We start from the raw sequence: 54,988 nt of genomic DNA, 5'->3' as shown, positions 1-54,988 counted from the left end.
ACCGAGCCGACCGGCGCGATCCGGGAGTGCAGCTTGTACAGGCACGGCGGGGTGTACTCGATGTCCTGCCAGCGCGAGATCCGCCCGGACAGGCCGGTGGAGCGTTCGTAGAACGGCGGGCACTCGGCGTCGGCCATGTGCCGCGAGACGTAGACGACGCCGGCGTCCTCGTCGACCTCGGTGGAGATCGGGGTGGCGGCGACCTCGGGGGTGCCGATGTAGCCGCCGTGCAGGTAGGTCTCGTGCGACAGGTCGAGCAGGTTGTCCACCAGCAGCGAGAACCGGGCGGCCAGCGGTTCCATCCCGCGCACCGTGGTCCACGCGGCGTCGTCGAGGTAGGTCGCGCGGGGGATGCGCAGCGGGTCGGCGCGCTCCGGGTCCCCGATCCAGACCCAGATCAGCGAGTCCTGCTCGACGACGGGGTAGGCCGCCAGCCGGGCCGTGCGCGGCACCCGGTTCTGCCCCGGCACCGCCACGCACTTCCCGTCGGCGCCGTAGGTGAATCCGTGGTAGCCGCAGACGACGGTGTCGCCGACCAGCCGGCTCGGGGCCTGGGACAGCGGGAACCGGCGGTGCACGCAGCGGTCGGCGTGCGCGGTGACCTGGCCGGCCTCGGTGCGCCAGAACAGGATCGGCTCGTCGCAGATCGTGCGGCCGAACAGCTCGCGGCCGATCTCGGCGGAGTAGGCGGCGACGTACCACTGGTCGCGGGGGATCGAGCTCATGCGGAGACTCCCTGGGTGGTGGGGGTGTCGGATCGGCGGAGCAGCAGGACGAGGGCGGCCGCGCCGACGAACACGGCCGCGAAGAGCAGGTAGAGCGACTGCGGGGTCGCGCCACCGTCGAGCAGCGCCCCGGCCAGGGTCGGCGCGAGGATCGCTCCGGACCGGCCGACCGCGAGCGCGGTGCCGACGCCGGTGGTGCGCACGTCGGCGCCGTAGGAGGTCGGTGCCATCGCGTACAGCCCGGCGACGCAGCCGTTGACGAACAGCCCGACCAGCGCGGCGACGACGAACGCCACCGCGAGCGAGGAGGTGCTGGCGATGAACACGGCCAGCAGCACCGCGGTGGCCAGCAGGTACCCGGCGAGCACGTGCCGCAGCGCGAACCGGGCGGCGAGCAGGCCGAGCCCGGCGGCACCGAAGATGCCGCCGACGTTGAGCAGCGTGCCGCCGGCGATGCCCGCGTCCGGGGAGAGCCCGGCCTCGACGAGCAGGGTCGGGGTCCAGCTGGTGACGAAGTAGAACCCGGCCATCACGCAGAAGAAGCTGATCCAGAGCAGCACCGTGGTGCGGCGCAGCGCCGGGCGCAGCAGCGCCCCGTACCCCGCGGCGACGCCGGTCCGCACCGGAGCGCCGTCGGGGAGGGCGGGCAGCGCGGCGTGCCCCATCCGCGCCAGCAGCGCGTTGACCCGCTCCAGCGCGCCGGCCGGGCGGCGCACGAGCAGGAAGTCCAGGGACTCCGGCAGCCGCCACCAGACCAGCGGGACCGCGGCCAGGGTCGCCAGGCCCCCGGCGAGGAACACCGACCGCCAGCCGAACTGCCCGATCAGCGTGGCCGCGAGCACGCCGCCGAGGACGGCCCCGATCGCGTAGCCGGTGGAGTTCAGGCTGACCGCGAGCCCCCGCCAGCGGGCCGAGGCGTACTCCGCGGCGACGACGTTGCTGGTGGCGAGGATGCCGCCGACGCCGAGCCCGGTGATCAGCCGCAGCGCGCCGAGCTGGCCGGGGGACTGCGCCGCGGCCGAGCCCAGCATGGCGAGGCCCGCCACGACCAGGCAGCCCAGCACGATCGGCCGCCGCCCGACGCGGTCGGCCCACGGTCCGATGAGGACCGAACCGGCGGCCATGCCGACCAGGCCCGCGGACAGGAGCAGCCCGAGCTGGCTGGCGGACAGGTCCCACTCGGTGGCGACCGAGCGGCCCGTGAAGGCCATGACCAGCACGTCGAAGCCGTCGAGGACGTTGAGCAGGACGCACGCCGCGACCGCGCCCCACTGGTACCGGGACATCGGTGCGTCGTCGAGCAGGCGGCGGACGGTGTCCGCCGCGGGGGATGGGCGCATGGTGGGACTCCGTCGTCTCCGCGCGGTCGTGGTGGTGCAGCGAGAATGCGGGGCGACGGGGCCGCGCCGTACGTTCCTTCCGGATAATGGAAGGGTTTCAGCACGTGGAGGTGCTGAGCGCGCGGCTGATCCCGGCGGCGGTGGTGCGCACCAGCGGGGCGAGCGCGCGGGCGGACACGCTGCCGTGCCGCACGACGAGTGAGGCGGCCGCGACGACCTGACCACGGGCGTCGGAGACGGGGGCGCCGACCGACAGCGCGTCGTCGGTGACCTGCCGGTCGCTGACCGAGTGGCCGTCGCGGCGGACGTCGGCGAGCATGCGGCGCATCCGCTGCGGGTCGGTCACCGTGAACGGGGTGTAGCGCTCGATCCGCGCGCCCAGTACCTCGTCCTGCAGCTCCGGCGGCGAGTGCGCGAGCAGTACCAGCCCGACCCCGGTCGCGGTGAGCGCGAAACGCCCCCCGACCCGGGTCTGCACCGGGACCGCGCCGGAGCCGGCGAGCCGCTCGACGAACACCACCTCGGCGCCCTCGCGCACCGCGAGCTGCACGTTCTCCCGGGTGACTCGGGACAGGTCCTCCAGGAACGGCAGCGCCGTCTCGCGCAGCGCCTGCCCGCGCGGGGCGAGCGCGCCGAGCTCCCAGACGCGCAGCCCGATCCGGTAGCGGCCCTCGTCGTCACGTTCCAGCGCGCCCCACGCCGCCAGGTCGGCGACGAGCCGGTGCGCGGTCGACAACGGGACGCCGGCGTGCCGGGCGAGGTCGCTGAGCGACAGCGCGGGCCGGTCGGGCCCGAACGCGTCGAGCAGACCGAGCGCGCGCACCACGACCGATCCGGTCGGTCCCACCGGGTGGCCGCGACGCGACGTGGTCATGCCCGCCAGTATCAGGCGTCGTAGTCGACCGTGGCGGTGTCGGTCACCGGGCGGGACTGGCAGGTGAGGACGAACCCGGCGGCGACCTCGTCGTCCTCCAGCGCGTAGTTGCGCCGCATGGTCACCTCGCCGCCGGTCACCTTCGCCCGGCACGTCCCGCACACCCCGCCCTTGCAGGCGAACGGGAGGTCGCCGCGGACCTTCTGGGCGGCGTCGAGGACGTACTCGCCCGCCGGGACGGCCAGCGTCGTCGACCGTCCGTCGAGGACGACCGTGACCTGCGCGCCGTCGCCGTCCGGCTCGGGCTCGTGGCGGTCGACCTCCGGCGGCGGCTCGTCGACGTAGAACAGCTCGCGGTGCACCCGGCGCCGCTCGACGCCCCGCTCACCGAGCACCGCGACCGCGGCCTCGGTCATGCCGAGCGGGCCGCACAGCCACCAGTCGTCGACGTCGCCGGTGTCGACCAGCGCGGTGAACAGCAGCCGCAGCCGGTCGGCGTCCAGCCTGCCGTTGACGATCTCGGCCTCGGTGGGCTCGCGCGAGAGCACGTGGAGCAGGTGCAGCCGCGGGCCGTAGCGGTTCTTCAGGTCGGCGATCTCCTCGGTGAACATCACCGTGTCGGTCCGCCGGTTGCCGTAGACGAGGGTGACGCGGGTGTCGTCGTGCGCGGCCAGCAGCGACGCCGCGATCGACAGCACCGGGGTGATCCCGGACCCGGCGGCGACGAGTCCGTGGTGCGTGCCCGCGGTCAGCTCCGGGGTGAACGACCCGGCCGGCGGGCCGACCTCGACGACGTCGCCCGGGCTCACCTCGTCGACCAGCCAGGCGGAGAACAGGCCGCCGTCGACCCGGCGCACCCCCACCCGCGGTGCGGTCCCGGCGGCGGAGCAGATCGAGTACGACCGGCGCTCCTCGCCGTCGGCGGTGACCTTCCGGAGGGTCAGATACTGGCCGGGCCGGAAGTCGTAGTGCCCGCGCAGATCCTCGGGGACGTCGAAGGTGACGGCCACGGCGTCGTCGCACAGCCGGTCGACCTCGGTCACCACGAGCCGGTGGAAGCCGGCGGGCAGCGCGTCGTCCTCGGCCAGCAGGGCCTCGATCTCGTCGTCCAGGGCGAGCGTCGTCCGGCCGTACGCCTGGTTGGCCCGGGCCTGCCACGCCGCCGCGCGCCGCTCGCTCATCGGATCTCCTCGCCGGTCCGGTCGATCACCGGGCACGCTCCGCTCCTCGCTCGCCAGGGCTCGCTGCGATGCTCACGCACCCTCAGATCTCCTTCATGTGCTCGAACGGCTCACGGCAGGTGGTGCACCGCCGCAGCGCGGTGCACGCGGTCGGGCCGAAGCGCGACAGCTCCTCGGTCGCCCGGGACCCGCACTGCGGGCAGGGCACGACCGTCGACGGCGCGTCCAGCGTCAGCGGGATCGGTCCGCCCGTCCGCGGGGCGCTCCCGGGCGGCGCGACGCCGGCCTCGGCGAGCTTGCGCCGCCCGGCCTCGCTGATCCAGTCCGTGCTCCAGGCGGGGGAGAAGACCGTCCGCACCTCGACGCGCGCGTACCCGGCCGCGGTGAGCGCGCCGCGGATGTCCGCGCGCATCTCCTCGATCGCCGGGCAGCCGGAGTACGTCGGGGTGATCGTGACCCTCACCGTGTCGTCCTGTTCGGACACCGAGCGGATCACGCCGAGGTCGTCGAGGGTGAGCATCGGCATCTCGGGGTCGACGACCTGCGCGACGACCGCGCCCGCCCCGGTCACCAGGACGCCCCGGGGTGCCGGCGCGCGAGGCTCTGCAGCACGACGAGCGCGGGCTCCAGCTTCTCGGTGTGCACGCCCTGACGGCCGCCGCGGCCCCCGATCGTGCCGGTCGGCGGCACCTGCGGCACGGTCAGCGTGGCCCGCCCGATCACCTGCGCGAGCACGGCGTCGACCTCCTCGCGGGTGTCCGCCGGGTCGACGGCGACACCGGCGGCGACCAGGCGTCGCTCGGTGTCGGTGGTGCGGAACAGCTCGCCGAGGTGCGGCCACACCCACTCCAGCGCGTCCTGCATGCGCCGGTGCGACTCCGGCGTGCCGTCGCCGAGGCGCAGCGTCCACCGCGCGGCGTGGTCACGGTGGTAGGTGACCTCCTTGACCCCCTTCGCGGCGACGGCGGCGACCACCGGGTCGGCGGAGTCCGTGAGCCGGTGCAGCAGGGCGAGCCGCCAGCTGGAGAACACCAGCAGCCGGGCGATGGCGCGGGCGAAGTCCAGGTCGTCGGACGGCTCGACGAGCCCGACGCAGCGGAACTCCGACACCTCGCGCCAGTAGGCCAGCGCGTCCTCGTCGCGGCCGGTCAGGTGCCCGGCGCGGGACAGCAGCACCCGGGCCTGGCCGAGCAGGTCGAGCGCGGTGTTGGCGAGCGCGACCTCCTCCTCCAGCTCCGGGGCGTTCGAGACCCACTCGGTCAGCCGGTGGGACAGGATCAGCGCGTCGTCGCCGAGCATCAGGCAGTACTCCGCGAGGTCCGCCGGATCGGTGCCCGCGGGAACCGGCGCGACGATGTCCGCCTCGCTGTCCTCGAACCCCGAGCTGAACGCCCAGCGCGGGTCGTCGCCCTCCTCGGTGAGGCCGTCGTAGACGGAGCCGCTCACAGGTGCGGCACCTCCTCCGGGATCGCGTAGAACGTCGGGTGCCGGTAGATCTTGTCCCCGCTCGGGCCGAAGAACGGGTCCTTCTCATCCGGGCTGGACGCGGTGATCGCGTCGGCGCGGACCACCCAGATGCTCACACCCTCGTTGCGGCGGGTGTAGACGTCGCGGGCGTTGTGCAGGGCCATCTCGTCGTCCGCGGCGTGCAGCGACCCGACGTGGACGTGGTTGAGCCCGCGCTTGCCGCGGACGAAGACCTCGTAGAGCGGCCAGGCGCGACGGCTCGGCTTCGCACCCCGCCCGGTCTCGACACCCGTCGTCGGGACGGCGCCGTGGCCGCCCTCGGTGTTCATGCTCGTTCCGCCTGCGCTGCTCCCGGTGCTCGTGTCCTGCTCGCTCATGCCCGTGCCCCCTGCTTCTCCGCGTAGGCCTGCGCCGCCTCGCGCACCCACGCCCCGTTCTCGTGCGCGCGACGCCGGTGGTCCAGTCGCTGCCGGTTCGCCGGCCCCGCCCCGGAGACCACGGCGGTGAACTCCGACCAGTCCGGTTCGCCGAAGTCGTGCGCCTGCCGCTCGTCGTTCCAGCGCAGGTCCGGGTCGGGCAGCGTGACGCCCAGCACCGCCGCCTGCGGGACGGTCATGTCGACGAAGCGCTGGCGCAGCTCGTCGTTGGTGTGGCGCTTGATGCCCCACGCCATCGACTGGTGCGTGTTGGGGGAGTCGCCGTCGGCCGGGCCGAACATCATCAGCGACGGCCACCACCAGCGGTCCACCGACTCCTGCACCATGCGCTTCTGCGCCTCGGCCCCCGCGGTCAGCGCGAGCAGCGACTCGTAGCCCTGACGCTGGTGGAACGACTCCTCCTTGCAGATGCGGATCATCGCCCGGGCGTAGGGCCCGTAGGAGCAGCGGCACAGCGGGACCTGGTTCGCGATCGCCGCGCCGTCGACCAGCCACCCGATGACGCCGATGTCCGCCCAGGACAGCGTCGGGTAGTTGAAGATCGAGCTGTACTTCTGCTTGGAGTCGATCAGCTTCTCGGTGAGCTCCTCGCGGTCGACGCCGAGGGTCTCGGCCGCCGCGTACAGGTACATGCCGTGACCGGCCTCGTCCTGCACCTTCGCCAGCAGGATCGCCCTGCGCCGCAGCGACGGCGCCCGCAGCAGCCAGTTGCCCTCGGGCTGCATCCCGATGATCTCCGAGTGCGCGTGCTGGGCGATCTGGCGGATCAACGTCCTGCGGTAGGCCTCGGGCATCCAGTCCCGCGGCTCGATCCGCTGGTCCGCCGCGATCGTCGCGTCGAACCGCTCCTCCAGCTCCGCCGGGGATGGCGCGGTGCTCGTCACTGGACACCTCCGTACCGAATGTTCGTTCGGCTACGAGTGTGGCGGATGAGCGGGGGATCCCGCAACCCCGGCACCGGGTGTCGCGTTCCGGTGGTCGCGACCACGCGGACGCGACGCTCGGCGATGAGGGGAACCGCTGAGCCGCCGGTGTCGTCCAAGCCGCATGGATCTTTCGCGGCCCTTCTGCGGTGCGACGGCGGTCCGTGCCGGGCTGGTCACCCCGAACCAGCTGCGCGGCCCGCGCTTCCGGCGTCTGGTGCGCGGCGTGCACGTCCGCGCCGAGGTGCCGGTGACCTACCTGTTGCGGTGCGAGGCCGCGGCCCTGGCGGTCGGAGCGCTCGCCGTCACGGGGGCCCCCGTGCCCGGCGGCGGTTCCGTCGCGCTCGCGGGCTGGGCGGCGGCGGAGGTGCACGACGCCCGGTGCGCTCCGAAGGATGTCCCGGTCGAGATCGTGGCGCCGGGTGGCAGCCGGCGGATCCGCGGCGGCGTGCTCGTCCACCGCGGCCTGCTCGCGCCGGACGAGCTGGTGCCGGGGGTACGGATCCCGGTCCCCGGAGGCCGCCGACCGAGGTTCGTACCCGGCCGGACGGTCACCGCCACCACGCCGCTGCGCACCGCCTTCGACCTGGCCCGCCGGGTGCCGCGGGTGGAGGCCGTGATCGCTCTCGACGCCCTGGCCCGGGTCGGTGGCTTCACTCCGACCTCGGTGCTCGACCTCGCCGGGCGGCGTCCGGGCGCGCGCGGGATCCGGCGGCTCCCCGGCCTCGTCGCGCTGTCGGATCCGCTCGCCGGGTCACCGATGGAGACCCGCGTCCGGCTGGCGCTGCACGACGGCGGGCTGCCGCCACCGGTGCTGCAGCACCCCGTCGGCCCCTACCGGATCGACCTCTCCTACCCACACGTACGACTCGGGATCGAGTACGACGGCGAGCACCACCGCGATCCGGCGCAGGCCCGCAAGGACCTGGAGCGTCAGCAGTACCTGTCCCGCGCGGGCTGGACGATCCTGCGCCCCTCCGCCGTCGACGTCCTCCTGTACCCGGAGTCCCTCGCCCTCTCCGTCCGGGCACACCTCGAGCGTCGCGAAGCCGTGGTGCCGGGCACCGGTTCGTCACGCTCGGCGTGACTCAGCGGTGCAGGCGCAGGAGGCCGGCGTCGGTGGGTGGGAGGGCGCAGGAGCGGTAGAAGGGGATCAGGTGGGGGGCGAAGTCCACGTGCAGCCAGGTGCAGCCCGCCGCGGTGGCCTGCTCCACGGCCCCGGCGACCAACGCCCGGCCGATCCCGCGGCGGCGGTACCCGTCGGCGACGACGAGGTCGAGCAGGAACGCGTGCCGGTCGCCGTCCCAGGCGAGGTTGACGAACCCGGCGAGCGCGTCGCCGTCGCGGGCGTCGAGCCAGCTCAGGCTGTGTGCGGCGAGCTGGGTGGACCAGCGTCGCAGGCGTGGGGTCTCGTCGAAACCGGCGGCGTGCAGCGCGGAGAGCGCGACGTCGTCGACCTCGGGGCGGACGCGGACCCGGACGTCGGTCACGGCGCCGGGACGATGCCGGAGAAGGCGGCGCGGACGACGTCCTCGGGCAGGGTGGCGGTCCCGGGGCGGCCGGGGCGGTACCACTCGACGATCGAGTTGATCGTGCCGGACAGCAGCCGTGCGGCCAGGGCGGGGTCGACGTCGGAGCGGACCTCGCCGGCGTCGACGGCGTCGCGGACCAGGGCGCGCACGGCCGCGTCGAACGCACGGCGGCGTTCCAGCGCCCAGCGCTCGGTCTCGGTGTTGCCGCGCACCCGGAGCAGCAGGGTGACGTACGGCAGCTCGGCCATCAGCACCCCGACCTGCGCGGCGACGATCACCCGCAGCCGGTCGGCAGGGGAGCCGATGCGGGCCTCGGGGAGGTCGAGCACGCCGAACAGCCCGTCGACGGCGCGTTCCAGCGCCGCGCGCAGCAGCGCCTCCTTGCCCGCGAAGTGGTGGTAGAACGACGACTTCGTGATCCCGGCGGCCCGCGAGAGGTCCTCCATCGACGTCGCGTCGTAGCCGCGGTCGATGAACTCCCCGACCGCGGTCTCGAGCAGCGCGTCGCGGCCGCCGCTGGGCCGCCGGGCCCGCTTGACCGGCGAGCTCATCGGCCCTCGAAGACGGGCTTCTTCTTCGCGAGGAAGTCGCTCACGGCCTGCTGGTGGTCGCGCGTGGTCGACAGCCGGACCTGGGCGTCGGCCTCGTACTCCAGGACGGCGGGGAGCTCGTTGACCGCGCCGAAGCGCAGCGCGCCCTTCACCTCGGCGTAGGCGCGGGTGGGTCCGGCGGCCAGCCGGCGCGCGAGCTCCAGTGCGGTGCCGAGGACCTCATCGGCCGGGACGACGTCGCGCACCAGGCCCCAGTTGCGGGCGTCCTCGGCGGTGAACTGCTCGTTCAGCAGCACCAGTTCGGTCGCCCGGGAGACGCCGACGGCGTGCGCGAGCGACGCCGCGAGGCCGCTGTCGGTGGACAGTCCGATGCCGGTGAACGCGGTGGAGAACTTCAGGCCCTCCGCAGCGATCCTCAGGTCGGCGGCCAGCGCGATGCCGAGCCCGGCGCCCACGCACGGTCCGTTGATCGCGGCGATCACCGGCTTGGGCGCTTCGTTGAGCGCGCGGATCAACGGGTTGTAGTGCCGGCGGACGGTGCCCAGGGCGTCCACGGGGTCGGCCTCGAGCGCCGCGGCGTGCTCGCCCAGGTCCTGGCCGACGCAGAACGCCTTCCCGGCCCCGGTCAGCACGACGGCACGCACCGTCTCGTCCGCGGCGACCTCCACGGCCGCCGCGAGCAGCGCCTCCTTGAGCTCGACGGTGAGCGCGTTGTACTTCGCGGGGCGGTTCAGCGTGACCACTGCGACCGACGGGTCGGTCTCGTCGCGGGTCACGAGGACGGCGGGATCGGTGCCGGTGGCGGGGGAGGACATCCGGTGAGCCTAGCGGCCGACCGAACGATCGGTCTCCCCGTCCTGCCGGCGTCCGGACGGACCCTGGTGCGGTTCCGTGGACCGGTGCTAGGTTCGCCCGAACGAACGGTCGGTTCAATTGCTGACCCGCGACGACGAAGCGCGACGGAGGCTCGCCGATGACCCTGCTCCGCAGTCACCTCTCCGGTACCTGGCAGACCGGGAGCGGCGAGGGCCGCCCGCTGTACGACGCGGTGACCGGCGAGGAGGTCGCCCGTGTCTCCGCCGAGGGCCTGGACCTCGGCGCGGCCCTGGCCCACGGTCGCCGCACCGGTGGCCCGGCCCTGCGCGAGCTGACCTTCCACCAGCGCGCCGCGCTGCTGAAGGCACTCGGCGGGCACCTGCGCGAGCACCGTGAGGAGCTCTACGCCGTCTCCGCGCGCACGGGCGCGACCCTCGGCGACTCGACGTTCGACATCGACGGCGGCATCGGGGTCCTGCTCGCCTACGCCTCGAAGGCCAAGCGTGAGCTGCCCAACGACACCGTGTTCGTCGAGGGCGCGGTCGAGCCGCTGGGCCGCGGCGGCAGCTTCCTCGGCCAGCACGTGCTGACCCCGCGCCACGGAGTCGCGGTGCAGGTCAACGCGTTCAACTTCCCGGTCTGGGGGCCGCTGGAGAAGCTCGCTCCGGCGTTCCTCGCCGGTGTCCCCACACTGATCAAGCCGGCGTCGCCGACCGCGTTCCTGACCGCGAGGCTGGTCGAGCTGATCGTGGACTCGGGTCTGCTGCCCGACGGCGCGGTCCAGTTCGTCGCCGGGTCGTTGGGGGACTGCTTCGACCACCTCACCGGACAGGACCTGGTGAGCTTCACCGGCTCGGCGTCGACCGCTCAGACCCTGCGCAGCCACCCCGGGATCGTCCGGAACTCCGTGCGGTTCTCCGCCGAGGCCGACTCGCTGAACCTGGCCGCGCTCGGCCCGGACGCGACGCCCGGCACCGAGGAGTTCGACCTCTTCGTGAAGGCCCTGACCACCGAGATGACGGTCAAGGCCGGGCAGAAGTGCACCGCGATCCGGCGCGCGTTCGTGCCGCGCGCACACGTCGACGCCGTCGTCGAGGCCGTCACCGCGCGGCTCGCGAGGGTCGTGGTCGGCGCCCCCGGCGCCGAGGGCGTCCGGATGGGGGCGCTCGCGAGCCTCGACCAGCGCGAGGAGGTCCGCCGCAGCGTGAAGGCCCTGCGCGATGCCGGCCGGATCGTGTTCGGCGACCCCGACCACGTCGAGGTGACCGGCGCCGACGCCGACCGTGGCGCGTTCGTCTCCCCGCTGCTGCTGGTCGGTGACCCGGACCGCGCCGAGCCGCACGAGGTCGAGGCGTTCGGCCCGGTGTCGACCGTGCTGCCCTACGACACTCCTGCGCAGCTGATCGACTACGCCGCCCGCGGCCAGGGGTCGCTCGCCGGGTCCGTCGTCTCCGCCGACCCCGGGTTCGTCCGCGAGGTCGTGCTCGGTATCGCGCCGTTCCACGGCCGCGTGCACGTGCTCAACGCCCGCGACGCGGGCGAGTCCACCGGACACGGGTCGCCGCTGCCGCAGCTCGTCCACGGCGGCCCGGGCCGCGCCGGCGGCGGTGAGGAGATGGGCGGCGTGCGCGGGGTGTTCCACCACATGCAGCGCACCGCGGTCCAGGCCGACCCCGACTCGCTCGCCGCGATCACCGGCCGCTGGGTCACCGGTGCGCAGCGCCACACCACCGACGTGCACCCGTTCCGCAGGCATCTCGAGGAGCTGCGCCCCGGCGACTGCCTGGTCGCCGGTCCGCGCCGGGTGACCCGGGAGGACGTGGAGCACTTCGCCGAGTTCACCGGCGACACGTTCTACGCGCACATGGACGAGGCCGCCGCCGCGGCGAACCCGCTGTTCGGGCAGCGCGTCGCGCACGGCTACCTGGTCGTCTCGCTGGCCGCCGGCCTGTTCGTCGACCCGGACCCGGGCCCGGTGCTCGCGAACTTCGGCGTCGACGGGCTGCGGTTCCTCACCCCGGTCCGCTTCGACGACGAGCTGACCGTGACCCTGACCTGCAAGCAGCTCACCCCGCGCGAGTCCGCCGGCTACGGCGAGGTCCGCTGGGACGCCGACGTCACGCGGCAGGACGGCGAGTCCGTCGCCCGCTACGACGTGCTCACCCTCGTCGCGAAGAAGGACGCGTGATGACGGCGGCGACGAGGCGCCTCGGCGACGCGCCCCCGGCCGAGCTGCTGGACCCCGCCGAGCGGATGTCGGTCGACGAGCTGCGTGCGCTGCAGCTCGAGCGTCTGCAGTGGTCGCTGCGGCACGCCTACGACAACGTGCCGCACTACCGCGCGAGGTTCGACGAGCACGGCGTGCGCCCCGCCGACTGCCGCGAGCTCGCCGACATCGCGAAGTTCCCGACGACGACCAAGGCCGACCTGCGGGAGACCTACCCGTTCGGCATGTTCGCGGTGCCGCGTGAGCGGATCGCGCGGATCCACGCGTCGTCGGGCACGACGGGGCGCCCGACCGTCGTCGGCTACACCGCGGGTGACCTCGACCGGTGGGCCGGGCTCGTCGCCCGGTCGATCCGGGCCGCGGGCGGGCGCCCCGGCCACCGCGTCCACGTCGCCTACGGGTACGGCCTGTTCACCGGCGGGCTCGGCGCGCACTACGGCGCGGAGAAGCTGGGCGCGACCGTCATCCCCGTCTCCGGCGGGATGACCCCGCGCCAGGTGCAGCTCATCGGCGACTTCGAGCCCGAGGTCATCATGCTGACCCCGAGCTACATGCTCACCCTGCTCGACGAGTTCGAGCGCCAGGGTGTCGACCCCCGGTCGACGAGCCTGCAGGTCGGGATCTTCGGTGCCGAGCCCTGGACCGAGCAGATGCGCGCCGAGATCGAGGAGCGGGCCGGCATCCACGCCGTCGACATCTACGGGCTGTCCGAGGTCATGGGACCCGGCGTGTCACAGGAGTGCGTGGAGACCAAGGACGGTCTGCACATCTGGGAGGACCACTTCCTGCCCGAGGTCGTCGACCCGCTCGACGGCACCCCGCTGCCCGACGGCTCCGAGGGCGAGTTGCTGTTCACCAGCCTCACCAAGGAGGGGCTGCCGATCATCCGCTACCGCACCCGCGACCTCACGACGTTGCTCCCGGGTACCGCGCGGCCGCAGATGCGGCGGATGGCCAAGATCACCGGCCGGTCCGACGACATGATCATTCTGCGCGGGGTGAACGTCTTCCCGACCCAGATCGAGGAGATCGTGCTCCGCACGCCCGGGCTCGCGCCGCACTTCCAGCTGGAGCTGACCACCCAGGGCAGGCTCGACGCGATGACCGTGCGCGTGGAGGCCCGCGGCGACACGCCCGCCGACCGCCGCGACCCGGCCGCCGCGGAGCTCGTGCGCGCGGTGAAGGAGACCGTCGGTATCTCCGTGACCTGCGACGTCGTCGACCCCGACACCCTGGAGCGCTCGGTCGGGAAGCTGCAGCGGCTCAAGGACCACCGGGAGCCGAGGAGCTGACCTCCTCGGCGGGGAATGCCGTGGGTCGCGCGTGGGTTGCGACCGGTCGTGAAGCTCGAGATCTGGTCCGACGTCGTCTGCCCGTGGTGCGCGATCGGGCGGGCGCGTCTGCAGGCGGCGTTGTCCGGTTTCGCACACCGCGACGCGGTGACGCTGCGGTGGCGCAGCTTCGAGCTCGATCCGGCCGCGCCGCGCGAGCAGCCCGGTGACCGGGCCGAGCACCTGGCGGCCAAGTACGGCGTGAGCGTCGCGGCGGCCCGCCGGATGGAGGGCCAGGTCACCGCCACCGCGGCCGCGGACGGGTTGGAGTTCCGCTTCGACCGGGCCCGCCACGGCAACACCGCCGACGCCCACCGGCTGCTGCACCACGCCTGGGAGACCGGCGGCGCCACGGTGCAGGACGAGCTGAAGGGCCGGCTGCTGCGGGCCTCGTTCACCGACGGCGAGCCGATCGGTGACCCGGAGGCGCTGGTCCGGATCGCCGTCGGCGCCGGGCTCGACGAGGACGGCGTCCGCGCGGTGCTCGGCTCCGACCGCCACCTCGACGACGTCCGCGCCGACGAGGACCTGGCCCGCAGCCTGGGCATCACCTCGGTGCCGTTCCTGGTGATCGACGACCGCTACGGCGTCGCGGGCGCCCAGCCGATCGAGGCGCTGCGCGAGGTGCTGGACACCGCCTGGGCCGAGGGCGCACCCGCCCGCAGCTAGCGGGACTCGTCCTCGAAGATCAGGATCGTCCGCGTCGACACGACCGTCGGCAGCGCCTGCAGGCGTTCGAGCACGACGCTGCGCAGCGCGTCGTTGCCGGTGGTGCGCACCAGCAGCAGTACGTCGAAGTCCCCGCCGACCAGCGCCATGTGCCGGACCTCGGGGATCGCGCGCAGCTGTTCGCGCAGCTCGCGCCAGCTGTTCTGGCGCACCGTCAGCGTCACGTACGCCGAGGTGTGCAGCCCCACCTTGTCCGGGTCGACGAGCGCGGTGAACCCGGTGACCACGCGATCGTCGACGAGCCGGGCGAGGCGGGCGTAGGCGTTCGCCCGCGAGATCGTCAGGCGCTCGGCCAGCGCGCGCCCGGTCAGCCTGCCGTCGCGCTGCAGCTCCGCGACCATCCGCCGGTCGATGTCGTCGAGCACCGGCCCCTCCGTTCGTCTCGCCGCGCCCCGCCGGGCACCGGTGACCCGGACCACTCGTCCGGAGCGGTGTCGCGCTGCGGGCCGATCGTCTCGGCATCTCCGCGGCTCGAGCCGATCGTACGGATCATGCGCCATTCTCGAGGCACTGTGTCCGCACGGAGGGGAGTCATCGTGGACGACCGGCGCGAGACCGTCCGCCTGCTGGAACCGGACGGCACCACGGTGCCCGGCGCTCAGCTCCCGCCGCCGGACCGGCTGCTCGACGGCTACCGCGGCCTGGTGCACGCCCGGCGGCTCAACGAGCAGGCCGGCGCGCTGGTCCGGCAGGGGCGTCTGGCCGTGTACCCGTCCTCGCGCGGCCAGGAGGCCTGCCAGGTGGCCGCGGCGATGGTGCTGGGCGACGACGACTGGCTCTTCCCGACCTACCGCGACACCGCAGCGATCGTCGCGCGCGGTGTCGACCCGGTGGAGGTGCTCACGATGCTGCGGGGGGACCGGCACTGCGGCTACGACGTCGCCGGCCACCGCGTCGCCCCGCAGGCGACCCCGCTCGCCACACAGCTGCTGCACGCCGTCGGCGTCGCCCACGCCGCGCGGCTCAAGGGCGAGCCCGACGCAGTCCTGGCGCTCTGCGGCGACGGCGCGACCAGCGAGGGCGACTTCCACGAGGCGCTGAACTTCGCCGCGGTGTTCCGGGCGCCGGTGGTGTTCCTCGTGCAGAACAACAAGTACGCGATCTCGGTGCCGCTGCATCGGCAGAGCGCAGCCGCCGACCTCGCGGACAAGGCGGTCGGCTACGGCATGCCCGGTGTGCGGGTCGACGGCAACGACCTCCCCGCGCTGCTCACCGTGCTCGACGACGCCGTCTCCGTGGCCCGCTCCGGTGGCGGCCCGACGCTGGTGGAGGCCGACACCTACCGCATGGAGGCCCACACCAACGCCGACGACGCGGGCCGCTACCGCGACGAGAGCGAGGTCGCCTCCTGGGCAGGCCGCGACCCGCTGGTGCGTCTGCGCGCCCGGCTGCGCGCCGACGGCCTGCTCGACGACGACGCCGAGCGCGCGCTCACCGACGACGCCGAGCGGATGGCCGCCGCCCTGCGCGCCGGCATCGCGGCCGAGTGCCCGGTGGACCCCGAGGACCTGTTCGCCCACGTCTACGCCCACCCCACCCCGCAGCTGCGCGAGCAGCGCGCCCAGCTGCGCGCCGAGCTGGAGGTCACGCCGTGAACACCGGTCCCGTGAAGCTCACCATGGCGCAGTCGATCAACACGGCGCTGCGCGAGGCGATGGCCGCCGACCCGACCGTCGTCGTGTTCGGGGAGGACGTCGGTCCGCTCGGCGGGGTCTTCCGGGTCACCGACGGGCTCACCGCCGAGTTCGGCGAGCACCGCTGCTTCGACACCCCGCTCGCCGAGTCCGGCATCGTCGGCACGGCGGTGGGGATGGCGATGAACGGGCTGCGGCCCGTCGTCGAGATGCAGTTCGACGCGTTCGCGTACCCGGCGTTCGAGCAGATCGCCAGCCACGTCGCGAAGTTCGGCAACCGCACCTCGGGCCGGATGCGGCTGCCGATGGTCATCCGGGTGCCGTATGCCGGCGGGATCGGCGGCGTCGAGCACCACTGTGACTCCTCCGAGGCGTACTACGCCCACACCGCCGGGTTGACCGTGCTCGCCCCGGCCACGAACGCCGACGCCCACGGCCTGCTCCGCGCGGCGATCGAGTACCCGGATCCGGTGGTCTTCCTGGAACCGAAGAAGCACTACTTCACCTCCGAGGAGGTGGACACGACCGTCCCGGTGCCGCCGATCGGACGTGCCGTCGTCCGCCGCCCCGGGGTCGACGCGACGCTCATCGCCTACGGCCCGACGGTCCCGGTCGCGCTCGCCGCCGCCGAGGAGGCCGCCCGCGAGGGCCGTGACCTGGGCGTGGTCGACCTGCGGTCGATCGTGCCGTTCGACGACGAGACCGTCTGCGCGCAGGTCCGCCGGACCGGGCGGGCGGTCGTCGTCGCGGAGGCCCCGGGGTTCGCCTCGGTCGCCTCGGAGATCGCCGCCCGGATCTCCGAGCGGTGCTTCCACCACCTCGAGGCGCCGGTGCGCCGGGTGACCGGATTCGACGTGCCCTACCCGCCGCCGAAGCTGGAGCAGCACCACCTGCCCGGGGTGGACCGGGTGCTCGACGCCGTCGACACGCTCGGCTGGGAGGACGCGGCGTGAGCGCTCAGGTGTTCACCCTGCCCGACCTGGGGGAGGGGCTGACCGAGGCCGAGCTCGTCCGCTGGCTCGTGGCCGACGGGGACACCGTCGGCGTCGACCAGCCCGTGGCCGAGGTGGAGACGGCGAAGGCCGTGGTCGAGGTGCCGTCGCCGTACGCGGGCACGGTGCTGACCCGGCACGGTGTGGAGGGCGAGACGCTGCGGGTCGGGGAGCCGCTGGTGTCGGTCGGGGACGCCGGGGACGCCGGATCGGGGAACGTCCTGATCGGGTACGGCACGTCCGGCGGGCACGAGGGGGCCCGCCGGCGTCGCCGGGCCGCGAAGCGCGCCGACCCACCCGCGCCCGCCCCTTCGCCCGTGCCCGCCGACTCACCCGCGCCCGCCGGCCCGGCCGCGCCCGCGGTCCCGGCGGCGACGTCCGCCGCCGACCGCGCGCGGGGGGAGCGTCGGCCGGTGCAGTCGCCGGTGGTGCGGCGGCTGGCCCGCGACCACGGCATCGACCTCGCGACGGTCGAGGGGACCGGGCCCGGCGGGATGGTGCTGCGTCACGACGTGGCGCTCGCCGCCGCCCGCTCCGCGCCGCCGGCCGCCGCCGAGCCCGCTGCCGCGCCGCACGTCACTGCACCGCCCGCCGTTGCACCGCCCGCCGTTGCACCGCCCGCCGTTGCACCGTCCGCCGCCGCACCGTCCGCTGCGACGACCGCCGTCGCGCCGGAGCATGACCCCCGCACCGGGCTCGCGGTGCGGGCGATCGTGCCGCTGCGCGGGGTCCGCCGCGCCGTCGCCGAGACCCTGACCCGCAGCCGCGCCGAGATCCCCGAGGCCACGACCTGGGTCGACGTCGACGCCACCGACCTGCTCGCCCTGCGCCCGCAGCTCACCGGCACCGACGGCCGCCCGGTCGGGCTGCTCGCGATCCTGGCCCGGTTCGTCGTCGCCGGTCTCGCCCGGTTCCCCGAGCTCAACGCCCGGGTCGACCCGCAGGCGGGGGAGATCGTGCACCTCGACGGGGTGCACCTCGGCATCGCCGCGCAGACCGACCGTGGTCTGGTCGTCCCCTCGGTCGCCGACGCCCACCGCCTCGGGATGCGCGGCCTCGACACCGAGATCCGCCGGCTCACCGCGGCGGCCCGGGACGGCTCGGTCACCGCCACCGAGCTGACCCGCGGGTCGTTCACCCTGAACAACTACGGGGTGCTCGGCGTCGACGGCAGCGCCGCGATCATCAACCATCCCGAGGTCGCGATGCTGGGCGTCGGGCGGGTGCTGCCGCGGCCGTGGGTCGTCGACGGCGCGGTCGTCCCGCGGTCGATCACCCAGCTGTCACTGGTGTTCGACCACCGGGTCTGCGACGGCGGCACCGCGGGCGGGTTCCTGCGGTTCGTCGCCGACGCCGTCGAGTCGCCGCTGTCCGCGCTGGCCGACCTGTGACGCCCGGCGCCGCCCCGCGGCTCAGCGCGCCGGGACGACCGTCCAGGCCGGGGCCTTCGCCGGGCGGCCGTCCCCGGACGAACGGCCCCGCAGGCGTCGTCCGACCCAGGGCAGGACGTGGGCGCGGTAGTAGGCGAGCCCCGCGGCCGGCCCCGTCTGCGAGGTCGTGACGACGGTCGTCGCGGGCGTCGCGCCGCGCACCCCGAGTGCCTCCAGCACCAGCCCGGCGGCGCGCAGGTGCCCGGGCGTGCCCAGGTGCAGGCGGTCGTCCGACCAGTAGCCGGGCCTGCGGATCTCGGCGTCGCCGAACACGTCGACGAAGGTGAGCCCGTGTGCGGCGGCGAGCGTGCGCACCGTCGCCGACAGCTCGGCGCCGCGGCGGTGGACGACCCGTCCCAGCGGGAGCCGGTCCGACGGGTCGGCGCCGCTGAGCAGCACCAGCCGGACCCCCGCCGCCGCGCAGCGGTCGACGGCGCGGGCGGTCAGCGCGGCGAGCCCGGCGACGTCGGTGCGGGGGCGCAGCATGTCGTTCCCGCCGCCGTTGAGCGTGATCAGCGTCGGTGCGGGGTCCAGCGCCAGCGCGGCGTCGAGCTGCGGCCCGACGACGTCGGCCAGCAGCCGGCCCCGTACGGCCAGGTTCGCGTAGTGCACCGGTTCGCCGGAGGCGCCGGCCAGCCCGGCGGCGACCCGGTCGGCCCAGCCGCGCGGGATGCCGGCGGCGTCCTCGTCGCCCACGCCCTCGGTGAAGCTGTCCCCGATCGCCACGTACCGCACGGGGTCAGCATCCGCGTCGCGATCGCCGCGGCTCGGCCCGGGGGTGGTGACGGCTGTTACCCTCGTCCCGTGCGCGGTCGGACCATTACCCGGCGCGCCGGCTGAAGCCAGGGAGCCGGCGCGTGGCACGTCGTGCCCGCCGGACCTGGCCGGATCCTGACGTTCGCCCTCGAACACCGGAGATCCGATGAACGCCCCCACCACCGAGCGCACCCGTACCGGAAGCGATCCCGCCGAGCACGGTCACGTCGTCTCGCTGCTGCTGACCGACGCCGACGACGGCCTGTACAAGGTCCTCACCACGCTGCGGTCGCGCCGCTGGAAGGTCCGCTCGCTGCGGGTCGACATGTCCGGCGAGATCGGCCGGGTCGACCTCGTCGTCACCCGCGACGGCCGGGCCGCCGATCTGCTCCTCGAGCAGCTGCGCCGGGTCGTGCCGGTGGTGCGCGCCGACCTGTGCTGATCCGGGGCTACCCCCGAGGGGTCAACCGCGCGTTCGGCAGCTCCGGCGCCGGCAACGTCGACTCCCAGGCGTCCGGGAACACCCCGAAGCGCCCGCCGTCCCGCCCTCCGGTTGCACGCTCGTCCTGCCACTGCTCCCGGAAGGCCGCGATCTCGTCGTGGCTGGAACCGACGAAGTTCCACCACATCACGATCTGCTCGCCCCACGGCTCCCCGCCGAGCAGCACCAGGCGGGCGCCGTCGTCGCCGGCGTGCAGGTCCAGGGTCGTCCGGCCCGGCGGGAGGTACACGAGCTCGGTGGACGCGGCCGCCGTCCCGCACACCCGCGCCGCGCCGGTGTCGACCAGCACGCCGTGCTCGAACCCGGCGTCGACGTCGAGCGTCACCGTCGTCCCGGCGGGCAGCACGACCTCGGCGCCCAGCAGCGGGGTGAACGTCTCCACCGGCGACGACGACCCGGCCAGCGACCCGAGGAACACCCGCAGCGCGGCGTCCCCGGCCCGCACCCGGGGCGGCGCGTAGTGCTCGAAGCGGGGTGCGGTGTCCCGGTGCGCGGCGGGCAGCGCCAGCCACAGCTGCACCCCGTGCAGCACCTCGGTACCGGGCGTGGAGAACTCCGAGTGTGCGATGCCGGACCCCGCGGTCATCAGGTTCAGCTCGCCCGGGCGCACGACCGCGTGCGCGCCGGTGGTGTCGCGGTGCTCGACCTCCCCGGTGAACAGCCACGACACCGTCGCCAGCCCGGTGTGCGGATGCCCCGGCACGGCCATCCCGCCGGTGTCGGCGACCCGGTCCGGGCCGTAGTGGTCGAGGAAGCACCAGGCCCCGATCAGCGACCGGGTGCGGCGCGGCAGCGTGCGGCGCACCGTCATCGCGCGCGGCCCGCCCAACGGCACGTCGCGCGGGGTCACCAGCTCCGCGGCGGCGGTGTCGCCCCCGCAGACGACCTCCTCCGGCACGGTCTCGACGTTGCTCACCGCGCCCTCCGCCGGACGGTGGCGACGGCGTCGGGCGTCACCGGGTCGAGGATGTCGGCGTAGCCCTGGTGGGTCGACACCCAGCGCCGTACGTACGGGCAGACCGGCACGATCCGCTTCCCGGCGGCGCGGGTGTCGTCCAGCGCGAAGCGGATCAGGGTGCTCGCGAGCCCGCGCCCGGACAGCTCCGGGTCGACCTCGGTGTGGTGGAAGATCCGCTGCTCGTGGTCGTCGACGTACTCGGCCCGGCCGACCACGGTGCCGTCGATCAGGATCTCGTAGCGGTGGTGGCCGGTGTCGTGGGTGACCACGGTGTCGTCGGTGTCGCCGGGCATGTGGTCAGCCTCTCAGGACGCCCGGCGGCGCACCACGCGGCCGTCGGCGTCGCGCTCGGGGACGGGGTGCGCCGACAGGATCGAGACCCGGTTGAACGCGTTGATGGTGATCGCAGCCCAGACCAGCACCGACACCTCGTCGTCGGTGAGGTCACCGCGGACGGCGGCGTAGGCGTCGTCGTCGAGGTGGGTCCCGGCGGTCCGGGTGACGGCCTCGGCGAGACCGAGTGCGGCGCGCTCGCGGTCGTCGTAGAGGGCGCTGTCGCGCCAGGCCGGGAGCAGCGCCATCCGCTGCGGGGTCAGTCCGGCCGCCAGCCCCGACCGCCAGTGCGTGTCCAGGCAGGTCTCGCAGCCGTTGATCTGGGAGACCCGCAGGTTCACCAGCTCCAGCAGGTCCCGGTCCACCCCGGCCGCGGCGGCGCGCTCGCGCACGACCGCGACGACGTCGGTCATCGCCCGGAACACCTCGGGGGTCTGCTTGTCGATCCACACCCGGCCCATGTCACCTCCGAACCCGTCACGCGGCGACGGTGTTCCGGGCGGGTGCTGTCTCGACGGTCACGACCACCGCCACCATCACCACCGCGGCGACGACCGGGGTGAACGGCGCGAACGCCGACAGTCCCAGCAGCCCCGCCAGCACGACGACGGCGGCGCTGCGCCCGGCGGTGAGCGTGGGGCGCAGCGCGAGCGCCCACACCCCGAGGACGAACAGCGCGACCGGCACGGTCAGCGTCGCCCCGGCCGCGGCGGCGGACAGCCCGGTCGCGGTGGTGTCGACGTCGACGGCCACCTCGATGCCCGCCGAGAACGCCCCGGCCGCGGCGAAGACGAGGTAGTGGCCGTAGCCGTGCACCAGCGCCCGTGGCATGGCCCGCAGGTGCTCGTGCTGGTCGCGGGCGAAGTAGACCCACCACATGCCCGCCGCCAGCACGAGCCCGCACGCCGAGAGCAGCAGCAGCGGGCCGAGGTGCTCGGCGGAGGACAGCGCGTCGACCACGGCCGTCGTCGACGCCAGGACCGACTCGCCCAGCAGGATCAGGGTGAACAGGCTGTAGCGCTCGGCGATGTGGTGCGGGTGCCACGGTGTCGTCCGCGCCCGCTCGGCGACCACCGGGACCGCCAGCTCGGCCAGCGCCAGCACGACGAACCCCACCGGGTGCGGGTCCACGAGCACCCAGGTGATCCACAGCAGCTGGACGACGACGATGCCGCCCGCGTAGCGCAGCGCCGTGACCCGCAGCTCCCGGTGCGAGCGGGCCGCCCGCAGCCACTGCGTGACCATCGCCAGGCGCATCACCACGTAGCCCGCGACGAGCACGCCGTAGCCCTCACCGGCCATCGCCGACGGGGTCCCCGCGGCCAGTACCAGCGCCCCCGCCATCTGCACCAGGGTGGTGACGCGGTAGAGCCAGTCGTCGACGTCGAAGGCCGAGGCGAACCAGGTGAAGTTCATCCAGGCCCACCAGATGCCGAAGAACACCAGCAGGTACGACCCGACCCCGGCACCGATGTGCCCGCCGGACTCGGAGTGGTGCAGCGCGGCCGACGACAGCGACACCGCCACCACGAACACCAGGTCGAAGAACAGCTCCAGCGGACTGGCCGCCCGGTGGGGCTCGTCCGGGTCGCGGGGGCGCATCGCGCGCAGACCGAGGTTCACACCGGGCATCGTTGCGCGCCGCACTACCCTTCGGCTGCGCCGACACGGGGAAGGACCCACCGATGACCACACCGGACACCACACCCGACACCCGGCCGCGGGTGCTGCGCCGGGCGGGCGACTCCGAGGTCGCCCCGATCGAGCTGTTCTTCGACCTCGTCTACGTGTTCGCGATCGTCCAGGTCTCGCACACGCTGCTGTATCACCTGACCCCGGTCGGGGCGCTGGAGACGGCGGTCCTGTTCGCCGCGGTCTGGTGGCTGTGGAACTACTCGGCCTGGGCGATGAACTACCTGGACCCGGCCCGGCCGTCGGTCCGGGTGCTCAACGCCGGGCTGATGCTCGCGGCACTCGGGATGGCCCTGGCGCTGCCGGGCGCGTTCGGCGACTCGGGCCTGCTGTTCGCGCTGTGCTTCGCCGCCGCCCAGATCGGCCGCCCGCTGTTCCTCGTCGTGACCATGCGCGGGCACGTCATGGCCCGCAACTACCGCAACCTGCTGGTGTGGAGCACGGCCGCGTCGGTGCTGATGGTCCTCGGCGCGTTCCTCCCGCCGGTGGCGCGGCTCGTGGTCTGGGCGCTGGCCGTCGCCGTCGACATGGCGGGCCCGCGGTTCGAGTTCCGGGTGCCGGGGCTCGGCCGCACCCCGATGGAGGAGTGGCCGACCGACGTGGAGCACCTCGCCGAGCGCAACCGGCTGGTGTTCATCATCGCGCTCGGCGAGTCGATCCTGATCATGGGTTTCACGCTGTCGGAGATGGAGGTCGTGACCCCCTACGCGGTGGTGATCACCCTGCTCGGGTTCGCCGGCCTGGTCGCGCTGTGGTGGTCCTACTTCGCGCTCGCCGGACACGGCACCCGGGCGGCCTCCGGCGACGGGTCGACCCGCGCGGCGCGGGCCGCGTTCGCCTACGCACACGGCCTGATGGTGGCCGGCGCGGTGCTGTTCGCGGTCGCGATCGACCTGCACCTCACGCACCCGGAGAACACCCCGGCCCTGGTGCTGACCTCGGTCGGCGGTCCGCTGCTCTACCTCGTGGGCAACAAGCTCTACCTGCAGGGCCGCACCGGGACGGTCGGGCGGTCGCGCTACGTCGCCGCGGCCGTGCTGGTCGTGGCCGCGGCGGTCGCGCTCGTCGCCGGGCACGCGCTGCCCGCGATCGTGATCGGCCTGGTCGTGCTCGCCGTGGTGGTCGGGCTGGCCGTGGTCACCGAGCTGACCGAGCGGCGCGCCTAGTCCTCCTCGACGGCGTCGCGCAGCGCGTTCTCCAGCACCTCGGTCAGGGCGGGGTGGATCCAGTACTGGACGTCGGCGAGCCGCTGCGCGGTCACGCCCAGCGCCATCGCCTGCACCAGCTGCTGGACCATCGTCGACGCCTGCGGGCCGAGCAGGTGCGCCCCCAGCAGCGTGCCGTCGGGGGCGACGAGGACCTTGCAGAACCCGCGCTGCTCCTCCAGCGCCCAGCCGAAGGCGACATCGGCGTACTCGTGGAGCCCGACCCGGAACTCCAGGTCCTCCTCGCGGCACTGCTGCTCGGTGCGCCCCACGGAGCCGATCTGCGGGGTGGTGAACACCGCGGCCGGCACGAACCGGTGGTCGACCTCGCGCAGGTCGTCGGGGTGGGCGAGGTTGTGCCCGACGACCTCGGCCTCGTGGTTCGCGACGTGCTTGAGCGGGTGCGGGGTCGAGATGTCGCCCAGCGCCCACACCCCGTCGGCGGTGGTGCGGCCGTGGGCGTCGACGACGACGCGGCCGGCGTCGTCGGTGTCGACCCCGGCGTGGTCCAGGCCGAGCCGGTCGGAGTTCGGACGGCGCCCGGCCGCGACGAGCAGCCGGTCGGCCCGGACCTCCGTGCCGTCGTCGAGGTGCAGCCGCACGTCGCCCTCGCCGCCGGTGACCTTCTCCACCGTCCGGCCGGTGTGGACGGTGAAGCGCTCGCGGGCGGCGTCGGTGAACCGCTCCACGACGGTCTCGTCCATCCCGCCGAGCAGTGTGTCGGCGCTCTCGATGATCGTGACCGCGCAGCCCAGCCCGCCGAACACGTGCGCGAACTCGGCCGCGATGTAGCCGCCTCCGATGATCGCCAGGTGCTCGGGCAGCTCGTCGATCCGCATGATCGTGTCGGAGGTGTGGAACGGGACGCCCGAGTCCGCGACCGGTGGCGGGACCACCGGCCGTCCCCCGACGGCGAGCACGATCCGGTCCGCGGTGAACTCCGCGGTGCCGCCGTCGCCCAGGTCCACGGTCATCGCGCGCGGCCCGGTGAAGCGGGCCACGCCGTCGTAGACGGTGCCGTCGTGTCGGCGGTGGTCGCGGCCCTCGTCGCCGATCGGGTCGAGCCGGGCGAAGACCCGGTCGCGGATGTCGCTCCAGCGGATCCGGTCGATCCGGGCGTCCACGCCGTAGGACGACGCCGCCCGCACGGTCTCGGCGACCTCGGCGGTGTAGGCGAGCATCTTGGTCGGGATGCAGCCGACGTTCAGGCAGGTCCCGCCGAACCGGGTCGCCTCGACGTGGGCGACATCGAGACCGTCGAAGCGGTCGTCGACGATCATGTTCCCGGATCCGGTGCCGACGATTGCGAGATCGTGATGGGCCACCCGCCGAGCGTAGGAAGACCGGCGGCGTGCCGCGCGTCGACGGGGCGACGACGCCGCCGTCATCGGGCGATCGGCGTGCGGTACTGGCACTCTGGCCCCGGCGGTGGCGCGGCGCCCCGCGGGAGGCGGCCGGTGATGACCGATCCGACGGACGGCCCGGGAGGAGTGCCCGGCCTGTCCGCCGCGACCGCGGAGGGCGGCGGTCTGGCCCTGGAGGCGGTGCCGCACCCGTCGGGGCCGGTGGCGCTGCACGCCGTCGGCGACGTCGACGCCGCGACCGCGCCGTTCCTGGCCGAGCAGGTGGGCGCCTGGTTCTCCGCGGCCCCGCGGATCGTGCTGGACCTGTCCGCGGTCGGCTTCCTCGGCTCGGCCGGGATCGCGGCGCTGCTGGACTGCCACCGCGACGCCGCCGCGGCCGGGGTGGTGCTGGAGCTGTACTGCGGCGCGGCGCGCCAGGTCCGCCGGGTCCTGCAGGTGACCGGGACGTGCGAGCACCTGCGGGTGCTCGACCCGCACCCGCCGCCGGAGGGCCCCGGGGGCCACGCCCCGCTGTTCCCGGTGCCCGACTGACCCCGGCCCTCAGCCGAGCAGCTCCCGGCCGGTCCGGTGCCGGTGCAGCACCTGGACGTCGGTCGTGCCCTCCCGCAGCGACGCCGAGGTGTCGGACATGTGCTCCAGCAGCGTGTCCGCGAAGGCGATGACGGCCGGGGTGGGGGCGATGTCGGACCGCCGCGCCAGCGCCACCGTGCGGTGGATCGCCGGGTTGAGCACCGTGCGCCGCAGCCGCGGCCGCCCGATGAACGTCAGGTCCGGCACCACCGCCACCCCGGTGCCGGCCTCGACCATGCGCAGCACCGCGTCCATCTGACCGCCCTCGACGGCGATCCGCGGCGTGACCCCGGCGACGGCGTAGGCCCGCAGCGTCACCTCCCGCAGGTCGTAGCCCTGGCGCACCATCACCAGATCGTGCCGGGCGAGCTCGGACACCGTCATCGACCCGCGCGGGGTCAGCGGCCTGCGCGCCCGCGGCGAGGCGACCGAGAGCCGTTCGCGCAGCAGGGGAGCGGTGTGCAGGGTCGGGTCCACCCCGTCGGGGGGCACGATCACCAGCGCGACGTCCAGCTCCCCCTGCACCAGCGCCGCCTCCAGCGGCTGCGAGCCGTCCTCGGCGAGCTCGACGGCGATCTCGGGGTGCCGGGCGTGGAAGACCCGCAGCACGTCGGACAGCACGCCGATGCACAGCGACGGCGTCGCCCCGACCCGTACCCGGCCGCTGCGCAGGCCGACCATCTCGGCCACCGTCGTGCGGACCATGTCGGAATCGGCGAGCATCCTGCGTGCCAGTGGCAGCACCGCCTCACCGGCCGGGGTCAGCGTGACGGCCGACCCGCGGTTGATCAGCGGGGAGCCCAGTTCGTCCTCCAGCGCCCGCAGCGCGCGGCTCAGGGTCGGCTGGGCGACCCCCACCTGGTCGGCCGCCCGAGTGAAGCTGCGCACGTTCGCCACGGCGACGAAGTACATGAGCTGCTGAAGTGTCACGTGCATAGCTTACGGCTATGAGCGGAGACCGTTTCATGCATTGGACTGCCTTACCCGTTGGTATGTCCACTGGAGGACGTGGTCACGATGTCCGAGAAGTCCCGGGCCGGCGGCGGAGCCGAGCCCGCCGCACCCCGGCGCCCGCGCACGCCCAGTGCGCTGCTGAAGTTCGTGATGGCGGTGAGCGGCGTCGTGCTGCTCGGCTACGTCACGCTGCACATGATCGGGAACCTGAAGATCTTCTTCGGCCCCGAGGCGATCGATCACTACGCGGCCTGGCTGCGCACCATCCTGGAACCGGCGCTGCCCTACTCGGGCATGCTCTGGATCGTCCGCGTGGTGCTGGTCGTCGCGGTGGTCGCCCACATCTGGTCGGCGACGATGCTCGCCCTGCGCGCGCGCAGGGCCCGCCCGATCAAGTACGCGGGTGGCTCCTACCAGGTCAAGGGCAGCTACGCGGCCCGCACCATGCGCTGGGGTGGCGTGATCATCGCGCTGTTCGTGGTCTACCACCTGCTCGACCTCACCGCGGGCACGCTGAACCCGAACGGCGTGCACCTCGCGGTGGCCGACAACCTCGCGGCCGACTTCACCCTCGCCCGCTGGTACGTCACCCTGTTCTACGTCCTCGCGGTGGTCGCGCTGGGCTTCCACGTCCAGCACGGCATCTTCTCGGGCATCCAGACGCTCGGGTGGTCGTCGAACAGCCGTGAGCGCACCATCAAGGTGGTGTCGACGGTCTTCGCCGCCGTGCTGACCCTCGGCTTCATCTCGGTGCCCCTCGCCGTCACGTTCGGAGTGGTCTGATCCCATGACTGACAGCACTGACGCCTCGTCCCACCACGTGTCCTACGCCGACTACGCGACCGGTGAGCCGGTCGTCGACAAGGCGGTCCCCTCGGGTGCCATCGAGACCCGCTGGGAGCGCCGCCGCTTCGGCGTCAAGCTCGTCAACCCGGCGAACAAGCGCTCCAAGAAGATCATCGTCGTGGGTTCCGGCCTGGCCGGTGGCGCCGCGAGCGCCACGCTCGGCGAGGCCGGCTACCACGTCAAGACGTTCTGCTACCAGGACAGCCCGCGGCGTGCGCACTCGATCGCCGCGCAGGGCGGCATCAACGCGGCGAAGAACTACCGCAACGACGGCGACAGCGTCTACCGGCTGTTCTACGACACCGTGAAGGGCGGCGACTTCCGTGCGCGGGAGTCCAACGTCCACCGGCTCGCCGAGATCTCCCGCCAGATCATCGACCAGTGCGTCGCCCAGGGTGTCCCGTTCGCCCGCGACTACGCCGGTCTGCTCGACAACCGGTCCTTCGGCGGCGTGCAGGTCTCCCGCACCTTCTACGCCCGCGGCCAGACCGGCCAGCAGCTGCTGATCGGCGCCTACCAGGCGCTGGAGCGCCAGGTGAAGGCCGGCACGGTCGAGATGTACGCCCGGCACGAGATGCTCGAGCTGATCGTGGTCGAGGGCCGCGCCCGCGGCATCGTCGCGCGCGACATGGTCTCCGGCGAGATCGAGGTGCACACCGCCGACGCGGTCGTGCTCGCCTCCGGTGGCTACGGCAACGTCTTCTACCTGTCGACGAACGCCAAGGGCAGCAATGTCACCGCCGGCTGGCGGGCGCACCGCAAGGGCGCGCTGTTCGCGAACCCCTGCTTCACCCAGATCCACCCGACCTGCATCCCGGTCTCCGGCGACCACCAGTCGAAGCTGACCCTGATGTCGGAGTCGCTGCGCAACGACGGCCGCGTCTGGGTCCCGAAGAAGCTCGGCGACGACCGCGGGCCGAACGAGATCCCGCACGAGGAGCGTGACTACTTCCTCGAGCGCAAGTACCCGGCGTTCGGCAACCTGGTGCCCCGCGACATCGCGTCCCGGGCCGCCAAGGAGGTCTGCGACGAGAAGCGCGGCGTCGGACCGTCGGGCCTGGGTGTCTACCTGGACTTCGACGACGCGATCCAGCGGCTCGGCCGCAAGGCCGTCGAGAACAAGTACGGCAACCTGTTCGAGATGTACGAGCGGATCACGGGTGAGAACCCGTACGAGGTCCCGATGCGGATCTTCCCCGCCGTGCACTACACGATGGGTGGCCTCTGGGTCGACTACGACCTGCAGTCGACCGTCCCGGGTCTCTACGTGGCGGGCGAGGCCAACTTCTCCGACCACGGCGCGAACCGGCTCGGCGCCTCCGCGCTGATGCAGGGCCTGGCCGACGGCTACTTCGTCCTCCCGGTCACGATCGGCGACTACCTGGCCAAGAACGAACTCGACGCCGTCCCGGACGACGCGCCCGAGGTCGTCGAGGCCGTGCAGTCGGTCACCGACCGGATCGACCAGTTCCTGTCGATCAACGGCACCCGCACGGTGGACTCGTTCCACCGCGAGCTGGGCCAGATCATGTGGGACTACTGCGGGATGGAGCGCACCGAGGAGGGTCTGCGCAAGGCGCTGGACCGCATCCCCGAGCTCCGTCGCGAGTTCTGGAACAACGTCAAGGTGCCGGGTACCGGCGCGGAGCTCAACCAGAGCCTGGAGAAGGCCGGCCGGGTGGCCGACTTCCTCGAGCTCGGCGAGCTCATGTGTCTCGACGCGCTCGTGCGTCGCGAGTCCTGCGGCGGTCACTTCCGCGGGGAGAGCCAGACCGAGGACGGCGAGGCGCAGCGCGACGACGAGAACTTCTCCTTCACCTCGGCCTGGGAGTACACCGGCCGCGGGCAGGCTCCGGTCCTGCACAAGGAGGAGCTCACGTTCGAGTACGTGCACCCGACCCAGCGCAGCTACAAGTAAGGCGAGGACCCCGTGAAGCTCAATCTGAAGGTCTGGCGCCAGCGCGACGCGGTCGACAAGGGTCGCCTGGTGAACTACACCGTCGACGCCGACGAGGACATGTCGTTCCTCGAGATGCTCGACGTGCTCAACGAGAAGCTGATCCTCTCCGGCGACGAGCCGGTCGCGTTCGACCACGACTGCCGCGAGGGCATCTGCGGCTCGTGCAGCATGGTCATCGACGGCCGGCCGCACGGCCCGCAGCGGGCGACCACCACCTGCCAGCTGCACATGCGGCACTACTCCGACGGCGACACCATCGTCATCGAGCCGTTCCGTTCGGGCTCGTTCCCGGTCATCAAGGACCTCGTCGTCGACCGCGCCGCGTTCGACAAGATGATCCAGGCCGGCGGCTACGTCTCGGTGAACACCGGGTCGGCGCCGGAGGCCAACTCCAACGCCGTGCCGAAGGTCGCCGCGGACCGCTCGTTCGCCGCGGCGAACTGCATCGGCTGCGGTGCCTGCGTCGCGGCCTGCCCGAACGGGTCGGCGTCGCTGTTCCTGGGCGCGAAGCTGACCCACCTGGGTGAGCTGCCGCAGGGTCAGCCGGAGCGCTACGAGCGCGTCGTCAGCATGGTGGAGGAGCACGAGGCCGCCGGGTTCGGCGGCTGCACCAACACCGGCGCCTGCGCCACCGCCTGCCCGAAGGAGATCCCGCTCGACGTGATCTCCCAGCTGAACCGCGACTACCTCGCGGCCACGGTGGGCGGCCGGAAGAAGTAGGACACACCGTCGCGACGGCCCGGGCCACCCCCTCCGCGGGGTGCCCGGGCCGTCGTGCGTCGCGGGGGAGGGGTCGTGGACGGACTGTTCGGGCGGGAGCGGCGTGCGCTCGGGCCCGGCGCGGTGCACGTCCCGGACTGGCTCGACCTCCCCGGGCAGCGCAGGCTGGCCGACGCCTGCCGGGCGTGGGTCCGCGACGGTCCCGGCCTGCGCACGGTGACCCTCCCCGGCGGTGGCGTGATGTCGGTCCGCAGCGTCTGCCTGGGGTGGCACTGGCTGCCCTACCGCTACTCGCGCACCCGCGACGACCAGGACGGGGGTCCCGTCCCGCCGGTCCCGTCGTGGCTGGCCGACCTCGGCCGGGCCGCGCTGGCCGCGACCGGCCACCCGGACGCGCAGGCCTACCGGCCGGACGTCGCGGTGATCAACTTCTACGACGGCGACGCCCGCATGGGCCTGCACCAGGACCGCGAGGAACGCTCGCCCGCCCCGGTGGTGTCGCTGTCGGTCGGGCGGGCGTGCCTGTTCCGGCTCGGCTCCGCCGCGCACCGCGGGCGGCCGTGGACCGACGTCGAGCTGTACTCCGGTGACCTCGTCGTGTTCGGCGGGGCGAGCCGGCTGGCGTTCCACGGGGTGCCCCGGCTGCTCGACGACCCCGGACCGCCCGGCACCGGCCTGCGGTCCGGGCGGCTGAACGTCACGCTGCGCGAATCGGGTCTCGACGGCCCGTGACGTGTGAGCCACGTCTCGATGGGATGGCCAATCACGGTCCCGACGTAGATCACATGTGATCTGGGTCGTACTCTCTGGCGACCACCGCACCGTGTGTGCGGCGGGTGTTCACGAGGACACGACGTCGTGTCAGGTCTCTTCGGCGTCGTCGAGACGACAGGAGCTCCCGTACGTGTCATCCACCACTGACGCGTCCACCGGCCGGGCCACCATCGCCGCGCGCACGCTGCGCACGGACCGATGGTGGCTTCCCCCGCTGGCCACCTTCGTGGCGTTCGTCGCCTGGGTCGCCTACGCGACCGTGCGGGCGTTCATGCAGGACTACTACTTCGTCCCCGAGTACGGCTATCTGACGCCGTTCTACTCGCCGTGCGTCTCGACGGGCTGCGTCGAGGAGGCGTCGCACTTCGGCCGGTTCCTGCCCGACGTCTGGTGGCTGCCCTACGCGGCGGTCTCCCTGCCGTTCCTGCTGCTGTTCCGGCTGACCTGCTACTACTACCGCAAGGCCTACTACCGGGCGTTCTGGCTCTCTCCGCCGGCCTGCGCGGTCGCCGAGCCGCACCGCCGCTACACCGGTGAGACGCGCTTCCCGCTGATCCTGCAGAACGCGCACCGCTACTTCTTCTACATCGCCGGGATCATCACGTTGATCAACGCCTACGACGCGGTGCTGGCCTTCGCCAAGCCCGGCGGCGGGTTCGGCCTGGGGCTGGGCAACATCATCCTGGTCGTGAACGTGGTGCTGCTGTTCGGCTACACGCTCTCGTGCCACTCGTGCCGCAGCGCCGTCGGCGGGCGGCTCAACCACTTCTCGAAGCACCCGGTCCGCTACAAGCTCTGGACCCAGGTCTCGAAGCTGAACACGCGGCACAACCAGTTCGCGTGGGCGACGCTGGTGAGCCTCGCCGTCACCGACTTCTACGTCATGGCCGTCTCCGCCGGCTGGATCAGCGACCTGCGGATCGTGGGGTGAGCACCGAGATGGACGAACAGATCGAGCGGCACGACTACGACGTCGTCGTCATCGGGGCCGGCGGTGCCGGTCTGCGGGCGGCGATCGAGGCGCGGCTGCAGGGCAAGCGGACGGCGATCATCTCCAAGTCGCTGTTCGGCAAGGCGCACACCGTGATGGCCGAGGGCGGCTGCGCGGCGTCGATGGGCAACGCCAACCCGAACGACAACTGGCAGGTCCACTACCGCGACACCATGCGCGGCGGAAAGTTCCTCAACAACTGGCGGATGGCCGAGCTGCACGCCAAGGAGGCCCCGGACCGGGTCTGGGAGCTGGAGACCTACGGGGCGCTGTTCGACCGCACGAAGGACGGGAAGATCAGCCAGCGCAACTTCGGCGGGCACACCTACCCGCGGCTGGCGCACGTCGGCGACCGGACCGGCCTGGAGCTGATCCGCACCCTGCAGCAGAAGGTGGTCTCGCTGCAGCAGGAGGACCTGGCCGAGACCGGCGACGCCGAGTCCCGCATCCGGGTCTTCCACGAGTGCACGATCACCGAGCTGTTCACCACCGACGGCGCGATCTCGGGCTGCTTCGGCTACTTCCGCGGCGACGGCCGGTTCGTGCGCTTCGACGCGCCCGCGATCGTGCTCGCCACCGGCGGGGTCGGGAAGAGCTACTCGGTCACGTCGAACTCCTGGGAGTACACCGGCGACGGGCACGCGCTGGCCCTGCGCGCCGGCGCGACGCTGATCAACATGGAGTTCCTGCAGTTCCACCCGACGGGGATGGTGTGGCCGCCCTCGGTGCGGGGCCTGCTGGTGACCGAGTCGGTCCGCGGCGACGGCGGCGTGCTGCGCAACACCGACGGCAAGCGGTTCATGTTCGAGTACGTGCCGGACGTGTTCAAGGAGCAGTACGCCACCTCCGAGGAGGAGGGCGACCGCTGGTACACCGACCCGGACAACAACCGGCGCCCGCCGGAGCTGCTGCCCCGCGACGAGGTGGCCCGGGCGATCAACTCCGAGGTCAAGGCCGGACGCGGGACCGAGCACGGCGGGGTGTTCCTCGACGTCTCCACGCGGCTCAAGCCCGAGGAGATCCTCAAGCGGCTGCCGTCGATGCACCACCAGTTCAAGGAGCTGGCCGACGTCGACATCACCAAGGAGCCGATGGAGGTCGGCCCGACCTGCCACTACGTGATGGGCGGGGTGGAGGTCGAGCCGGACACCGCGATGTCGAAGGTCCCCGGCCTGTTCGCCGCGGGCGAGGTCGCGGGCGGCATGCACGGCTCCAACCGGCTCGGCGGCAACTCGCTGTCGGACCTGCTGGTGTTCGGGCGTCGCGCCGGGCTGCACGCCGCGCAGCACGCCGACACCGGCCGGCCCGCCGTGGCCGACTCCGACGTCGCCGCCGCGCTGGAGCGGGCGATGCTGCCGTTCTCCAGCGCGACCGCGGGCGGGGAGAACCCGTTCGTCGTGCAGCAGGAACTGCAGAAGACGATGCACGAGCTCGTCGGGATCATCCGCAAGGGCGACGAGATGGAGCTCGCGCTGAAGAAGCTCGAGGACATCGCCACCCGCACCCGGACGGTCTCGGTGGAGGGGCACCGCCGGTTCAACCCGGGCTGGCACCTGGCCCTGGACCTGCGCAACATGCTGCTCGTCGCGCTGTGCACCGGGAAGGCGGCACTGGAGCGCCAGGAGTCCCGGGGCGGGCACACCCGCGACGACTTCCCGGTCATGGACTCGGACTGGCGGCACCTGCTGCTGGTGTGCCGGGCGATCGGCGAGGACGACGTCGAGCTGACCCGTCAGGAGCAGCTCCCGATGCGGTCGGACCTGTTCGACCTGTTCGAGTCCGACGAGCTGAAGAAGTACTACACCGGAGACGAGCTGGGCGGTCACCGTGCCGACTCCGCGGAGGGGAACCAGTGAGCAGTCACCTGCACCACTTCCGCGTCTGGCGCGGCGACGACACCAAGGGCGAGCTGGTCGACTACCCGGTGGAGGTGAACGAGGGCGAGGTCGTCCTCGACGTCATCCACCGGCTGCAGGCCACCGAGGCCGGCGACCTGGCCGTGCGCTGGAACTGCAAGGCGGGCAAGTGCGGCTCGTGCTCGGCGGAGATCAACGGCCGGCCGCGGCTGATGTGCATGACGCGGATGAACACCTTCGACGACGAGGAGATCGTCACCGTCACGCCGCTGCGCAGCTTCCCGGTGATCCGGGACCTCGTGACCGACGTGTCGTTCAACTACACCAAGGCCCGCGAGATCCCCAGCTTCACCCCGCCCGAGGGTGTGGCTCCGGGCGAGTACCGGATGGCGCAGGTCGACGTCGAGCGGAGCCAGGAGTTCCGCAAGTGCATCGAGTGCTACCTGTGCCAGAACACCTGCCACGTGGTCCGCGACCACGAGGAGAACAAGGAGGCGTTCGCCGGGCCGCGCTACCTGATGCGGATGGCGGAGCTGGACATGCACCCGCTCGACGCGCACGGCAACCGCGCCGTCGAGGCCCAGGAGGAGCACGGGCTGGGGTTCTGCAACATCACCAAGTGCTGCACCGAGGTGTGCCCCGAGCACATCAAGATCACCGACAACGCGCTCATCCCGCTCAAGGAGCGCGCGGTGGACCGCAAGTACGACCCGCTGGTGTGGCTGGGGGACAAGATCTTCCGGCGCTCCGGGAGCTGAGCGTGCCGTCGCACCCCGGCGGCGGGCGGCGCACCCGCCGCACGGGGTGCGGGGACCGCGCCGGGGGTGCGACGGGTCGCTCAGCGCTCCACCGACCGGCGGATCTCGGCGAGCCGGTCGGCGGCCTTGCGCTCGCGCTCGGCGAACGCGTCCTCCGCCTCCGCGGCGCGCGCGTCGCCGCCCGCGAGCTCCTCGGCGGCCGCCGCGGTGGCGGCGCGGCCCTCGATGCGGTCGCGCACGTAGGAGAACGTGGGGACGCCGTCGTCGGTGTAGTCGGTGACGGGCTCGACCGGGTCGGGGACGGCAGGGTCGGGCAGGGCCGGTTCCGGGTCGGGGACGGCGGGCAGGTGGGTCGGGTCGGTCATCGGGCCTCCTCGGTTCCGCCCTCGACGGTAGGCGATGAGAACGCCCCCGGTGGGCGGTCCTCACCGGTATGACGACCTTCGCGCTCGTCCCCGGGGCGGGGACCGACACCTGGTACTGGGGTCCGCTGGAACGGGAGCTGACCCGGCGCGGCCACCGCGCGGTGCCGGTCGAGCTGCCCTGCGACGACGACACCGCCGGGCTGGAGACCTACGCCGACGCCGTCGTGGCCGCGGTCGGCGGTGCCGACGACCTCGTGGTCGTCGCGCACTCCTTCGGCGGGTTCAGCGCACCGCTGGTGTGCGACCGGATCGCGGTGCGTGGGCTCGTCCTGGTGACGGCGATGGTGCCGCTGCCGGGCGAGTCCGCGGCGCAGTGGGGCGACGCGACCGGCGCCGGGGCGGCGCTCGCGGAGCAGGACGCCCGCGACGGGCGCGACCCCGACGACGTCGTCGGGCTCTTCTACCACGACGTCGACGAGTCGGTGGCGAACGAGGCACTGCGTCACGAGCGCGACCAGTCCGCGACGACGTGGACCCAGCCGTGGCCGCGTGCGGCCTGGCCGGACGTGCCGACCCGGTATCTGCTGTGCCGCGAGGACAAGCTGTTCCCGGCCGCGTTCGTCCGGACGATGCTCGCCCGGCGGCTGCGCGGCGTCGTGCCCGAGATGGTCCCCGGCGGGCACCACCCGATGCTGTCGCACCCCGGCGCGCTGGCCGCGGCGGTGCTCGGTCGCTGACGGCAGGCGATGATGGCGCTGTGGCGCGCACGCGGATCCGGGAGCTGGTGGTGGTGCACGACGCGGCCTGCGCGCCGTGCTCGCGGATCGCACGGGAGCTGCCGGGCTGCGTGACCGTCCGGGTCCGTGCGCGGTCCTGCCACGAGCCGCGGCTGGCAGAGATCTACCCGAACCTGCCGGCCGCCGTCGCCGGGTGCCGGGCGCCGGCGGTCGGTGTGCTCCGCACCGACGGGCAGGTTCGCTGGTGGACCGGGATGCGCGGGATCGTCGGGCTGGCGCCGGTCCTGCGGCCCGGGGCGCTGCCGGTCGCGGTCCGGCTGCTGCGGGAGGCGGCCGCGGCGCGGCGCTGAGGGCCGGCCCCGGTGAGCCGGTCACGGCCGCACCGGAGATCCTGGTCGGGCCAGACGCGCCGACCGACCGGAGGGCCCACCCGTGGACACCGCCGCCAGCCCGCTCGACCACGGGCCCGCCCTGCTGTTCTGCCCCGGCAACCGGCCGGATCGGTTCGCCAAGGCGCTCGCCGCCGCCGACGCCGTCATCCTCGACCTGGAGGACGCCGTCGGCCCGGACGACAAGGACGGCGCCCGGGACTCCGTCGTCGCCGCGCTGGCGGAGCTGGACCGCACCCGGGTGGTCGTGCGGGTCAACGCGCCCGGCGCCCCCGCCCACGACGGCGACGTCGCCGCGCTGGCCGCCTACCCCGACCTCACGCTGATGATGCCGATGGCGACGAGCGCCGCCGCGGTGGAGGCGCTGGCCCCGCACCCGGTGATCGCGCTGTGCGAGACCGCGCACGGAGTGCTGGAGGCGCCGTCGATCGCCCGGGCGTCGAACTGCGTGGGCCTGATGTGGGGCAGCGAGGACCTGCTCGCCGACCTGGGCGGGCGCACCGGGCGCGCGGCCGGCGGCGGTTACGGCCCGGCCCTCACCGAGGCCCGCACCCGGATCCTCTACGCCGCCCGCGCCGCGGGCCCGGCCCCGGTCGACACCGTGCTCACCGACATCGCCGACACCGACACCCTGCTCGCCGACACCGTCGACGCGGCGAATGCGGGGTTCGCGGCGAAGGTGTGCATCCACCCGTCGCAGGTGGACGTCGTGCGCCGCGGGTTCCGGCCCGGCGAGGCCGAGACCGAGCACGCCCGCGCCCTGCTCGCCGAGGCGGAGCGGCACCCCGGGGTGTTCCGGTTCGGCGGGGAGATGATCGACGCACCGGTGCTCGCCCGGGCCCGGGCGACGCTGCGGCTGGCCGAGGCATAGACGAGGTCTATCGCGGTGCCCGGAAGCATCGATCGCCCGCGGGACCGCGCGACGGCCCGGCGGCGCTGTACCGGGCATGGACATCACCACACTGGCCGGTCAGGACCTGCTGATCGTCCGGATCGACCTGACCGACGAGGGGAGCATCGGCGGGGGTGCCGATCTCGCGTTCGAGCCGGCCCAGCTGGTGGGACAATGCGGGCTGGGACAGGTGCAGGGCCTCGGCCGCCCCGGTCACCGACCCGTGGTCGAGGACGGCCACCAGGCGTTCCAGCGCACGCAGTGTCGGCACGGCGACAACCTACGGGCACGGTGGCCCGGCGATGACTAGCGTGGGCGCCGTGACGATCTCCGGGTACGGGTCGTGGCCGACACCGGTCACGTCCGAAGTGGTGGTGACGGCCGCGGTGCGGCTCGGGGAGGTCCGCCCCGACGGTGCGCCCGGCACCGAGGACACCGGGGTGGTCTGGGCCGAGGGCCGCGCCGCGGAGGGCGGCCGGACCCAGCTGGTGCGCCGTACCGGCGGCGACGCCGCGGGCTCGCGCACCGATCTGCTGCCCGAGGGCGCGAACGCCCGCTCGGCGGTCCACGAGTACGGCGGCGGCGCGTGGTGGCTGCACGCCGGCAGCCCCGGCGTCGTCTGGTACGTCGAGTGGGCCGACCAGCGCCTGTACCGGCTCGACCGCGGCGCCGCCCCGGTCGCGCTCACCCCGGAGCCCGCGGTGCCCCGCGGCGACCGCCACGCCGACGGCGACGTCGCCCCCGACGGCACCTGGATGGTCGTGGTCCGCGAGCGCCACCACGCCGCGCACACCCCGGCCGCCGAGGTCGTCAACGAGATCGTGCGGCTCGACGCCCGCGCCCCGTCGGAGCCGGAGGTGCTGGTCGGCGGCCCGGACTTCGTCGCCGCGCCGCGGATCTCCCCGGACGGCGGCACGCTGGCCTTTCTGTCCTGGAACCACCCGTCGATGCCGTGGGACGACGTCGAGCTCACCGTCCGCGACCTGGCGTCCGGGGTGGACACCGTCGTCGCGGGCGGGCCGGGGGAGTCGGTCACCGAGCCGCAGTGGCAGTCCGACGGCTCGCTGACGTTCATCAGCGACCGGACCGGCTGGTGGAACCTCTACCGCTGGCTGCCCGGCCACGACATCGAGACCCTGGTGCGGATCGACGCCGAGATCGGTGTCCCCGGCTGGTCGCTCGGCGGCTCGCGCTACGCCGTCCTCGACGACGGCCGCGTCGTGTTCGCCCGCTCCTCGCGCGGCTTCGACGCGCTGGTCGTGCGTGAGCTCGACGGCCGGATCATCGAGCTGGACACCCCGTTCACCGCGATCGGCTCGGTGCGCGCCGACGGACCCTACGCCGTGGTCTGCGTCGCCGGGTCGCCCACCGCCGAGCCGGGCGTGCACCGCGTCGTGCCCGCCCCGGACGGCGCGGGGGAGCCCGGCGCGGCCGGGGTGCAGACCCTGCGCGCCCCGCGCGACCTCGGCCTGCACCCGGAGACCGTGTCGGTTCCCGAGCCGATCACGTTCCTGTCCTCGGACGCCGCGGGCAGCCCGCGCACCGGCTACGCGCTGTTCTACCCGCCGCCGGCCGGTCACGACGCCCCCGAGGGCGAGCCGCCGCCGCTGCTCGTCGTCATCCACGGCGGGCCGACCGGCTCCGCGACCCCGGTCCTCTCGGTCGCCGTGCAGTACTGGACCAGCCGCGGGTTCGGCGTCGTCGACGTCGACTACGGCGGCTCCACCGGCTACGGCCGCGCCTACCGCGAGCAGTTGAAGGGCGCCTGGGGGGTCGTCGACGTCGCCGACTGTCTCGCCGCGGCCCGCACACTCGCCGACACCGGCCGCGTCGACCCGGCCCGGATGGCGATCCGCGGCGGCTCGGCGGGCGGGTTCACCACCCTGGCCGCCCTCGCCCGTGACGACACCCCGTTCTCCGCCGGGGCCGACCACTTCGGCGTCGCCGACCTGGCCGCGCTCGCCCGCGACACCCACAAGTTCGAGTCCCGCTACCTCGACGGCCTGGTCGGGCCGTGGCCCGCGGCGGAGGCGGTGTACACCGAGCGCTCGCCGCTCACCCACGTGGAGCGCTTCCGCACCCCGCTGATCGTGCTCCAGGGCGACGAGGACGCGATCGTCCCGCCCAACCAGTCGGAGATGATCGTCGACGCGCTGCGCGGGCGCGGGGTGCCGGTCGCCTACCTGCTGTTCGCCGGGGAGCAGCACGGCTTCCGACAGGCCGCGAACATCCGCCGGGCCCTCGACGCCGAGCTCGCGTTCTACTCCCGGGTGTTCGGGTTCGCGCTGCCCCCGGAGGAGGGCATCGAGCCGGTGGACATCGAGAACCTGTGAGCGCCGGGCACTTCGTCGCCCGTGTGACCCTCGACCCCGACGCGCCCGCCGACGGCTACCCGTTCGACCTCGGCGTCGTGCGGTGGCTGCGCGCGCACGGCGGCCTCGCGCTCTACCCGGGCGTCACGTTCCTGGTCGGGGAGAACGGGTCCGGCAAGTCCACCCTGCTGGAGGCGCTCGCCGTCGCGCTCGGGCTCAACGCGGAGGGCGGCTCGGCGTCGTTCCGGTTCGCGACCCGGGCCAGCGAGTCCGACCTCGGGACGCACCTGCGGACGGTGCGCCGGCCGGGGCGGGAACGGACCAGCTTCTTCCTACGCGCGGAGTCCTACTACAACGTGGCGACCGAGGTCGAACGCCTCGACCGGGAGGGCGGCGGCCCGCCGCTGTCGCCGGCGTTCGGGGGCTCGCCGCACGAGCGCAGCCACGGCGAGTCCTTCGTCGCGCTGCTGAGGCACCGGTTCTCCCCGCGCGGGCTGTACCTGCTCGACGAGCCGGAGGCCGCCCTGTCGGTCACCGGGGCCCTGGCCGTGCTCGCCCGGATGACCGACCTGACCGCGCGGGGCAGCCAGTTCGTCGTCGCCACCCACTCGCCGGTGCTGCTCGCGCTGCCCGGGGCGACGATCCTGGAGATCGGCGACGACGGCGCGGTCCGCCGCGTCGGGTACGACGAGGCGCTCCCGGTCGTGCTGACCCGGGGGTTCCTCGCCGACCCGGACGCATTCCTGCGGCACCTGTAGACGACGTCGGGCCCGGGAGGACCGGACGTCCTCCCGGGCCCGTGTCCACGTACGTCAGGCCGCGCCGCCGCCGTACCCGACGCCGGACGGCATCTGCGGCGCGGTCAGCTCCGGGTCGGCGGGCTTCGCCCCGCCGCTGCGCGGCCCCTGCGACAGCCGCCGCTCCACCAGCCGCGAGATCCCGGTCAGGATCAGGCACAGCCCGATGTAGATCACCGCGATGACCAGCGCGACCGGCAGGATCGGCGAGCCCAGCTGGTTCTGGCTGCCCAGGAAACGCGCCTGGTAGAGCAGCTCGGGGTAGAGGATGATGAAACCGAGCGCGGTGTCCTTCAGGACCACGACGAGCTGCGACAGGATCGTCGGCAGCATCGAGCGCAGCGCCTGCGGGAGCAGCACGTTCGTCATCACCGGGGTCTTGCGCATCCCGAGCGCGTAGGCGGCCTCGCGCTGACCGCGGGGCACCGCGTTGACGCCGGCGCGGAACACCTCGGCGAGCACCGAGCCGTTGTAGAGCATCAGGCCGAGCACGACCGCCCAGAAGGCGTCGATCTCGATGCCGAGCCCGCGGGAGAGGCCGAAGTACAGGATGAAGATCAGCACCAGCAGCGGGACGGCGCGGAAGAACTCGACGACCGTCGTCGCCGGGACGCTGACCCAGCGGTGGTCCGAGAGCCGTCCCGCGGCGAAGAACGCGCCGAAGGCCAGCGACAGCACCGCGGCCACCGCGAAGGCGCTGATCGTCGCCCAGAGCGCCCCGAGCAGCAGGTACTGGATGCGGACGTAGGTGATCCACTCCCACAGCCGCGGGGAGAACTGGCCGGCTTCGTAGAACCGCCAGACCACGAACCCGACCAGTGCCAGGACGATCAGCGTGCCGACCACGCCGAAGGTCCGGTTGCGCCGGATCGCGGCCGGTCCGGGCACGTCGTAGAGGACCGAGCTCATCGGGCGACACCCCACTTCGCGTCGAGCCGCCGCTGCAGCAGCGTCAACGGGACCACCAGGACCACGAAGATCGCCGCGATCCAGAGCAGGCCGATCATGACGTTGTAGCCGCGCTCGGAGAGCACGCTGTAGACGCTGCCCAGCTGGAACACCGCGAACCCGGAGGCGATCGTGGTGTTCTTCAGCAGCGCGATCTGGATGTTCGTCATCGGCGGGACGACGGCCCGCACAGCCTGCGGGAGCACGATCTGGCCCAGCGTCTGGGTGAAGGTGAAGCCGAGAGCCCGGGCCGCCTCGGCCTGGCCGACCGGCACGGTGTTGATGCCCGACCGGACGATCTCGCAGACGAACGCCGCGGTGTAGAGGGTCAGGCCGATGCAGGCCAGGGTGAAGAACGAGAACTCCACCAGCTCCAGGCGCGGGTAGGCGAAGGCGAAGAAGAACAGCACCAGGGTGAGCGGCGTGTTCCGCAGCAGCGTCACGTAGAGGCTGCCGAAGGTGCGCAGCACCGGCACCGGGCTGACCCGCAGACCGGCGATCAGGGTGCCGAGGATCAGCGAGCCGATGGCCGAGACGACGAACAGCCCGACGGTGCCGAGGATCGCGCGCCAGTACACGTCGGCGTTGTCCAGCAGGACGTTCACCGCGGTGCCCTCCTTCCGTACTCGTGGACGCGGCCGGCCCCCGGGACACCGGGGACCGGCCGCGCCGGGGGGTCAGTAGCGGTCGATCGTGGGCGGCTCGGCCTGGGTGCCGGACTTGCCCAGGGTGCCGTCGTAGATCGTCTTCCAGGTGCCGTCGTCGATCGCGGCCTGCAGCAGGTCGTTGACCTTGGTGCGCAGCGCGGTGTCGTTCTTCGGCAGGCCGATGCCGTAGGGCTCGGAGGAGAACTTCTCCCCGACGACCTTCAGCTGCTCCGGGTTCTGCGAGGCGTAGCCGAGCAGGATCGCGTCATCCGTGGTGACGGCGTCGACCTGGTTGTTGATCAGCTGGTCGACGCACTGGGTGTAGGTCTGGAACTCGACGATGTTCGCCGCCTCGGTGAGGTTCTGGTCCCGGACCCGCTGGATCGGGGTCGAGCCGGTGACCGAGCAGACCTTCTTGCCCTGCAGCGTCTGCGGGCCGGTGATCGCGTTGTCGTCGGCGCGCACGAGCAGGCCCTGGCCCGCGGTGTAGTACGGCCCGGCGAATCCGACGCGCTGCTTGCGCTTGTCGTTGATCGTGTAGGTGCCGACGTAGTAGTCGACCTCGCCGCGCTCGATGACGTCCTCACGTGCCGCGGACGGGACGACCTTGTAGTCGATCTGGTCCGGGGAGAAGCCGAGACCGCCGGCGACCATCCTGGCGATGTCGATGTCGAAGCCGGTGAACTGGCCCGTGGTGGCGTCGCGGAAACCGAGGCCCGGCTGGTCGTCCTTGACGCCGACGATCACGCGGCCGCGCTGCTTCATCGCCGCGAACGTCGGCGAACCGGCGACCTCGACGTTCTGTGCGACGGTGGGCTCGTAGCCCGAGCCCTCGGCGCCCGGTGCGCCCTCCTGGCCGCAGCCGGCCAGGGCCAGGGTGGCGGCCAGGGCGGCCGCCACCAGGATGCGGGTTCTCTTCACGTTCGCTCCGCTCGTCGGGGTGGGGTGGGTCAGTGGGAGAGGATCTTGCCGAGGAAGTCCTTGGCGCGGTCGCTGCGCGGCGCGGTGAAGAAGTCGTCGGGCGTGGAGTCCTCGACGATCTCGCCGTCGCTCATGAACACGACGCGGTGCGCGGCCCGGCGGGCGAAGCCCATCTCGTGGGTCACGACGACCATCGTCATGCCCTCCTTGGCCAGTGAGGTCATGGTGTCGAGCACCTCGTTGACCATCTCCGGGTCCAGCGCCGAGGTCGGCTCGTCGAAGAGCATCACCTTCGGCTTCATCGCCAGCGCGCGGGCGATCGCCGCACGCTGCTGCTGGCCGCCGGACAGCTGCGCCGGGTACTTGTCGCGCTGGTTCGCGATGCCGACGCGCTCCAGCAGCGCCAGCCCGGTCTTCTCGGCCTCGGCCTTGGAGGCGCCGCGGACCTTGAGCGGGGCCAGCGTGACGTTCTCCAGGATCGTCTTGTGCGCGAACAGGTTGAACGACTGGAAGACCATGCCGACGTCGGCGCGCAGGGCGGCCAGCGCCTTGCCCTCCGCGGCCAGCGCGGTGCCGTCGATCTCGATCGTTCCGGTGTCGATCGGCTCGAGCCGGTTGATCGTGCGGCAGAGTGTGGACTTGCCGGAACCGGAGGGGCCGAGGACGACGACGACCTCACCACGGGCGACGTCGAGGTCGATGTCACGCAGCACGTGGAGGTCGCCGAAGTGCTTCTGCACCCCGGCCATCCGCACCATGGGAGTGCTGGACGCGGGCGGGCTGGTCATGCTGCCTCCGGACATGGCGAGAGCCTGGACGGAACGGACATGCGAGTCCACCACCTTGAGAAAGCTTTAGGGTCTCGGCCACGTAACGGAAAGGGCGGACGCGGGTGCACATCCTGCTGATCGAGGACGACGACAGGGTCGCCGCCGCGCTGCGCCCGGCGCTGCACCGGCACGGGATGACCACGACCCGCCTCGACCACGGCCGCGGCGCCGTCGACCACCTCGACGGCGTCGACGTCGTGCTGCTCGACCTGGGCCTCCCCGACGCCGACGGGCTCGACGTCTGCCGTGCGATCCGCGCCGTCTCCGAGGTCCCGGTGCTGATGGTGACCGCCCGCGGCGAGGTCACCGACCGCATCGCCGGGCTGCACACCGGCGCCGACGACTACCTGGTCAAGCCCTACGACATCGGCGAGCTCGTGGCCCGGGTGCACGCGGTGCAGCGCCGCCGCAAGGTCGGCGACGACGGCACGGTCGCCCCGGCCGGGTCGGCCCCGGTGACCGTCGGCGACGTCCGCGTCGACCCCGAACGGCACGAGGTCACCGTCGCCGGGGAGCAGGTGGTGCTCACCCGCAAGGAGTTCCAGGTGCTGTCGCTGCTCGCGCGGGCCGACGGGGCCGTGTGCACCCGCGCCCAGATCGTCGCCGAGGTGTGGGGGCGCGGCTGGGCGGGCGCGAACCGGACCCTCGACGTGCACGTGGCGACGCTGCGGACCAAGCTCGGCCGCCCCGAGCTGGTGCGCACCGTGCGCGGCGTCGGGTACCGCTTCGCCGCCACCGAGGACTGACCCGTGCGCAGCCGGCTGCTGCTGGTCGTGCTGGTGCTCGTCGGCCTGCTCGCCGCCGGGCTGGGCGTCCCGCTGGCCTGGACCGCCGCCCAGCGCGCCCAGGAGGAGGTCTTCACCGACCGGCTCACCGACACGATCTCCTTCGCCTCCACCGCGCAGCGCCCGCTCATCGAGGCCCCCGCGGGCAGCTCCGCGCTCACCACCTTCACCGACGAGATCACCCGCTACGACGACGTCTACGGGGTCGCGGTGCTCGTGCTCGACCGGACCGGCCGGACACTGACCGCGTCCCGCCCGGCCGACCGGCTGCCCGAGCTGGGGGACTACGCCACCGAGCGGACCGCGGTCGCGCTGGCCGGGCGCCGCTCGTCGACCTACCCGCTGCTGATGCCGTGGGACGCCCGGCCGCTGGTGCTGGCCGAGCCGGTGCTCGTCGACGGCGAGGTCGTCGGTGCGGTGGCGACGGTGTCACCGACCGACGCACTGCGGGCCGAGGCGGTGCGCACCTGGTCGCTGATCGCCGGGGCCGCGGTGTTCGCGCTGCTCGCCGGCACCCTGGTCGCGCTGCCGCTGACCGCCTGGGTGCTGCGCCCGGTCCGCCGGCTCGACGAGGCGATGGGCCGGGTCGGAACGGCCGTCGTCGCCGGGGGGCCGCCCGGTCCGCCGTCGCGGCGCAGCGGCCCGCCGGAGCTGCGCTCGCTGGCCGGGTCGTTCGACCGGATGACCGAGACGGTGCGCGAGGCGCTGGCCGCGCAGCGCGCGTTCGTCGCGGACGCCTCCCACCAGCTGCGGAACCCGCTCACGGCGCTGCGCCTGCGGCTGTCCAACCTCGACGGGCACGTCGACCCGGCCGCCGCCGACGACCACCTCGCGGCGATGGAGGAGGCCGAGCGGCTGTCCCGGGTGCTCGACGGGCTGCTCGCGCTGGCCCGCGCCGAGCGCGCGGTGGAGGACCCGGGTGACGCCGAGGACACCGACCTCGACGTCGTCATCGCCGAGCGGGTGGACAACTGGCGGCCGCTGGCCGAGCACTCCGGGATCGAGCTGCGCCGCAGCGGCCCGCACGGCCTGCACGCCCTGATCGGCGAGCCCGCGCTGGAGTCGGTGCTCGACGCGCTGCTCGACAACGCGCTCAAGTACACCCCGGCCGGTCGCCGGGTGCGGGTCGCGACGCTGCGCACCGCGGACCGGATCGGGGTCAGCGTCGTCGACGGCGGGCCCGGCCTCGCGCCGGAGGACCGGGCGCGGGCCACCGACCGGTTCTGGCGGGCGCCCGGTCAGACCAACGTCGAGGGCAGCGGGCTGGGTCTGGCCATCGCCGTGCGGGCCGCCGCCGCGGCCGGCGGGAGCCTGCAGCTGGGCGCCGCCCCGGGCGGCGGGCTGCGGGTCACGCTGTGGCTGCGCCCGGGTGCGGCTCAGTAACCCTTGGTGGCCCGGTAGAACGCGACGGCGCCGTCGTGCAGCGGGATCGGCTGGGTGCCGATCGCCGAGCGGGAGTCGATGGTCACCGCGGCCGGGCTCGCCTGGGCCAGTCGCGGCTGCTCGTCGAAGGCGGCGCGGATGAGTGCGCCGGCCAGGTCGGCGCCCATGCCCACGGTGACCAGCAGTGCGTTGCGCACCGACAGGCACGACACCGGGCCGGGCAGGCCGTAGGTGTTCGCGGGGACCGTGGCCACCGAGTAGACGGGGTACCGGTCGCGCATCCGGTCGAGCACGTCGCCGAGCTCCAGCAGCCGGATCGGGACCTGCGCGGCCAGCTCCCGCACGCCGTCGGTGGGGACCCCGCCGGACCAGAAGAACGCGTCGAGAGCGCCCTCCCGCAACGCCGCCGTCGCGTCCGTGAGGCCCAGCTCCGCGCGGGTGCCCAGGCCTGCGACACCGATCCCGGCGACGTCGAGCAGCCGGATCGCGATCGGCTGGTAGCCGCTGCCGCCCGGGCCGATCGACACCCGTCGTCCGCGCAGGTCGGCGATGCTGCGCAGGCCGGAGTCGGCGCGCACGACGATGTGGGTGACGTCGTCGTAGAGCCGGGCCAGTGCGCGTGGCTCGGCCGGGCCGGTGGTGCGGGCGGCGACGTCGGCGGCCACGTCGACCTGGCTGATCGTGACCGCGGCCGCGCCGGTGGTCAGGAGCTCCATGTTCTGCGCGCTGCCCGCGGTTCCCAGTACCTGCGGGGCCGCGGCGAGCCCGAGCCGTTCCCGCCAGATCTCCGACAGCGTGCGCGCGAGGTTGATGTACACCCCCGGCTGCACCCCGCCGGCGATCACCAGCGGGGCGGCGGGCCGGGGCCCGGTACAGGCGGCCAGCCCCGCCCCCAGACCGAACGCCGCCCCCGCGCGCAGCACGGTGCGCCTCGTCAGCGGGGGCCCGGGCCGGTGCACCCGCCCATCATCCCCGACGGCCCCGTCCGGGCGTGTTCGCACCGGGCGCCTACCCTCGGGTGTGTGAGCCGCAGCTACACCGTGCGCACCTACGGGTGCCAGATGAACGTGCACGACTCGGAGCGGATGGCCGGTCTGCTGGAGGACGCCGGGTACGCCCGGGCCGAGGACCCCGACACCGCCGACGTCGTCGTGTTCAACACCTGCGCGGTGCGGGAGAACGCGGACAACAAGCTCTACGGCAACCTCGGGCACCTGCGCCCCCGCAAGGTCGCGAACCCGGACATGCAGATCGCCGTGGGCGGCTGCCTGGCCCAGAAGGACCGCGACACGATCACGCGGCGGGCCCCGTGGGTCGACGTCGTGTTCGGCACGCACAACGTGCACGCCCTGCCGACGCTGCTGGAGCGGGCCCGGCACAACGAACAGGCCCAGGTCGAGATCGCCGAGGCGCTCGAGGTGTTCCCCTCGACGCTGCCCGCGCGCCGCGACTCCGCCTACGCCGGCTGGGTGTCGATCTCGGTGGGCTGCAACAACACCTGCACGTTCTGCATCGTGCCGTCGCTGCGCGGCAAGGAGCGCGACCGGCGCCCCGGCGACGTGCTCGCCGAGGTGCAGACCCTCGCCGCGGACGGCGTGCTCGAGGTGACCCTGTTGGGCCAGAACGTGAACGCCTACGGCTCGGACATGGGTGACAAGCAGGCGTTCTCCAAGCTCCTGCGGGCCTGCGGCGAGGTCGAGGGGCTGGAGCGGGTGCGGTTCACCAGCCCGCACCCGCGCGACTTCACCTCCGACGTGATCGCCGCGATGGCGCAGACCCCGAACGTCTGCCCGCAGCTGCACATGCCGCTGCAGTCCGGCTCCGACGACGTCCTGCGCCGGATGCGCCGCAGCTACCGCTCGGAGCGGTTCCTGTCGATCCTGGCCGAGGTCCGGGAGTCGATCCCGCACGCGGCGATCACCACCGACATCATCGTCGGTTTCCCCGGCGAGACCGAGCAGGACTTCCAGGACACCCTCGACGTCGTCGAGCGGGCCCGGTTCGCCGCGGCGTTCACCTTCCAGTACTCGAAGCGCCCCGGTACGCCCGCCGCGGACCTGCCCGACCAGCTGCCCAAGGCCGTCGTGCAGGAGCGCTACGAGCGCCTCGTCGCGCTGCAGGAGCGGATCTCCTGGGAGGAGAACCGCAGGCAGGAGGGCACCGAGGTCGAGCTGCTGGTGTCCACCGGCGAGGGCCGCAAGGACGCGGCGACCGCCCGGCTCACCGGCCGCGCCCGCGACGGGCGGCTCGTGCACTTCGCGCCCGGGGACGCGACCGGCATCCGGCCGGGCGACATCGTCACCGTCCGGATCGACCGCGGTGCCCCGCACCACCTCGTCGCCGACGGCGGCGTGCTCACCCACCGCCGCACCCGCGCCGGCGACGCCGCCGAGGCCGGCGAGCGCCCGTCCGGGGCACCGACCACCCTGGGTCTGCCCGCGTTCGGGGCCCCGGCGCCCGAGCCGGCACCCGCCACGCCGTCCTGCGGCGTCCCCGCCACCACCGGAGGTGCCCGATGAGCGACGTGTCCCCGGAGACCCGCGCCGAGATCGACCGGGCCGGGCGCGGTGTCGCCCGCCGGATCGACCCGGGCACGCGCGCCATGCTGATCGCGGTGGCGATCGTCGCCGCCGTCGCCGCGCTGCTGCTGCCGTGGGTGGCGGGCACCCCGGGCTGGCAGGTGCTGGCCTCGGGCACCTCCGGGCCGCTGCCGACGCTGTTCTCGTTCACGATGACCGGGTTCGCCGTCGTGGTGTCCGCGGCCGCGCTGCTGACCCGGCTGTGGGCGCTCGCCTGGCTCGCGGCCTTCGGCTGCGGGATCTCCTCGGTGAACGGGCTGTGGGCGATCTGGTCGCAGCAGACCGGCGCCGAGGCCGGCCCCGGGTTCGGGATGGTCCTCGGCGTGATCGCGGTCGTGCTGCTGACCTTCGTGTGGGCGGGCGCCGCGCTGCAGCGCGACTGACCCCCTACCGCTCGTCGACCGCCTGTTCGGCGGCGGTCAGCCACTCCCGCCACTGCGCCGCCTGCGCACGGGCCTGCTCGGCGCGCCTGCCGTCACCGGCCGCCTCGGCCTTCTCCGCCTGCGCCTCGAACTGCTCGACCCGCACCCGGAACTGCTCCACGCGGGCCTGGGCCTCGGGGTCGGTGCGGCGCCACTGCGCGTCCGCGGCGGCGGCGACCTTGTCCTCGATCCCGCGCAGCCGCCCCTCCAGGGTGCGGATCTCCTCGCGCGGGACCTTGCCGATGGCCTCCCAGCGCTCCTGGACCTCGCGCAGCCGGGCCCGTGCGCCGTCCGGGTCGGACAGGTCGATCGTCTCGGCCTCGGCGAGCAAGGCCCGCTTCGCCTCGGCGTTCTCGGCGAACTCGGTGTCGCGGGCGGAGAAGTACTCCCCGCGGCGGGCGAAGAAGCGGTCCTGCGCGCCGCGGAAGCGGGCCCACAGCGCGTCGTCGGCCTCGCGGTGGGCGCGGCCCGCGGCCTTCCACTCGGTCATCAGGTCGCGATAGGCGGCCGCGGTCGCGTTCCACTCGTCGGAGTCGGCCAGGGCCTCGGCCCGGTCGACGAGCTCCTCCTTGCGGGCCTTCGCGGTGACCCGCTGGCGGTCGAGGTCGGCGAAGTGCGAGCCGCGCCGCCGGTTGAACGCCTCCCGGGCCTTCGAGAAGCGCTTCCACAGCTGCTCGTCGGTCTTCTTGTCGACGCCGCGGACGCTGCGCCACTCGTCGAGGATCGCCTTGAACCGGTCCCCGGCCTGCTTCCACTGGGTGGAGTCCGCGGCCATCTTCTCGGCCTCGACGGCGAGCGCCTCCTTGCGGGCGACGGCGTCGTGCCGGGCGCGCTCGCGCTCCTCCTTCGCCGCGCTGACGCCCTGCTCGGCCCGGCCGACCAGCTCGTCGAGCCGTTCGCGCAGGGCGGGCACGTCCCCGACCACGTGCGCCTCGCCGAGGCCCTCGCGCAGCGCGGTGAGCGCGGTCAGCGACGCCTTCGCGTCCCCGCCGCCGGCGATCCGCGCGGCGAGCACCTCGGTCTCGGTGACCAGCGCGTCGAACCGCTTCGCGTAGTGCTCCAGGCCCTCCGCGGGCGGTCCGGCCTGGTAGGAGCCGACGACCCGCTCGCCGTCGGCGGTGACCAGGGTGATGGTCCCGTCGTCGTCGGCGCGGCCCCAGCGGCCCGGGTCACCGGCCGCCGAGGGCACCGGCGACGGCAGCGCGGCGGGCGGCGCGGGCGGTGCGACCGCGGCCGGGGTGGGCGCGGGGCGCGCGGCGGGCGGCGGTCCGGGCCGCGGGCCGGGCCGGGGCGGCCCCGGCTTCGGCGGGGTGGGCCGGGTGGGCTCGGCACCCTGTCCTGCAGCGTCGGTCGCGTGGGTCTCGGACACCGGTAGGTCCTCCTCGTTCGGCCCGCCGCGGGGGCGGGCGCCCCGGTGCGGATGTCCGTCCGGGGCCGTGCGCGCACCGGGCCCCTCGCGCGGTGCGGAGGCCGGAACGGCGATTCAAGCAGGTCCACCGCCCTCGGGGGAACCGCGTGCCCTCCGGCCGGGTACGGGCGTCGCGGCGGGGGAGCGCTGATTACCCTCGGATCCCGTGCCCGCCGCGATCGCCGTCCTGCCCCAGCCCCCGCTCCTCGTCCCCGCCCTGAGCGGCGACGCGGCGGTCGAGACCGAGGGGCTGCGCGAGGCCGTCGCCACCGCCGTGGCGGGTCTGGCCGCGGCCGCGGACCGCTGGGTCGTCGTCGGCGCCGACCCCGGCGGGCGGCGCACCGTCGCCCCGGGTACCCGCGGCACCTTCGCCGGCTACGGCCGCGACGTCCCCGTCGCGCTGCCCGGCCCGGCCGGCCCCGACGAGGGCGCGGAGCTCCCGCTCCCGCTGCTGGTCGCGGCCTGGGCCGCGGCGCCGGCCGGGGCCGGGTCGGTGCGCGGCGAGCTCGTCGCGCCGGACACCCCGGTCGCCGACTGCCTGGCGCTGGGCGTGGAGCTCGCCGGCGAGGGGGTCGGGCTGGTCGTCGTCGGTGACGGCGCGGCCAAGCACACCGCGAAGGCCCCCGGCGGGTTCGACGGCCGCGCCGAGGCGTTCGACGCCGTCGTCGCCGCCGCGTTCGACGCCGGTGACCCCGAGGCGCTCGCCCGGCTCGACCCGGACGGCGCCGCCGCGCTCTGGGCGTCCGGCCGCGCGCCCTGGCAGGTCCTCGCGGGTGCCGCGCGCGGGCGGGCCTGGACGGCGGCGCACCGGCACACCTCGATGCCCTACGGCGTCGCCTACCACGTGGCGCTGTGGGAACCGGCGTGAGCGCCCCTCCGTCGACGGCACCGCCGCTCGTGGTCGTGGTCGGGCCGACCGCGACCGGCAAGTCGGACCTCGGGCTGGAGCTGGCACTGGCGCTGGGCGGGGAGGTCGTCAACGCCGACGCGATGCAGCTCTACCGCGGCATGGACGTCGGCACCGCGAAGCTCACCCCGCACGAGCGGCGCGGCGTCGTCCACCACCAGCTCGACGTCCTCGACGTCACCGAGACCGCCTCGGTCGCGGCCTACCAGCGCGAGGCCCGCGCCGTCGTCGAGGAGCTGCGCGCCGCCGGACGCACGCCGGTGCTCGTCGGCGGCTCGGGTCTCTACGTGCAGGCCGTGCTGGACGAGCTGGAGTTCCCCGGCACCGACCCGGAGCTGCGCGCCGCGCTGGAGGCCGAGCTGGAACGCGACGGGTCCGGCGCGCTGCACGCCCGCCTCGCCGCGGTCGACCCGGTCGCCGCGGAGCAGGTGCTGCCCTCGAACGGGCGGCGGATCGTCCGCGCGCTCGAGGTGATCGCGCTGACCGGCAGGCCGTTCCGGGCGACGCTGCCCGGCGCGGGCACCCCCCGCTACGACGCCGTCCTGCTCGGCGTGGACCGCGACGTCGCCGAGCTCGACGAGCGCGTCGCGCTGCGGGTGGACCGGATGCTCGACGGCGGTCTGGTCGACGAGACCCGCGCCCTGCTCCGCCACGGGCTGGCGCAGGGCCGCACCGCGTCCCGCGCCCTGGGCTACCGGCAGGTGATCGAGGCCCTCGACCGCGACCCGGCCCACCCCGACCTCGCCGGTGTCCGGGAGGAGACGGTCCGGGCGACCCGGCGGTTCGTGCGCCGCCAGCGCTCCTGGTTCCGCCGCGACCGCCGCATCCACTGGCTCGACGGCGCCGACCCGGACCTGGTGGCCTCGGCGCGCGCGGTGCTCGCTCGTAGGCTGGTGGCATGACCGGCGGTATCGCGTTCAGCAAGGGGCACGGCACGCAGAACGACTTCGTGGTGCTGCCCGACCCGGACGCCGCGCTCGACCTCACCGCGGCTCGCGTCGCCGCGCTGTGCGACCGCCGCCGCGGCCTCGGCGCGGACGGGGTGCTGCGGGTCGTGCGCTGGACGGAGCTCGCCGGGGAGCCCGGCGTCGGCGAGCCGGCCGACGGCGTCGAGTGGTTCATGGACTACCGCAACGCCGACGGCTCGCTCGCCGAGATGTGCGGCAACGGCCTGCGCGTGTTCGCCCGCTACCTGCACGAGTGCGGCTGGGCCACCGGCGGGCCGGTCGGCACCCGGAACGGGGTGCTCGACACCGCGGTCGGGCCGGACGGGGTCTCGGTCGGGCTCGGCACGGTCGGCGTCGGCCCCGCGTCGGTCGCCACCAGCGGCGGCGCGCGTTTCGACGGCATCGCCCTCGACGTCGGCAACCCGCACCTGGCCTGCGTCACCGCGGCCGACCCGGCCACCCTCGACCTGACCCGTGCGCCCTCGTTCGACCCGGCGCTGTTCCCGAACGGGGTGAACGTCGAGTTCCTGACCCCGCTGGACGGTCCCGCCGACGGCGGCCGCATCCGGATGCGGGTGCACGAGCGCGGCGTGGGGGAGACCCGCTCCTGCGGCACCGGGACCGTCGCCGCCGCCGTCGCCGCGCTGCGGCACGCCGGACACTCCGCCGGCGACGTGCAGGTCACCGTCCCGGGCGGGCTGCTGCGGGTGACGGTGGAGGCGGGTACCGACGAACGGACCGGGCCCACGACGCTGCACGGCCCGGCCGTACTGCTCGCGTCCGGGGAGCTGGACCGGGCGTGGTGGGACGCGCCCGCCTGAGCGTCGCGAATCCGGGCGGACACGGGCCCCGCGACGTGGGAGGATGGGGTCAAGATGACTGATGCCCACACGCACCCCTCCGTGACCCCCTCCGCGTCGAACCCGGTTCCGACGGGTGGCGAGCTCGACCTGGAGGAGCGCACGTCGCTGCGCCGGATCCACGGGCTGTCCACCGAGCTCACCGACATCACCGAGGTCGAGTACCGCAAGCTCCAGCTGGAGCGGGTCGTGCTCGTCGGCGTCTGGACCGAGGGCACGGCCGAGCAGGCCGAGAACTCGATGACCGAGCTGGCCCGCCTCGCCGAGACCGCCGGTTCCGAGGTGATGGACGGCCTCGTCCAGCGCCGCTCCAGCCCGGACCCGGCCACGTTCATCGGCTCCGGCAAGGTCGAGGAGCTGCTCGGAACCGTCCGCGCCACCGGCGCCGACACCGTGATCTGCGACGGCGAGCTGTCACCCGGTCAGCTCCGCCAGCTGGAGGAGCGGCTCAAGGTCAAGGTCATCGACCGGACCGCGCTGATCCTCGACATCTTCGCCCAGCACGCCCGTTCGCGGGACGGCAAGGCCCAGGTCGAGCTCGCGCAGCTGTCCTACCTGCTGCCGCGGCTGCGCGGCTGGGGTGAGGCGCTGTCCCGGCAGGTCGGTGGCCGCGCCGCGGGCGGTGTCGGTATCGGTGGCCGTGGCCCCGGTGAGACGAAGATCGAGCTGGACCGGCGCCGGATCCGCGCGCGCATGTCGAAGCTGCGCCGCGAGATCGGTGCGATGCGCCAGGTCCGCGAGACCCAGCGCGGCAGCCGTCGCCGCAACGAGATCCCGTCGGTCGCGATCGTCGGCTACACCAACGCGGGCAAGTCGAGCCTGCTCAACCAGCTCACCGACGCCGGCGTGCTGGTGCAGGACGCGCTGTTCGCGACGCTGGACCCGACCACCCGCAAGGCGCAGACGCCCGACGGGCACGAGTACACCCTCACCGACACCGTCGGGTTCGTGCGGCACCTGCCGCACCAACTCGTCGAGGCGTTCCGCTCCACGCTGGAGGAGGCAGCCCGGGCCGACCTGCTGGTGCACGTCGTCGACGGGTCCGACCCGCTGCCCGACGACCAGATCGCCGCGGTCCGCCAGGTGCTCGTCGAGGTCGGTGAGGCTGCGGGCGACACGATGCCGCCCGAGCTGCTCGTGATCAACAAGACCGATGCGGCCGGTGACCTCGCGCTGGCCCGGCTGCGGCACGCCCAGCCGGACGCGGTGTTCGTCTCCGCGCACAGCGGTGACGGGATCCGCCGGCTCCGGGAGCGCATCGCCGAGCGACTGCCGCGCCCGGAGTACGAGGTCGACCTCCTGCTGCCCTACACCGAGGGTGCGCTGGTCGCGCGGCTGCACGACGACGGCGAGATCCTCGCCGAGGAACACACCGCCGACGGCACCCGGATCCGGGCGCGGGTGAAGCCCGAGCTGGGCACCGCGGTGCTGCCGTTCGCGGTGGCGGGCTCGGCCCTCCCGACGGGGGCCGGCACCGACCTGCCGGCGACGGCGGCGGGCCACTGAGCGTCCCACCGGCCGGGCGGCCGGGCCCCGGGATCGTGGCTCGCCGCCTGGCCACGGTCCTCTGCCTGACCGGTGCGCTCACGGGTGCGGCCGCGTCGCCGCCCGGGGCGATCCCGGCTTGCTCGATCGACGACCCGCGGCTGGCGGAGCTGTCCGGGCTGGTCGCCGAGGGCCCGCCCGGCGCCGCCCCGCAGCGCTACCACGCCATCGTCGACGGCGGCGGGACCGCGCGGGCGTTCACCCTGGACCCCGTCGGCTGTGCGGTCACCGGGACCCGGCAGGCCGACGTCCCGGTCACCGACGTCGAGGACCTCGGCCTCGGACCGGGCGGGGAGCTGTGGCTCGCCGACACCGGCGACAACGGGGCGCGGCGCGGCTCGGTCCGGCTCGTCGTGCTGCCCCCGACCGGGCCGCCACGGGTGCACGACCTCGTCTACCCCGACGGTCCGCGCGACGTCGAGGCACTGCTGGTCGGCGACGACGGCGTGCCCCTGCTGGTCGACAAGACCACCGGGGCCGCCGGGGTCTACCGGCCCGCCGCGCCGCTGCACGACGGCGGGGACCCGGTGGAGCTGCGCCGGGTGGCACAGGTCGTGCTGCCCTGGTCCGGCACCGGCGGCGGGCCGCTCGGGGCCGCCGGGGCGCGCACGGTCACCGGCGGCGGGGTCTCGCCGGCCGGGGCCGACGGCGGGCGCGCCGCCGTGCTGCGGACCTACACCGACGCCTGGGTGTTCCCGCTGCCCGCCGGCGGACCGGCGACGGCCGACGCGCTGGTCGCGGCCCTGGACGGGGCACCGCTTCCGGTGCCGTTGCCGGGAGAGGCCCAGGGCGAGGCGGTCGCCCCGGACGGCCGGGGCGCGCTGCACTCCGGGAGCGAGGCGCGGAGCCTGACCGCGGCGGCGATCACGGTCGTCCCGGGCGCGGT

58 protein-coding genes (2 of these 58 running past the window's edge) are annotated in these 54,988 nt (G+C 73.9%); 31 read left to right on the top strand and 27 right to left on the bottom strand.

Annotated features, from left to right (window positions below):
• The 8 genes from ATL51_RS09660 to paaA form a co-directional block, all read right to left on the bottom strand.
• Positions 1-725, bottom strand: partial view of an aromatic ring-hydroxylating dioxygenase subunit alpha gene (locus ATL51_RS09660; protein ID WP_100878405.1) — the 5' portion only. 340 nt of this gene lie to the left of the window's left edge; only the first 725 of its 1,065 coding nucleotides appear in the window; the start codon lies at positions 723-725; its stop codon lies off the left edge, out of view.
• Positions 722-2,065 carry an MFS transporter gene (locus ATL51_RS09655; RefSeq protein ID WP_100878404.1) on the bottom strand — a complete coding sequence of 448 codons (1,344 nt, stop codon included), beginning with the start codon at positions 2,063-2,065 and terminating at the stop codon, positions 722-724. The genes ATL51_RS09660 and ATL51_RS09655 overlap by 4 nt, the downstream gene beginning before the upstream one ends.
• Positions 2,066-2,162: 97 nt before the next feature.
• Positions 2,163-2,939 carry an IclR family transcriptional regulator gene (locus ATL51_RS09650; protein WP_100878403.1) on the bottom strand — a complete coding sequence of 259 codons (777 nt, stop codon included), beginning with the start codon at positions 2,937-2,939 and terminating at the stop codon, positions 2,163-2,165.
• An 11-nt stretch (positions 2,940-2,950) separates the two neighbouring features.
• On the bottom strand, positions 2,951-4,120 hold the full coding sequence (gene paaE, locus ATL51_RS09645; RefSeq protein WP_100878402.1) for a 1,2-phenylacetyl-CoA epoxidase subunit PaaE: 1,170 nt from the start codon (positions 4,118-4,120) through the stop codon (positions 2,951-2,953).
• Positions 4,121-4,202: 82 nt separating this feature from the next.
• Complete coding sequence (paaD, locus tag ATL51_RS09640; protein ID WP_392567364.1) at positions 4,203-4,691, bottom strand: 1,2-phenylacetyl-CoA epoxidase subunit PaaD; 489 nt, start codon at positions 4,689-4,691, stop codon at positions 4,203-4,205.
• Positions 4,688-5,566: a 1,2-phenylacetyl-CoA epoxidase subunit PaaC gene (gene paaC, locus ATL51_RS09635; RefSeq protein WP_100878401.1), complete on the bottom strand. Its 879-nt coding sequence runs from the start codon at positions 5,564-5,566 to the stop codon at positions 4,688-4,690. The genes paaD and paaC overlap by 4 nt, the downstream gene beginning before the upstream one ends.
• The gene (gene paaB, locus ATL51_RS09630; RefSeq protein ID WP_301548969.1) at positions 5,563-5,964 is read right to left on the bottom strand and encodes a 1,2-phenylacetyl-CoA epoxidase subunit PaaB; all 402 of its coding nucleotides are present in this window, start codon (positions 5,962-5,964) and stop codon (positions 5,563-5,565) included. The genes paaC and paaB overlap by 4 nt, the downstream gene beginning before the upstream one ends.
• Entirely contained in the window at positions 5,961-6,908 is a 948-nt protein-coding gene (gene paaA / locus ATL51_RS09625) for a 1,2-phenylacetyl-CoA epoxidase subunit PaaA (protein WP_100878399.1), read from the bottom strand. The genes paaB and paaA overlap by 4 nt, the downstream gene beginning before the upstream one ends.
• Before the next feature lie 163 nt (positions 6,909-7,071).
• On the opposite strand from paaA, the gene ATL51_RS09620 reads away from it, so the two are divergent.
• Positions 7,072-8,034 (top strand): DUF559 domain-containing protein, encoded by a 963-nt coding sequence (locus tag ATL51_RS09620; RefSeq protein ID WP_073577393.1) that lies wholly within the window; start codon positions 7,072-7,074, stop codon positions 8,032-8,034.
• Between the two features lies 1 nt (position 8,035).
• Here ATL51_RS09620 and ATL51_RS09615 read toward each other — a convergent pair whose 3' ends face one another.
• The 3 genes from ATL51_RS09615 to ATL51_RS09605 are packed head-to-tail and all read right to left on the bottom strand — an operon-like array spanning position 8,036 to position 9,845.
• Positions 8,036-8,437, bottom strand: a complete 402-nt coding sequence (locus tag ATL51_RS09615) for a GNAT family N-acetyltransferase (RefSeq protein WP_100878398.1) — start codon at positions 8,435-8,437, stop codon at positions 8,036-8,038.
• Complete coding sequence (locus ATL51_RS09610) at positions 8,434-9,030, bottom strand: TetR/AcrR family transcriptional regulator (protein WP_100878397.1); 597 nt, start codon at positions 9,028-9,030, stop codon at positions 8,434-8,436. Before ATL51_RS09610 ends, ATL51_RS09615 begins: the two co-directional genes overlap by 4 nt.
• Positions 9,027-9,845 carry an enoyl-CoA hydratase/isomerase family protein gene (locus tag ATL51_RS09605; protein WP_100878396.1) on the bottom strand — a complete coding sequence of 273 codons (819 nt, stop codon included), beginning with the start codon at positions 9,843-9,845 and terminating at the stop codon, positions 9,027-9,029. Before ATL51_RS09605 ends, ATL51_RS09610 begins: the two co-directional genes overlap by 4 nt.
• A 158-nt stretch (positions 9,846-10,003) precedes the next feature.
• Between ATL51_RS09605 and paaZ the strand changes: the two genes are divergently transcribed.
• Genes paaZ through ATL51_RS09590 form a run of 3 tightly spaced genes read left to right on the top strand, consistent with a single transcriptional unit; the run spans position 10,004 to position 14,073 of the window.
• Complete coding sequence (gene paaZ, locus ATL51_RS09600) at positions 10,004-12,034, top strand: phenylacetic acid degradation bifunctional protein PaaZ (RefSeq protein ID WP_100878395.1); 2,031 nt, start codon at positions 10,004-10,006, stop codon at positions 12,032-12,034.
• Complete coding sequence (gene paaK / locus ATL51_RS09595) at positions 12,034-13,365, top strand: phenylacetate--CoA ligase PaaK (protein ID WP_100878394.1); 1,332 nt, start codon at positions 12,034-12,036, stop codon at positions 13,363-13,365. Before paaZ ends, paaK begins: the two co-directional genes overlap by 1 nt.
• 48 nt (positions 13,366-13,413) lie before the next feature.
• Complete coding sequence (locus tag ATL51_RS09590) at positions 13,414-14,073, top strand: DsbA family oxidoreductase (protein ID WP_208622961.1); 660 nt, start codon at positions 13,414-13,416, stop codon at positions 14,071-14,073.
• Here the strand turns inward: ATL51_RS09590 and ATL51_RS09585 are convergent.
• Positions 14,070-14,498 (bottom strand): Lrp/AsnC family transcriptional regulator, encoded by a 429-nt coding sequence (locus ATL51_RS09585; RefSeq protein ID WP_301548968.1) that lies wholly within the window; start codon positions 14,496-14,498, stop codon positions 14,070-14,072. The genes ATL51_RS09590 and ATL51_RS09585 overlap by 4 nt on opposite strands.
• 171 nt (positions 14,499-14,669) lie before the next feature.
• Here ATL51_RS09585 and pdhA point away from each other — a divergent pair, with 171 nt between their 5' ends.
• The 3 genes from pdhA to ATL51_RS09570 are packed head-to-tail and all read left to right on the top strand — an operon-like array spanning position 14,670 to position 18,150.
• A complete protein-coding gene (pdhA, locus tag ATL51_RS09580) occupies positions 14,670-15,728 on the top strand; it encodes a pyruvate dehydrogenase (acetyl-transferring) E1 component subunit alpha (protein ID WP_392567363.1) in 1,059 nt (352 codons plus the stop codon).
• Between the two features lie 23 nt (positions 15,729-15,751).
• Positions 15,752-16,720 (top strand): alpha-ketoacid dehydrogenase subunit beta, encoded by a 969-nt coding sequence (locus ATL51_RS09575; RefSeq protein WP_100880601.1) that lies wholly within the window; start codon positions 15,752-15,754, stop codon positions 16,718-16,720.
• A complete protein-coding gene (locus ATL51_RS09570; RefSeq protein ID WP_100878390.1) occupies positions 16,717-18,150 on the top strand; it encodes a dihydrolipoamide acetyltransferase family protein in 1,434 nt (477 codons plus the stop codon). Before ATL51_RS09575 ends, ATL51_RS09570 begins: the two co-directional genes overlap by 4 nt.
• 21 nt (positions 18,151-18,171) lie before the next feature.
• On the opposite strand, the gene ATL51_RS09565 is transcribed toward ATL51_RS09570, so the two are convergent.
• Positions 18,172-18,924, bottom strand: a complete 753-nt coding sequence (locus ATL51_RS09565; RefSeq protein WP_100878389.1) for an SGNH/GDSL hydrolase family protein — start codon at positions 18,922-18,924, stop codon at positions 18,172-18,174.
• A 187-nt stretch (positions 18,925-19,111) separates the two neighbouring features.
• Between ATL51_RS09565 and ATL51_RS09560 the strand changes: the two genes are divergently transcribed.
• The gene (locus ATL51_RS09560; protein ID WP_100878388.1) at positions 19,112-19,387 is read left to right on the top strand and encodes an ACT domain-containing protein; all 276 of its coding nucleotides are present in this window, start codon (positions 19,112-19,114) and stop codon (positions 19,385-19,387) included.
• A gap of 7 nt (positions 19,388-19,394) precedes the next feature.
• On the opposite strand, the gene ATL51_RS09555 is transcribed toward ATL51_RS09560, so the two are convergent.
• Genes ATL51_RS09555 through ATL51_RS09540 form a run of 4 tightly spaced genes read right to left on the bottom strand, consistent with a single transcriptional unit; the run spans position 19,395 to position 22,370 of the window.
• The gene (locus ATL51_RS09555) at positions 19,395-20,363 is read right to left on the bottom strand and encodes a pirin family protein (RefSeq protein ID WP_100878387.1); all 969 of its coding nucleotides are present in this window, start codon (positions 20,361-20,363) and stop codon (positions 19,395-19,397) included.
• Positions 20,360-20,698, bottom strand: a complete 339-nt coding sequence (locus ATL51_RS09550; RefSeq protein WP_100878386.1) for a GNAT family N-acetyltransferase — start codon at positions 20,696-20,698, stop codon at positions 20,360-20,362. Before ATL51_RS09550 ends, ATL51_RS09555 begins: the two co-directional genes overlap by 4 nt.
• 12 nt (positions 20,699-20,710) lie before the next feature.
• Positions 20,711-21,199, bottom strand: a complete 489-nt coding sequence (locus ATL51_RS09545; protein WP_100878385.1) for a carboxymuconolactone decarboxylase family protein — start codon at positions 21,197-21,199, stop codon at positions 20,711-20,713.
• A gap of 16 nt (positions 21,200-21,215) precedes the next feature.
• Positions 21,216-22,370 (bottom strand): low temperature requirement protein A, encoded by a 1,155-nt coding sequence (locus tag ATL51_RS09540; RefSeq protein WP_208622960.1) that lies wholly within the window; start codon positions 22,368-22,370, stop codon positions 21,216-21,218.
• 53 nt (positions 22,371-22,423) lie between these two features.
• Here ATL51_RS09540 and ATL51_RS09535 point away from each other — a divergent pair, with 53 nt between their 5' ends.
• The gene (locus ATL51_RS09535; protein WP_100878384.1) at positions 22,424-23,596 is read left to right on the top strand and encodes a low temperature requirement protein A; all 1,173 of its coding nucleotides are present in this window, start codon (positions 22,424-22,426) and stop codon (positions 23,594-23,596) included.
• On the opposite strand, the gene ATL51_RS09530 is transcribed toward ATL51_RS09535, so the two are convergent.
• A complete protein-coding gene (locus ATL51_RS09530) occupies positions 23,593-24,960 on the bottom strand; it encodes a mycothione reductase (RefSeq protein ID WP_100878383.1) in 1,368 nt (455 codons plus the stop codon). The genes ATL51_RS09535 and ATL51_RS09530 overlap by 4 nt on opposite strands.
• 135 nt (positions 24,961-25,095) lie before the next feature.
• On the opposite strand from ATL51_RS09530, the gene ATL51_RS09525 reads away from it, so the two are divergent.
• A complete protein-coding gene (locus tag ATL51_RS09525; RefSeq protein WP_157818294.1) occupies positions 25,096-25,530 on the top strand; it encodes an STAS domain-containing protein in 435 nt (144 codons plus the stop codon).
• 9 nt (positions 25,531-25,539) lie between these two features.
• Here ATL51_RS09525 and ATL51_RS09520 read toward each other — a convergent pair whose 3' ends face one another.
• The gene (locus tag ATL51_RS09520) at positions 25,540-26,499 is read right to left on the bottom strand and encodes a LysR family transcriptional regulator (protein ID WP_073577478.1); all 960 of its coding nucleotides are present in this window, start codon (positions 26,497-26,499) and stop codon (positions 25,540-25,542) included.
• A gap of 87 nt (positions 26,500-26,586) precedes the next feature.
• On the opposite strand from ATL51_RS09520, the gene ATL51_RS09515 reads away from it, so the two are divergent.
• From ATL51_RS09515 to ATL51_RS09485, 7 genes are all read left to right on the top strand, one after another.
• Positions 26,587-27,306: a succinate dehydrogenase cytochrome b subunit gene (locus ATL51_RS09515; RefSeq protein WP_083658973.1), complete on the top strand. Its 720-nt coding sequence runs from the start codon at positions 26,587-26,589 to the stop codon at positions 27,304-27,306.
• Positions 27,307-27,310: 4 nt separating this feature from the next.
• Positions 27,311-29,287, top strand: coding sequence for a fumarate reductase/succinate dehydrogenase flavoprotein subunit (locus tag ATL51_RS09510; RefSeq protein ID WP_100878381.1), 1,977 nt, complete (start codon positions 27,311-27,313; stop codon positions 29,285-29,287).
• 12 nt (positions 29,288-29,299) lie between these two features.
• Positions 29,300-30,049, top strand: coding sequence for a succinate dehydrogenase/fumarate reductase iron-sulfur subunit (locus ATL51_RS09505; protein ID WP_062396708.1), 750 nt, complete (start codon positions 29,300-29,302; stop codon positions 30,047-30,049).
• 75 nt (positions 30,050-30,124) lie between these two features.
• Positions 30,125-30,781: an alpha-ketoglutarate-dependent dioxygenase AlkB family protein gene (locus tag ATL51_RS09500; RefSeq protein WP_100878380.1), complete on the top strand. Its 657-nt coding sequence runs from the start codon at positions 30,125-30,127 to the stop codon at positions 30,779-30,781.
• A 172-nt stretch (positions 30,782-30,953) separates the two neighbouring features.
• Positions 30,954-31,754 (top strand): hypothetical protein, encoded by an 801-nt coding sequence (locus ATL51_RS09495; RefSeq protein WP_073577414.1) that lies wholly within the window; start codon positions 30,954-30,956, stop codon positions 31,752-31,754.
• A gap of 8 nt (positions 31,755-31,762) precedes the next feature.
• On the top strand, positions 31,763-33,670 hold the full coding sequence (locus tag ATL51_RS09490) for a fumarate reductase/succinate dehydrogenase flavoprotein subunit (RefSeq protein WP_100880600.1): 1,908 nt from the start codon (positions 31,763-31,765) through the stop codon (positions 33,668-33,670).
• Complete coding sequence (locus tag ATL51_RS09485; protein WP_073577415.1) at positions 33,667-34,428, top strand: succinate dehydrogenase/fumarate reductase iron-sulfur subunit; 762 nt, start codon at positions 33,667-33,669, stop codon at positions 34,426-34,428. Before ATL51_RS09490 ends, ATL51_RS09485 begins: the two co-directional genes overlap by 4 nt.
• 80 nt (positions 34,429-34,508) lie before the next feature.
• Here ATL51_RS09485 and ATL51_RS09480 read toward each other — a convergent pair whose 3' ends face one another.
• Positions 34,509-34,793 (bottom strand): hypothetical protein, encoded by a 285-nt coding sequence (locus ATL51_RS09480; RefSeq protein WP_301548966.1) that lies wholly within the window; start codon positions 34,791-34,793, stop codon positions 34,509-34,511.
• Positions 34,794-34,861: 68 nt separating this feature from the next.
• On the opposite strand from ATL51_RS09480, the gene ATL51_RS09475 reads away from it, so the two are divergent.
• The 3 genes from ATL51_RS09475 (at position 34,862) to ATL51_RS09465 (ending at position 36,790) form a co-directional block, all read left to right on the top strand.
• The gene (locus ATL51_RS09475) at positions 34,862-35,530 is read left to right on the top strand and encodes an alpha/beta fold hydrolase (protein WP_100878379.1); all 669 of its coding nucleotides are present in this window, start codon (positions 34,862-34,864) and stop codon (positions 35,528-35,530) included.
• A gap of 20 nt (positions 35,531-35,550) precedes the next feature.
• Entirely contained in the window at positions 35,551-35,880 is a 330-nt protein-coding gene (locus ATL51_RS09470) for a hypothetical protein (RefSeq protein WP_100878378.1), read from the top strand.
• An 82-nt stretch (positions 35,881-35,962) separates the two neighbouring features.
• Complete coding sequence (locus ATL51_RS09465; RefSeq protein ID WP_100878377.1) at positions 35,963-36,790, top strand: HpcH/HpaI aldolase/citrate lyase family protein; 828 nt, start codon at positions 35,963-35,965, stop codon at positions 36,788-36,790.
• A gap of 7 nt (positions 36,791-36,797) precedes the next feature.
• Here the strand turns inward: ATL51_RS09465 and ATL51_RS29865 are convergent, their stop codons facing one another.
• Complete coding sequence (locus ATL51_RS29865) at positions 36,798-37,028, bottom strand: helix-turn-helix domain-containing protein (protein ID WP_392567396.1); 231 nt, start codon at positions 37,026-37,028, stop codon at positions 36,798-36,800.
• Between the two features lie 103 nt (positions 37,029-37,131).
• On the opposite strand from ATL51_RS29865, the gene ATL51_RS09455 reads away from it, so the two are divergent.
• Together ATL51_RS09455 and ATL51_RS09450 are read left to right on the top strand one after the other, a co-directional pair.
• Positions 37,132-39,144, top strand: a complete 2,013-nt coding sequence (locus tag ATL51_RS09455) for a S9 family peptidase (protein ID WP_301548965.1) — start codon at positions 37,132-37,134, stop codon at positions 39,142-39,144.
• Complete coding sequence (locus ATL51_RS09450; RefSeq protein ID WP_208622959.1) at positions 39,141-39,881, top strand: AAA family ATPase; 741 nt, start codon at positions 39,141-39,143, stop codon at positions 39,879-39,881. Before ATL51_RS09455 ends, ATL51_RS09450 begins: the two co-directional genes overlap by 4 nt.
• Positions 39,882-39,935: 54 nt before the next feature.
• On the opposite strand, the gene ATL51_RS09445 is transcribed toward ATL51_RS09450, so the two are convergent.
• The 4 genes from ATL51_RS09445 to ATL51_RS09430 form a co-directional block, all read right to left on the bottom strand.
• Entirely contained in the window at positions 39,936-40,829 is an 894-nt protein-coding gene (locus tag ATL51_RS09445) for an amino acid ABC transporter permease (protein ID WP_100878374.1), read from the bottom strand.
• Entirely contained in the window at positions 40,826-41,473 is a 648-nt protein-coding gene (locus ATL51_RS09440) for an amino acid ABC transporter permease (protein ID WP_073577423.1), read from the bottom strand. Before ATL51_RS09440 ends, ATL51_RS09445 begins: the two co-directional genes overlap by 4 nt.
• A gap of 72 nt (positions 41,474-41,545) precedes the next feature.
• A complete protein-coding gene (locus tag ATL51_RS09435) occupies positions 41,546-42,436 on the bottom strand; it encodes a glutamate ABC transporter substrate-binding protein (RefSeq protein ID WP_073577424.1) in 891 nt (296 codons plus the stop codon).
• A 29-nt stretch (positions 42,437-42,465) separates the two neighbouring features.
• Positions 42,466-43,194 carry an amino acid ABC transporter ATP-binding protein gene (locus ATL51_RS09430; protein ID WP_062396680.1) on the bottom strand — a complete coding sequence of 243 codons (729 nt, stop codon included), beginning with the start codon at positions 43,192-43,194 and terminating at the stop codon, positions 42,466-42,468.
• A 134-nt stretch (positions 43,195-43,328) separates the two neighbouring features.
• Between ATL51_RS09430 and ATL51_RS09425 the strand changes: the two genes are divergently transcribed.
• Together ATL51_RS09425 and ATL51_RS09420 are read left to right on the top strand one after the other, a co-directional pair.
• Positions 43,329-44,012, top strand: a complete 684-nt coding sequence (locus ATL51_RS09425; protein ID WP_062396678.1) for a response regulator transcription factor — start codon at positions 43,329-43,331, stop codon at positions 44,010-44,012.
• A gap of 3 nt (positions 44,013-44,015) precedes the next feature.
• A complete protein-coding gene (locus tag ATL51_RS09420) occupies positions 44,016-45,434 on the top strand; it encodes a sensor histidine kinase (protein WP_100878373.1) in 1,419 nt (472 codons plus the stop codon).
• Here the strand turns inward: ATL51_RS09420 and ATL51_RS09415 are convergent.
• On the bottom strand, positions 45,428-46,393 hold the full coding sequence (locus tag ATL51_RS09415; RefSeq protein ID WP_100878372.1) for a TAXI family TRAP transporter solute-binding subunit: 966 nt from the start codon (positions 46,391-46,393) through the stop codon (positions 45,428-45,430). The two genes, ATL51_RS09420 and ATL51_RS09415, sit on opposite strands and share 7 nt — an antisense overlap.
• Before the next feature lie 63 nt (positions 46,394-46,456).
• Here ATL51_RS09415 and miaB point away from each other — a divergent pair, with 63 nt between their 5' ends.
• Both miaB and ATL51_RS09405 read left to right on the top strand, forming a co-directional pair.
• On the top strand, positions 46,457-47,953 hold the full coding sequence (gene miaB, locus ATL51_RS09410) for a tRNA (N6-isopentenyl adenosine(37)-C2)-methylthiotransferase MiaB (protein WP_100878371.1): 1,497 nt from the start codon (positions 46,457-46,459) through the stop codon (positions 47,951-47,953).
• Positions 47,950-48,396 carry an Rv2732c family membrane protein gene (locus ATL51_RS09405; protein ID WP_073577428.1) on the top strand — a complete coding sequence of 149 codons (447 nt, stop codon included), beginning with the start codon at positions 47,950-47,952 and terminating at the stop codon, positions 48,394-48,396. Before miaB ends, ATL51_RS09405 begins: the two co-directional genes overlap by 4 nt.
• A gap of 4 nt (positions 48,397-48,400) precedes the next feature.
• Here the strand turns inward: ATL51_RS09405 and ATL51_RS09400 are convergent, their stop codons facing one another.
• Entirely contained in the window at positions 48,401-49,636 is a 1,236-nt protein-coding gene (locus ATL51_RS09400; RefSeq protein ID WP_217266932.1) for a DUF349 domain-containing protein, read from the bottom strand.
• 373 nt (positions 49,637-50,009) lie between these two features.
• Between ATL51_RS09400 and ATL51_RS09395 the strand changes: the two genes are divergently transcribed.
• The 5 genes in view from ATL51_RS09395 to ATL51_RS09375 are tightly spaced (at most 54 nt apart) and all read left to right on the top strand, a layout consistent with a single transcriptional unit that may run on beyond the window.
• Positions 50,010-50,711 carry a class III extradiol ring-cleavage dioxygenase family protein gene (locus ATL51_RS09395; RefSeq protein WP_073577429.1) on the top strand — a complete coding sequence of 234 codons (702 nt, stop codon included), beginning with the start codon at positions 50,010-50,012 and terminating at the stop codon, positions 50,709-50,711.
• A complete protein-coding gene (gene miaA, locus ATL51_RS09390) occupies positions 50,708-51,652 on the top strand; it encodes a tRNA (adenosine(37)-N6)-dimethylallyltransferase MiaA (protein ID WP_073577482.1) in 945 nt (314 codons plus the stop codon). The genes ATL51_RS09395 and miaA overlap by 4 nt, the downstream gene beginning before the upstream one ends.
• Positions 51,649-52,518: a diaminopimelate epimerase gene (gene dapF, locus ATL51_RS09385; RefSeq protein WP_208622958.1), complete on the top strand. Its 870-nt coding sequence runs from the start codon at positions 51,649-51,651 to the stop codon at positions 52,516-52,518. Before miaA ends, dapF begins: the two co-directional genes overlap by 4 nt.
• A 54-nt stretch (positions 52,519-52,572) precedes the next feature.
• A complete protein-coding gene (hflX, locus tag ATL51_RS09380) occupies positions 52,573-54,063 on the top strand; it encodes a GTPase HflX (RefSeq protein WP_100878370.1) in 1,491 nt (496 codons plus the stop codon).
• 35 nt (positions 54,064-54,098) lie between these two features.
• Positions 54,099-54,988 carry the 5' portion of a hypothetical protein gene (locus ATL51_RS09375; protein ID WP_100878369.1) on the top strand. Its footprint extends 175 nt past the window's final position, so the window shows 890 of its 1,065 coding nt (coding positions 1-890); it begins with the start codon at positions 54,099-54,101; its stop codon lies off the right edge, out of view.

Source organism: Pseudonocardia alni (genome assembly GCF_002813375.1).
Taxonomy (GTDB): Bacteria; Actinomycetota; Actinomycetes; order Mycobacteriales; family Pseudonocardiaceae; genus Pseudonocardia; species Pseudonocardia alni.
The sequence above is the reverse complement of the archived record's forward strand: the minus strand, read 5'-3'. Positions and strand labels throughout refer to the sequence as shown.

What these genes read in the sequence shown, in the direction of transcription:
- hflX (WP_100878370.1), top strand. Translation starts at nt 52,573, where the DNA reads ATGACTGATGCCCACACGCACCCCTCCGTGACCCCCTCCGCGTCGAAC.
- ATL51_RS09655 (WP_100878404.1), bottom strand. Translation starts at nt 2,065, where the DNA reads ATGCGCCCATCCCCCGCGGCGGACACCGTCCGCCGCCTGCTCGACGAC.
- ATL51_RS09510 (WP_100878381.1), top strand. Translation starts at nt 27,311, where the DNA reads ATGACTGACAGCACTGACGCCTCGTCCCACCACGTGTCCTACGCCGAC.
- ATL51_RS09620 (WP_073577393.1), top strand. Translation starts at nt 7,072, where the DNA reads ATGGATCTTTCGCGGCCCTTCTGCGGTGCGACGGCGGTCCGTGCCGGG.
- ATL51_RS09405 (WP_073577428.1), top strand. Translation starts at nt 47,950, where the DNA reads ATGAGCGACGTGTCCCCGGAGACCCGCGCCGAGATCGACCGGGCCGGG.
- paaK (WP_100878394.1), top strand. Translation starts at nt 12,034, where the DNA reads ATGACGGCGGCGACGAGGCGCCTCGGCGACGCGCCCCCGGCCGAGCTG.
- ATL51_RS09650 (WP_100878403.1), bottom strand. Translation starts at nt 2,939, where the DNA reads ATGACCACGTCGCGTCGCGGCCACCCGGTGGGACCGACCGGATCGGTC.
- ATL51_RS09525 (WP_157818294.1), top strand. Translation starts at nt 25,096, where the DNA reads ATGACCGATCCGACGGACGGCCCGGGAGGAGTGCCCGGCCTGTCCGCC.
- ATL51_RS09490 (WP_100880600.1), top strand. Translation starts at nt 31,763, where the DNA reads ATGGACGAACAGATCGAGCGGCACGACTACGACGTCGTCGTCATCGGG.
- ATL51_RS09545 (WP_100878385.1), bottom strand. Translation starts at nt 21,199, where the DNA reads ATGGGCCGGGTGTGGATCGACAAGCAGACCCCCGAGGTGTTCCGGGCG.
- ATL51_RS09540 (WP_208622960.1), bottom strand. Translation starts at nt 22,370, where the DNA reads ATGCCCGGTGTGAACCTCGGTCTGCGCGCGATGCGCCCCCGCGACCCG.
- ATL51_RS09535 (WP_100878384.1), top strand. Translation starts at nt 22,424, where the DNA reads ATGACCACACCGGACACCACACCCGACACCCGGCCGCGGGTGCTGCGC.
- ATL51_RS09560 (WP_100878388.1), top strand. Translation starts at nt 19,112, where the DNA reads ATGAACGCCCCCACCACCGAGCGCACCCGTACCGGAAGCGATCCCGCC.
- paaZ (WP_100878395.1), top strand. Translation starts at nt 10,004, where the DNA reads ATGACCCTGCTCCGCAGTCACCTCTCCGGTACCTGGCAGACCGGGAGC.
- ATL51_RS09515 (WP_083658973.1), top strand. Translation starts at nt 26,587, where the DNA reads ATGTCCGAGAAGTCCCGGGCCGGCGGCGGAGCCGAGCCCGCCGCACCC.
- ATL51_RS09480 (WP_301548966.1), bottom strand. Translation starts at nt 34,793, where the DNA reads ATGACCGACCCGACCCACCTGCCCGCCGTCCCCGACCCGGAACCGGCC.
- ATL51_RS09550 (WP_100878386.1), bottom strand. Translation starts at nt 20,698, where the DNA reads ATGCCCGGCGACACCGACGACACCGTGGTCACCCACGACACCGGCCAC.
- ATL51_RS09575 (WP_100880601.1), top strand. Translation starts at nt 15,752, where the DNA reads ATGGCGCAGTCGATCAACACGGCGCTGCGCGAGGCGATGGCCGCCGAC.
- paaE (WP_100878402.1), bottom strand. Translation starts at nt 4,120, where the DNA reads ATGAGCGAGCGGCGCGCGGCGGCGTGGCAGGCCCGGGCCAACCAGGCG.
- ATL51_RS09605 (WP_100878396.1), bottom strand. Translation starts at nt 9,845, where the DNA reads ATGTCCTCCCCCGCCACCGGCACCGATCCCGCCGTCCTCGTGACCCGC.
- ATL51_RS09475 (WP_100878379.1), top strand. Translation starts at nt 34,862, where the DNA reads ATGACGACCTTCGCGCTCGTCCCCGGGGCGGGGACCGACACCTGGTAC.
- dapF (WP_208622958.1), top strand. Translation starts at nt 51,649, where the DNA reads ATGACCGGCGGTATCGCGTTCAGCAAGGGGCACGGCACGCAGAACGAC.
- ATL51_RS09610 (WP_100878397.1), bottom strand. Translation starts at nt 9,030, where the DNA reads ATGAGCTCGCCGGTCAAGCGGGCCCGGCGGCCCAGCGGCGGCCGCGAC.
- ATL51_RS09430 (WP_062396680.1), bottom strand. Translation starts at nt 43,194, where the DNA reads ATGGTGCGGATGGCCGGGGTGCAGAAGCACTTCGGCGACCTCCACGTG.
- ATL51_RS09445 (WP_100878374.1), bottom strand. Translation starts at nt 40,829, where the DNA reads ATGAGCTCGGTCCTCTACGACGTGCCCGGACCGGCCGCGATCCGGCGC.
- paaB (WP_301548969.1), bottom strand. Translation starts at nt 5,964, where the DNA reads ATGAGCGAGCAGGACACGAGCACCGGGAGCAGCGCAGGCGGAACGAGC.